This window comes from Cysteiniphilum halobium (genome assembly GCF_003574425.1).
Taxonomy (GTDB): Bacteria; Pseudomonadota; Gammaproteobacteria; order Francisellales; family Francisellaceae; genus Caedibacter; species Caedibacter halobius.
Genome location: NZ_QLIU01000035.1, coordinates 1 through 41,788, shown reverse-complemented (window position 1 = coordinate 41,788; position 41,788 = coordinate 1). Strand labels below are relative to the sequence as shown.

Genomic DNA, 41,788 nt, shown 5'->3' with positions numbered 1-41,788 from the left:
GGTAAAATTATGGCATCAATTAAGCTTGTATTTGAGCTAAAGTTAACAAAAATTCAAATGGAAAAATTAGTTAGTGTCCTGTAGTGTGGGGTTTTTGATACAAGCCAGAACGCTGCGCTCATCTACTTTCTCTGACAACACGGGCAGTTTTGTAACTTCTTCCAATGTCATTTGTGATAAGCTTCCAATCTTACCTATGGTATCAATATCAATATCATCAATGATATGACTGATATCATAAATCATTCCTTTATGAAAGATTGCTGGTTTAGTTTGACCTTGAACACGATATCTTAAAAATTTCATAGATTCCCACCTTAGCATTATTTTATTACACACCAGATCTAGACTCATCACACGCAAAATGCAAAGCAAAAAGTTCTGTAAAATGGTTTGTGATGGGTATACATCTCACGTTATAAGTCTATGCTAAATGAGCCTAAATATATAATGATAAAAAATTATTAGGGTAATAATCCGCGTTTATAGCTCACAAGAGGGGAAACCACAATCTAACTAATATTTATATAAAAAACTAATTAATTTGAATTTTTATACTAAAAAACAATCAATTAGGCCCGCGAACAGGCAAAACATAGCCAAGCGCCGAATCGATGGGACCTATCCAACCACCAGCCATACTAAGGACCCACACGTCCTTGGCGTTGGGTGAGAAAATCGTAGCGCTAAAATAAAAGTCGCTTTGAATACCACTAAAACCATTTGCATTTAACCAATGTGCAGGAGAAGTTGTATCTGCATAATTTACTAGAGAGCGTAATTCGTTAACTGTTGGCAAGCGCCAGTCATTATATCCACATAAGCTTAATTTTTTAGCGTAACTTACTGCATCACTCCAGGCGATAGAACCAGAAGCACTACCGTCTTTAGCCCACATTAATCCCGTCAATTTATCATACTCAGCATCATTGCATGTAGAATTATCTGTCTTCTTAGCAGATATAAATCTTGGTGTTGGCCACTGACCTGGTCCTGTATCCGTAGGGTTTGTGTTTTGAATAATTACACCTGTACTCGCAAATCCATCATTCCAGGCACAAAAACTAGATAGCAGGCTAAACAATAACAGTGTTTTATTTATTTTTCTCATTTTTCCTCCTAAAAAGTTAGTCTAAAGGTTTGGTGTTTTAATATGAATGAAAGAAACTCTTTCTTTAATGTGTCTGGCAAGCCGTTATTTTGTATAATGACAAAGTCAATAGCACGACATAAAAGTTAATATGTACATTTATATGCGCTAATATGCCCACGATTAATTCTTTTAATTAAGTAGACTCACGAACAGGCAACATGTAACATACAACATCAGTCTGCGCAGCAAGTATATCACCAAGAGACAAGCCAACATACCACCAGCTACTGCGTGTAAGAGCACCAACATTACTGGTCCAATAACAATCACTTTTAATATCACTAAAACCATTTGCATTTAACCAATGTGCAGGAGAGGTTGTATCTGCATAATTTATCAGAGAGAGCAACTCGTTAACTGTTGGCAAGCGCCAGTCATTATATCCACATAAGGTTAAATTATTAGCATAAGTCAAGGCATCATTCACCTTTTTTTTACCAGCAGCACTACCATCTTTAGCCCACATTAACCCCGTCAATTTATCATACTCAGCATCATTACATGCAGCAGACTTGTCTTTCTTTTTGGCTGGCTCAAATCTTGTCGCTGGCCAGGACCAACTATCCTCAGCGGCACCTGGTCCTGTATTAATTGGTGTAGTAGCTAGTAATGCTAACGAAGCACTGGATATAGTGACATCACTGCCTTGATTATAATGTAACGTCAAACTTACCCTCTTATTCCCATTGCTTTCTGGGGTAAACGTCCCTGTCCAAGTACAGTTATGCTGTGCTGCAATTGACGTGACACCGTTACAGGTACTATCTGCAGTATCTATTGTAAAATCTGCAGGTAAGGAATTCGTAAAGCTTACTCCTGTCGCAGATAATGCTCGATCAATATTAGTAAAGGTGTATACAAATGAGTAACTTTGCCCCTTGATAGCCTTCTCTGGAATATCTTGGGTTTTAGCACCTGTGACAGCAACAGCAGGGACTTGTGAGGTACTCGTTAAAGTCACATCACTACCTTGAGCATAATGTAACGTAATCATCATCGACTTACTACCACCGGATAATGGCATAAACTCACCTGTCCAGGTACAGCTACCATTTGCTGGAATTGACTTGACATTATTACAGGTACTCTGAGTAGTATCTATCGTAAAGTCTGCTGATGAAGATAAGGAATTCGTAAAGCTTATTCCTGTCGCAGGTGATGTTGTACTAGTATTACGAAAAGTGTAGGTAAATGGATAGCTTACTCTTTTAACTGTATTTGCTGGAATATCTCGGGTTTTGATGCCAGTGACAACAACATCAGTTACTTGTGAAGAGCTCGTTAAAGCTACATCACCGCCCTCAGCATAATGTAACGTGATCGTCATTGATCTACGACCATCGGATGATATTGGCTTAAAGTTCCCTTTCCAAGTACAGCTACTATTTGCTGGAAAGAAGTGCGACCACTCGACATAATCACAACTACTGTCAGGATCTAAATAAAAGTAATCCACACTAACTGAATCGGAATCAGTAAAGCTTACTTTTGTCGCAGGTCGTCTTGCATTGGTATTAGTAAAGGTATATTCAAATGGATAAGTTGATCCCTTAAGAGTATTTGCTGGAACATCTTCTGTTTTGATAGCTTTCACTACAACATCTGAAAAACTTATGTCAGCAAGTGAGTCCCTATGCAAATCCAATTTTAATTGCCCCGTCACACCATTCTTTTTGCCCGCGATCTTAAGGCTGCAAGTATCTCCAGGCTTCAGAGAGTTAGAACACGTACTATCTGTAGTCGAGACGCTGGTAATTTCTTTGTTTTCTGCATCAGTAAAATGTACATTCTTATCAAAGTATGCCGTTACGTTACTGGTATTAGTAATTGATACAGTGTTAATCACATTAACAGGCAAAACCTCTTGCGAGTTAAGGTTGATCTTCAATCGATGTTTTTTAAGACTAGCACTTTCAGACTTACTAACACCATTTGATAATTTAACCACAAATTTAAGTTTCTCAACATCTGCTGCTTGTTTTGTTAATGATGTCATTAATTCGCAAGACGTCCCAAGAGCAATATTTTGGCAATTATTCGTAACTACGATATTTGCATTAGGTACAATATCAATTGAATAGGTTACCGCTTTACTACTAGAAACAGAAGTCAAAGAGCTCTCAGCATTTGCTGCAGCAACAAGAATACTAAATTCCTCACTTGCAGACTCAGAAACATTGAGCCCATCAGAATATGTCACCTTATAAACTGTTGAAGATCCCCCCCCACTACTAGATTGACCTGAACCCCCACCACAGCCCAGAAGCAAAAAAGCTTGGAGAGTTACTATTAATAATTTTAATTTTTTCATAAATTTCACCCCAGTAAATGGTTCTATATGCAATCTGCGTTTCATCCCAAATAGTGACTACCATTTAACATTTTATCTTTCCATATACCTATCCGGAAAACGAAAAAAACAAAACCTTGATTGAGAAAAAGTCAACACCCAAAACAAGGCACAGCACAGTTTGCATAGCCAAAAATAGATGACTTCTTATAGCTGAATACCTCTTGACATACAGGCAAAGACTACAATTCTTGTTTATAGCTACTAGATAAACAGAAGTTGCTAATTATCTTGTTCTAGCGATTTGATCTCAAGTGCTTGTCGCTGTTTTTTCAAGAATAGCTTTTGCTTATTCTGCGCAAGAAAAATATACATTATAGGAACAATAAACAGGGTAAAAATAGTTCCTATTAACATACCAAAACAAATAATCATACCCATAGATTGTCTACCAACAGCACCAGCACCAGAGGCAAACACCAATGGTAAAACACCCACAACCATAGCAGCTGTTGTCATGAGAATCGGGCGAACCCTTAACTCTGCAGACGATAATATTGCGACAATTTTGTTTTTACCTTTTAATTGTTCTTTATTAGCAAACTCAACCAATAATATCCCATGCTTACTAATCAAGCCTATCAAGGTAATCAGACCAACTTGTGAATAAATATTGAGTGAGGCAAATCCCGCATGATAGCTCTTGCCAATATAAAGTGGTAACAACGCCCCAAATATTGACATAGGCACAGTAATAAGAATAACAAAAGGATCCCTAAAGCTCTCAAACTGCGCAGCTAACACAAGATATATAATAATAATTGCAAAGAGAAAAGCATAAAGCATTTGGTTTGAGTTTTGGACAACTGAGCGCGATGAACCAACATAAGTATGCATATAACCTTTTGGTAATATCGTTTTAGATAAGTTTTGCAAATAGTTAATTGCATCCCCTTGCGTAATACCTTCCGCAGGTACGGCAAAAATAGTTGCTGAATTTAACCCTTGAAATCTATTTCTCATATAAATGGATGGCTGAACTTCAAAAGTAGCTATTGATGATAGTGGAACCATTGCCCCTGACTTCGTTTTCAATTGTAATTGCTTTAACTGATCAATGCTAAGTTTCATACTATCTAGCATCTCAGGGATCACTTGATAACCATAACCAAAAAGATCAAAGTAATTAACATATCCACCAGAGTATGAATAACTTAAATCATTGGCAAGATCACTCATCGATATCCCAAGCTCTGCAGCTTTATTACGGTCAATATTAACGGATACTTGATCATTATCAAATAGAAGGTCACTCTTAGCAAAGAGGAACTTTTTACTTGCCATCATGGCAGCAACCACTTTACCAGCAACTGTATTTAACGAATCATAATCTTTTGATGTTTGAATCACATATTCAATAGGTGGTCCAAAGTCACTACCTGGTAATGGTGGTAAAGTAAAGGTAACAAACTGAAACCCAGGGAATTGATTCAACGCTTTTTGCAATTTAGGCTGTAATTCCATCTGTGTTTGCTTACGCTCATCCCAAGGCTTTAAAAACACACCAGAAAATAATAATAACTTGACAGGGAAACCATGACCAATCCATCTACCATGTACACTCTCTGGATAGGAAGACAGTAATTTATTAACTGATTTATCCTCTGATTCAAGATAATGAATATTACTTGCAGAAGGCGCTATCCCTTTGATACCAATAATACCCTGATCCTCTGTTGGCGCCAAATCAGATGGGATATGCACAAACATATACAAAACACATCCAAACACAGCAACAACAATTAAAAGCATCGCAATACGAATATTAACTACTCTTTTTAATACGGCAAGATAGCCATTTTTTACTTTAGAAAATACTTTATCAACGTATATTACCATTGGTTTATGTATACTTGCTTGCGTAATAATTTTAGAACACAACATCGGAGAGAAAGTATAAGCAACAATGACTGAAATAATCACAATATCGATCAGAGTATAAGCAAACTCAATAAATAATTGCCCTGTTAAGCCACCTACTAATCCAATGGGAATAAATACAACGACAATGGTGCTTGCCATAAGAATCAGTGGTGATGCTATCTCTCTGGCACCTTTAATTGATGCCTTAAAGGGAGGTAACCCCTCTTCGATATGCCTATGAATATTTTCAAGCACAACAATGCCATCATCAGCAACTAATCCAATTGCTAAAATAATGGCCAGAAAGCTTAACAAATTAAAGGAGAATCCCATCAATGCCATTAGCGAGAATGATCCAATAATTGCCAAAGGAATCGATACAATAGGAATAATGGTTGACCTAATTGACCCTGTAAATAAAAAGATCACTAAAATAACAATAATCACTGCTTCAATGAGTGATTTTAACACCTCACGAATGGATGCATGTACGTAACTTGCACCTGTATATACTAGGTTGATATTCATATTTTTAGGCAGTGAGCTCCTAATAATAGGAAGCTGTTGCTTTATTTTACGCTCAACATCCAAAATATTTGCACTTGGTGTTAATAACAGACTTGAAAAAATAGCTACTTGGCCATTGTAAAGCGTATTGGTTGTATAATCTTGTCTGCCTAATTCCGCCTTTCCAATGTCTTTAATTCTAACAATACGACCATTAACATTTTTAATTGCTAAATCATTATATTGATCAACTGTGCTTAAATTAGTGGTTGGAATAACGGTTACATCATAATAAGGACCTTTTATCTCACCACCTGCAGCAATGGTACTATTAGCTTTAAGCGCATTTGCAACATCAGATGGAGTAACATTAAAGGCAGCCATTTTTTTATAATTCAGCCAGATCCTCATGGCATAACTACTTGATCCGACTAATCTTACCTGGGCAACACCACCTAATGCTTCAAGCTCTGGCGTTAGCTCATTTTGTGCATATGCTGTCATCATTGGAACGGTTGCTGTTTTGTCTTTTGCGGTAATAACAAATACAAAAGAAGGGAAAGTATCCCCTGTAGTCATATTAATTGATGGAGATTCTGTTCCTTTTGGCAGCTGACTTAATACGGCATTAACTTTCTGCACAACCTGACTTAATACAATATTTGGGTTTGCATCAATGCTTGTTTTAACCTCAATATCACTTGACCCAAGTGTGCTGCGTGACGACATATAGTCAATACCATCTGCTCCTGCAACAGAATGCTCTAAAGGAGATGTTATAAACCCTTGAATGATCTTGGGATTTGCGCCTGGATAGGATGTTGTAATTGTAATAAGGGCATCATTTATTTGTGGATACTCACTGACTTGCATCATAAAAGCGCTACCAATACCAGCAACTAAGATCAATGCACTAATGACAAAAGCTAAAACAGGGTTTTTAATAAAGATATCTATAAAACGCACAATAATTCCCTCGCTTAAGAAGCTTTATTTACTATTTTTACATACTGACCATCCGTCACTCTGTTAAGTCCGTTGTTAATAATCTTCTCATTAGGTTTTAAGCCACTAACAACGGTTTTACCTTTACCAAAATAAAGAGGGGTAATATCTTCTTCTTTAGCGATATAGACATTTTGTGTAGCTGTTTTATTAAGCACGTAAACTGATTCTCCATACATTGAATAGTTAATAGCAGTATTTGGAATAGCAATAGCATTTGAAATAGCAGGCAGCTCCAGTTTGATATTCGCAATCATATTCGGTAAGAGCGTAGCTTTCTCATTTTCATTGGGGAATGTCGCTCTGACTTCTACCGAACCACTATCCACTGATAATTTTGAATCATACGCTGTAACTGCACCTGAAAACGCTAACTCAGGATAAGCATCAACCGTAAAGGAAATTTTTTGCCCTATTTTAACTTCTGATATGTTTTTTTGTGGAATAGGAAAGTCAACATACATCGGGGAAAGTTTAGTTAAGGAGACAGCCACATCACCTGATTTAAAGTACTCTCCCACATTGATTTTACGAATACCAATTAACCCTGAGAAAGGTGCAGTAACCTGATGATATGCAAGTGATGCTTTTAGACTGTCATAGTTGCCTTTAGCACTTTCATAGTTGGCTTGCATCGTTTGTAGCTGTGCCGTTGATACTGCATTTTGTTTGTATAGTTCTTTATATCGTTGATAATTTGTTTTTGCGAGCATCAACTCTCCTTTAGCAGACTCAAATTTACCTTGTAAATCTTTATCTTCTATCGTAAACAATTCTTGGCCACTAGCAACAGTCTTCCCTGAGTGAAAGGATATGCTCTTGATAACACCTGAGACATTGGATGTAATATCAACCTGTTGTGCAGCTTCAGTCTTACCGACGGCATCAATTACCGGTGTCCATTGCGCATTTTTAGTTGTGAAAAAATCAACTACCATAGCGTTTTTTTCTGGGTTTTCAGCTGGTGGTTTTGACCCCATTAATGAACTAAAGATCACAACAAGAATGATAACCAAGAAAATAGCAGCTATAACAATAGCGGCAATAATATTATTCCTTTTTGACATGCTAACTACCTTATTTTTAGCTTCGGCACATAGGCTTTATTTTTGTGCATAGACTGTTTTTTTAACAAGTGTCGAGTATATATAATTTTGAGGCCTGTATGGGGAGAGTATTTGGAAACCATCGTTCCAATAAAGTTTAATATCCATCTTTATGCATGGCTATAGCTAATCCACAAATGCTTTCGTACAATTTCCGTTATTTTCTTGGCACTTTTGTATGATGATATTTTATCAATAGATATACACATCGTTCATCGTTTTGTAGTGTTTAATGTTGAGGAAAACTTTGATACTTTTAGATGATGGTATTGCAGATAATTGCGTGGTGAGATATCGAGCTCACATTATTTATACCGCTCGTAAATCAGAAAAAAATCCCATAAATGATACTATGAAAACAGGAAAGGTATAAAACGCATCACTTATGGGAAACTTAGGTATATTTAACCTCTCTAGAAGAAAGTTGTAATATCTAGTGTTAATTCATTCGTATGTTTATGATCATAAGTACTCATATACGCATACTCAAGACTCACTAAATTATTTTTAGATAACACAGGACGCGTAATATATGCAAGATACTCGCTTTGCACACCAAATAAAGATGGTGATTTTGCTACATCACCAGCTATTGAGTAAGGAATATTTTGCGTATTATATGCCTGTTGATAGCCAAATGAGAACTGTGTTGACTCACCAAGGATATCTGGTGAAGCCGTTGCTTGTAGATACCACGCACCAAGTAATGAGTTATTACTATAATCTTCTTTATTTGTTGTAGTAGTTGCACCAGCATTTAAGGTATAAACATCATAGCCAAAGTATCCTTCAACGTTGACAACACCATTTCTATTATCATTTACCACTTGCCCTGGCGTACCATCTGGATTATAAACTGGTTTATTGATATTACTTGATGCAGGAAGTGCACTTAACCAATTGTACATATATCCAACCGTACCACCATAAACAAACTTATTATAATGTCCATCATAGAAACCACTTAACATAAAGTCGCCAGTTTGCTTATTCGCCTGAAAATAGGCAGCATTTAAATTCAGACCATCTTTATAGTAGCCTAGATTTGCAGAAACCACATTATGATTTGGTCTGAAATATCCTTGAGTCAATCCAGCAGCCCATGGCGCACCATTTGCAAAAGAACCAAAGGTCAATCGGTTTTTACCCACAGTTAAATACACCGGATAATCTTTTAAATTACCAAACGTAACAAAGGCTTCATTTATAATTGGAGCGGAATAACTCTCACCTGTAATAGTCATATTTGTTTGCACATAATGACTCAAGTTTCCAGTTAAATAAATATCTCCCTCTGTTAAATATAAACCACGACCTGATTGATAACCGTTTGTATGGCCATTTGGTGGATAATCGCCTATAACAGTAAGCTTACTTCCCCACCACTGTACAGCATCCCATTCCATCTTACCCCCTATCGCTAGTGTGTAATCTGGCATTTCTGCACGATCTTTTAGATAGGTAATTGGCGTTTTAGAAGACGAACCAGCACCAAATGGTGTTGTTAGATTATCATCCCAGAAAAAGTATTTGCCAGCATCAAAGCCTGTAACAGATTTAGACGATTTATCCTGAGATTCAGCCTTTTTTTGAGCAGATTTCTGCGTTTGCGCAATTTGCTCAATCTGTGCTTGCAATGATTTGATTTGTGACTGCAGATTAGAAATCTCGCCTTGATTTGATTCGGCAGCATAACTTGCAGATGCCAATACAAATGACGACAAGATAATTCCAGATAGTGTTTTTTGGACTTTTTTCATTACTCCCCCTCTCGTTAACTATTACTACTACATTACAAGCAAATTTCATTTATATTTATTTGTTAGTTTATTCGTAGCATCTATCTTGCTCGCCAGACATAAAAAGCCAAACAGCACAATAAAGCACTCCCCCTAACAATACTCGCAAAAAGACTCCAGCTCTTGCTTACTCACAATATTGCAATAGTTTTTCCCTATTTTAAAGAAACTAATTTTCAACGAGAGTTTCCACTTTTTACTTTTTAAAAAGCGGAACCAGGGTAATCATTGATCATAGAAAGATCCTGACGCAAATAACTATCAGGAATTTCCATTTTAGGATCTGGTTATAAAAGACATAAAATTTTCATAAGTATTTTCCTTGATTCATTGACCTATCCACCATAGCTCTTTTGCCATGTCAACTACATTTTACTTATTTATATTGCTTGTATGAGAAGAAAAAAACACCACGGGGGTTAACTAAAGTTGGTAATGAAAGACTTATTGTTTACATTTTGTATTATCTTTTGTATTTTTTTCGCCATGGTGGTGTGTGCTTTGTTGAAATTGATGGTGATTTGCATAGTAATCGTTATCCCTTGCGTAAAGACCACTAAAGCTCAGAACTAGCAGTGCGCTAATCATCGTTAACATTTTCATCGTATGACTCCTTAAATAAATATTTGACTTCGATCACTACACATGCTTATGAAAATAGATAATGATCATTGACATTGGCTATAATCAAACTTTTAATGCTTGTTTTCAATACTATAAACCTAAATTTATCATTAAAAATTCTACACACCCAATAAAACACGTCTTCCCATTGAAACGAATATTTTTCAATTAATGTTCGATATTTTTCAACAACCACAGCCGTGATAAAATAATATAATGTTTAGAATTAATAAACATACAATATCAGAATTTATATGTCGCTTGCAAATTATATAAATCATTTTGCGCTGTTTAATGGCGAAGAAGTTTTTGATGCTTTTGAGTGATGAGTTGCAGCAGAAGTATCAACTTCGAAAAGCAACTACCTTGTCTCTAGATGTGAGTTAACCCCATGAGAAATAATAAAAAAACAATGAAAAACAAATCTTTCAACCTAACTCTTAGCTTGCTTCAAGTTATAGCAATTACTTTATTAGTTATAAGTGCGCAAAATATTTCAGCAAAAGGGCTATTACCATCACCGATTTACTATCCAGAACATTTTTATAACATATCAACTACCCATACTTCTTATGCATATGCACCACAGTCTTATGACAATGCGAATAATGTAAATTTTTACTTACTGAATAAGCACGATTCCCTATACATAAAATTGGGCGTACATGATATACGTAATACAATTTATGTAATTCAAGGTGCGGCAGTGAACACAAATATAACCTCTGCTGAACCAATCAATCCATTACAAAAAAACATAGCATTTGGTCCTAACTATAATCCACTGAAAACGACCAATGTAACACTTAGCATTGACCTACTTCTATAGCAACACATCCATAATGTCATATTAGGCGTTATTCAAAGATGACATCTCATCGACATGTTCAGGGATTGGCGCGTGTATATGTTGCACCTCAATAGGAAATGTAATACTACCTAATCCTCCATCTGTAACAACTATTGTTAAAGTCAATCACAGAAATACTGTAAAATGCTTTGTGATGGGTATATGATAATTCATAAATAGCAACCTCAATATGAAGTTAAAGCGCACATGCAAAAATCGCCCCGCAACATTCTGTGGTTTTTTCTGTCAATCGTTAGCATTGTTATATTTATAGTTATTTATATTGTTTTTGATCGTGATTTTGCACGTGACGCCTATCTATATGCCCACTTCTCAAAAGTTAGCAGTAATGAAAGTGGTGAAGTGACGCAAACCTTTATCCATGACGGCGATCGTATTAAAGCAGGTGATAAACTATTTACCATTAACTGCCAGCCCTATCTGTTAAAGCTATCAACGATTAAAGCCAACATCCTGCAAAAACAAACACAAATTATTGATTTAACGGCTGAAAAATCACTCGCAATCACATTAAGTAATACCCAAAAAGAAAAACTTAGTGTTCAACAGCAGCGTCTTAAAAGTTATCAACGACTTAAAGCGGGTAACGACATCTCTCAGGATAATTTCAACACTCAATATCAAGCCTTCTTATCGCAAAAGCTTGATACAATTAAAGCACAGCAAGCAATTGCTAATTTGACAACCACTATTAATTTATTAAAATCTGACATTCAAAACCTGGAAACGACAAAAAATACAATTGAGTATCATATTAATCAATGTACCATCATTGCAAAGACAACGGGCATTGTAACAAATTTCCATTTACAAACTGGCGACTATATCAACCAAGGACTACCTCTTTTCTCTATTGTCAACCCCAATGAATGGTTTGTTATTGCAAATGTAAAAGAGTCTAATCTCTCAAATGTTAAAGTGGGAGATAAGGTAAAAATAACAACCAGTGTGACAGGTGAAAGTATACTATCAGGTACTGTAATGTTTAAAGAAGTCGGCATTAACCGTCCTGAATATAATCAATTTAGCGCATTTACTAAAACAAATGCTAATATTGACTGGATCAAATTTGATCAACGCTTTCCAGTCATTATAAAACTTGATGCTAGTAAATATAATAACCATTTCAAACTAGGTGCTGATGCACATGTCTGGTTTTAAAACAACTATTCAATCCTTTTTCATCCCCACGCACTCAAAGTTTAATTTTGCTGTCTCCATGATCAGCGCTCTTACCGCAATTATTGCAGTATTGATCGCTTTATATTTACATATAAATCCGCCTTTTTGGGCGATGACTACTGTATTTGCATTAACGGCATCCAATCGATCGATTATTCTATATAAATCACCCAGAAGGCTAGTTGCTACAATTACTGGCTGCATAACTGCGCTAGGCATTGCAATGATATTTTCAAGCCTCCCATTACTGGGTTTGGTTATGGTTTTTTTTATCAGCTTTAGTGGGTTTTATTTATCGCGGCGATTACCAGAGAACTATCTTCTGCTTTTCTTTACCATTCACGTTTTTATGTTCGGCTCAGTTTTTCTTTTTGACCCCAACAGTGCCTTTTCACTTATGGTTGGGCGAATTTTAGATAACATACTAGGTATAACACTTGTTGTTTTTATCTTTTGCTGCTTATTTCATTTTCTTATGCCACCTCAAAGCATTCATTCACCAAAAGTAAAAGACCATATCAGTGCTATACATTACAGTGCAATCATGCTGATCTCTTCAATCTTAGCACTTTGTGCTTGGTATTTTTTTGATATTCCTGGCGGTGCGCTCAATATGATTGTAACAATTGTTATTATTAGCGAGATTCAACACGAAAGTATTATGAATAAAGGGCAAAATCGCTTATGGGGATGTCTCTGTGGGATTGTTGCTGGCGCTATTGTTTTGCTCATTTCAACATTCAGCATCACTGCAATGTTTATTCTATTTTTTGCCATTGCAACGGCTTTTATGTATTACAGCTTACAGCATCCCAAGTTTGGTTATGCTGGACTCCAGGCTGCTGTTGTTTTAGCTATTATCAGCTTTCCCCACCTCAATACCGAAATATCAATGCAAGAAGGCTTATATAGAGCGCTTGGGATATTCATTGGTCTTATTATCATTATATTGATTCATCCCATATATATGAGATTATTCAAGATAAGAACATAACTACAAACACGCCTTCACAAAGCCTTCAAATAATCGATGTCCATCACGCGGAGTTGATGTAAACTCTGGGTGAAACTGACAAGCGATAAACCATGGATGCGTTGGAATCTCAACTATCTCAACAAGCTTTTGATCTTGCGATTTACCACTGATAACAAGTCCTGCATTTTCCAACGCTTCGACATAATTATTATTAACCTCATAACGATGGCGATGCCGCTCTTTAATACTATCTGCGGCATACACCTTATATGCTAAACTATCTTTTTTCAGATGACATAATTGTGCGCCTAAGCGCATCGTGCCACCCATATCAGATTGTGATGAGCGTTTTTCTTTATCCCCTGTTGCTGTTTGCCACTCAGTGATCAAGCCAATCACAATATCTTTGGCTTTTGGATCAAATTCAGTACTATTGGCATCCTTTAACCCCAATACATTGCGTGCATATTCAATCACCGCAACCTGCATGCCTAAACAAATACCTAAGAATGGGATTTTATGCTCACGCGCATATTGTACTGCTTTGATCTTACCCTCAACACCACGTGACCCAAAACCACCAGGCACTAAAATACCATCAACTTTACCGATGACTTTTTTAACATCATCTTTTTCAATATCTTCCGAGTCAATAAATTTAATATTGACCTTGGCATGATTGTGAATTCCTGCATGAAACAATGCTTCATTTAATGATTTATAGGCTTCTGTTAAACTGACATATTTACCGACCATGGCAATGGTGATTTCTTTTTGTGGATTGTTAATCTCATAGACTACCTTATCCCATTCAGATAAGTCTGCCGAGCGCACATGCAGTCCAAGTTGACTCACAACACAAATATCTAAACCTTGGTCGTGATATTTGCGTGGAATCTCATAAATACTTGACACGTCTTCCGCACTAAAAACGGCTGATTCGGCAACATTAGTAAACAAGGCAATTTTACGCTTCTCATCATCGCTAAAGCTCGCCTCACAGCGACAGACCAAGATATCAGGTTGGATACCAATAGAACGCAACTCTTTGACCGAGTGTTGTGTTGGCTTAGTTTTTAGCTCGCCTGCGGCTTTTATATATGGCAATAACGTCAAATGCAAAAACAAACTACGCAATTTACCCAACTCTTGTGCTAATTGGCGAATTGCCTCAAGAAAAGGCAATGACTCAATATCACCAACTGTACCACCGACTTCAATGATAGCAACATCGACCTGATCATCAACGCCTTGTAGGATTTTAAGCTTAATCTCATCAGTAATATGTGGAATAACCTGAATCGTGCCACCAAGATAATCACCACGACGCTCTTTCTTTATCACATCTTGATAAACGCGCCCTGTCGTGAAGTTATTACGCTTAGTCATTTTAGTACGAATAAAGCGCTCGTAATGCCCCAAATCTAAATCAGTTTCGGCACCATCTTCAGTGACAAACACCTCACCGTGTTGCAATGGACTCATCGTGCCAGGATCGATATTAATATAAGGATCAAGCTTCATTAAGGTGACATTTAAACCACGACATTCTAATAAAGTTGCCAAAGAGGCAGCTGTAATCCCTTTACCCAAAGATGACACTACACCACCGGTAACAAAGACAAACTTAGTATGTTGATTTTCAATACGAGTTGACATAAAAGATAATACATTAAACGCTGTTAATGTTGGCAAAGCATAGCAAAAAGCCCTTTGTGAAGCTAGTTAAATTTATGATGATGCATAAGAAAAAAATGGCTATGACCATATTCCTGCCCACTTTGATTGTGTAAGCGTTGGCTGAGCGTAAGTCGAAGCCTTTATGAAGTATGATTTTCCCAAGCTTACCCACTTCGACTAATGCTCAGTGCATCGCTTCTACTTACGCTCAGGGTACGGTGAGCACTTGTGGGTGAGCATTTAGTCTTAGCCAAAAAATAAAGCTCTAGAGTTGCACTACTTTCTCAATCACAGAAATCGCCTTGGCAACATTGGCAACTGCCGTACCACCCATTGCGGTTTTGCTATTCACTGCTGCTTCAATACTTAATACTTGATAGACATCGTTATCAATCATCACTGAAAAACGCTGAAATTCAGAAAGTGTTAAATCAGTTAATGACTTATTTTCACTCAAGGCATATGCGGTAATTTCTCCGACAATATGATGTGCTTTTCTAAAAGCAATACCCTTTTTAGTGAGGTAATCGGCAAGTTCCGTCGCCACACAAAAGCTCCCTTGATAGCTTTTATCTTTATTTACCACTAAGCTTTCAACCGTTATCGTTGTTACTTTCAATAAGTCACTCACAGTATCAACTGCAGCAAAGAGTGCTTCTTTATCCTCTTGCAGATCTTTGTTATACCCCGATGGTAAGGCTTTAACCGTTGTTAATAATGCAACTAAATAACCATTTAAACGCCCAGCTTTGCCCCGAACTAATTCCATTGCATCTGGGTTTTTCTTCTGTGGCATGAGCGATGATCCTGTAGTCACCAAATCACTCATTTCAACCAAATCAAACTCGGTTGTTGAGTAGGTAATCATATCTTCTGCAAAGCGACTTAAATGCGTCCCAATAAGACTAATTGCTGCCAACAGTTCAATAATATAATCGCGATCACTTACCGCATCCAGGCTATTTTGGGCAATCTCACCAAAGCCTAAAGCATCTGCCATTTTCTGGCGATCCAAATGCCAAGCATTGCCAGCAATCGCCCCCATACCTAGTGGTGAAGCATTGACACGCTTTTTAATATCTAAAAGCCTCGCATCATCACGTTTCAGCATTTCATAAAAAGATAAGAAATAGTGCCCCCACGTTATCGGTTGTGCTTGTTGTAAATGAGTATAGCCCATGACAAATACGTCAACATTTGCTTTGGCTTGGGTGACAAAAGCCACTTGTAAGTCTTGAATCAAATCACATAAATGCGCAATATGATCAAGTACCCATAATCTTGTGGCACAAGAGACCTGCTCATTGCGCGACCTTCCAGTATTGGCTTTATACGCAAGATCACCTACTCTTTCCACCAAAGACTGCTCAACAAAGGTATGAATATCCTCCACACCATTCTCAATTGCCTGTTGCATAAGGTGCGGGTTGTCATCCACATCTTGCTTAATCTGTGTTAACGCCTGATGCAAATCATTTAGCTCTTTTTTAGATAAAACATTTATATCACATAGTGCATCGGTAAATGCTTTTGTCGCTTTGATATCATACGGTAACAGTCGATAATCAAAACTAAGTGATGCATTAAAACGCACAAACAAAGGATTGTTATCTTCTGTAAAGCGCCCACCCCAAAGTTTTTGTTTTTTCTGATTTCCTTGTAGATCTTGCTTTTTATGCTTTTCTTGAGTTTCTTTACTGATTACTTCTGCCATGGCTTATCCTTTAATTCATTAAAAAACGTGATAAAAAATAGAACACCTTCGTTGATTTGATCAACATAAATAAACTCATCGGCACTGTGTGAACGTTTAGAATCACCAGGTGAAAACTTAACACTGGGACAATTTACAATTGCCTGATCTGAAGTTGTTGGTGAGCCATAACTATTAATACCTTTTGCTAATAATGCTTGCATTAACGGATGCTTAAGCGGCGTTTTACTGGACTTGATGCGCAGCGATCTAGGTGTTACATCGGAGAACATATGTTTGCGCATAATATGCAGCACATCTTCATTGCTATAAGCATCCGTCGTTCTGACATCAACAACAAAATGACACTTCTCAGGAACAACATTGTGTTTCACTCCGGCATCAATCATCGTTACACTCATTTTCACCTCACCCAATGTCTCTGAAGTTTGTGGAAATTGATAGCTATTGATCCAGTTGATATCTTTAACGGCTTTTAATATTGCATTATCCCCCTCATTGCGTGCGGCATGTCCTGTTGTACCATATGCCACACAATCACACACCATCAAGCCCTTTTCACTAATAGCAAGCTCCATACTCGTTGGCTCACCAACGATCGCAAAGTCAATAGTATCAAAAAATGTCAGCGCCAACTCGGCGCCATTCTTCCCTGAGGTCTCTTCTTCGGCAGCCGCGCATAATAACAAATTAAAAGGTAAATTCTCCTTTTCATAAAAGTAACTAAAAGTGGTTATCATACTAACCAATGCGCCACCGGCATCATTGGATCCCAAGCCATATAATTTGCCGTCAATCATTTCAGCACAATAAGGATCACGCGTATAGCTTTTGCTCGGTGGCACGGTATCGTGATGTGAGATCAGTAAAATGGATGGTTTATTATCATCAAAATATTTATTCTTAGCACATACATTATTACCAACCAATGTGCTGGAAATCCCACGCTCAAATAACCATTGTTGAATAAATGCCGCACTTTGTGCTTCATCTGTTGAAATCGATGGAATTGCAATTAAACACTGAAGTAACGCCAAAGCTTCCGTTTGTTTATATGCTATATCTTCTGACAACATACCTGGATGTAAACTGATATCATTTATCATCTAGTGAACCTCCTCTGCTAAGGTAATTGTCGTGACTTTACATTTCTCTTTTTGCAAAGTACGCGCAATATGATCAGCATTACTAATCACGACTTGATAAACATCAGAGGCTAATGCATCAAAGCAATTCTTAAGCTTAACCAACATACCTTGTTGAACCTTACCTTCTACCTTTAAGCGTTTATAAACACTCAAGTCTAGTGTTTCAATCAATGAATGTGGGTTAGCAATATCCTCATAAACCCCTGCCAAATCCATACAATAATATAAATTGACCTGATATTGATGTGCTAATGCTTTCGCAATTTCATATGCCACCGTATCAGCATTGGTGTTTAAAAGCTGCCCCCTGCCATCATGTGTAATCGGAGCAACAACTGGCAACAAACCATTATCCATAAGATTTACTAACACATCACTATGAATTGATTTAATATCGCCAACAAAACCAAAATCATGCATCTGAGTTCCGCGCTTGTTACTTAACAGCAAATTAGCATCAACACCACTTAAACCCCATGCGTTAACACCATTGGCTTGCAGTTTAGCAACTATCTGTTTATTGATTAGTCCTGCTAATACCATTGTCACTACCTCTAACGATGCGCGATCCGTCACTCGTCGTCCATTAATAAAGGTAGATTCAATACCAAGAGACTCTGCTAACTTGCTAACCTGATCGCCACCGCCATGCACGATAACGCATGGATCATTTTGCTGTGAAATAGCGTATAATAATGCATTAAGCTTGCTTTCATCATCGATTACGCGCCCGCCTAATTTGATGATATTAAGAGTTTTATTCAACTTCATCAGCATAGACTTTCTCACTTAATAATGGTGCTTTTAACTTTTGTTGTTTCAACGTGTTCACAAGTTTAGATAGTATATATTGCGCGGCGTATAACCGATTCTCAGCCTGTGCAATGACAATGGAGCGCTTAGAATCCAATACATCATCGGCAATCACTAAGTTGCGTCTGACAGGTAAGCAGTGCATAACCTTGGCATTAGGGGCATTTTTAAGCTTTTTTTGAGTAATCATCCATTTGGCATCAGTATTGATCACCTTGCCATATGCTTTGGTACTTGACCAATTTTTGACATAGATAAAATCGGCATCTTTAAATGCTTCATCCTGATCGTAGATCACCTTGGCATCACCGATAAATTGCCGATCTAACTCATAGCCTTCAGGGTGTGTTACCACAAACGTATAATCCATGAGTTGCATACTTTCAGCAAACGAGTTTGCCACTGCATGCGGCAAAGGATTAACATGTGGTGCCCAGCTTAAAACAACTTTTGGTCTTTTAAGGTAAACAGATGTTTTATGCTCTTCAATCGTCAGAATATCAGCCAGACTCTGCAAAGGATGACGCAAGGCTGATTCTAAATTCACTATTGGACAGTTAGTATACTTTTTAAATGCATTAAAGATTTGTTCTTGATAATCCGCTTCTTTATCGATGAGCTTGGCAAATGAGCGAATTGCAACAATATCACAATAACGCGCAATCACTTGCGCTGCTTCTTTAATATGCTCAGGTTTATCGGTATTCATCACCACACCTTCGTTGAACTCCAATGCCCAGCCATTGTTTACATCAATTGGTAATACATTCAAACCAATATTTTGAGCCGCTTTAATTGTTGAGATTTTGGTACGTAAACTTGGGTTTAAAAAAATAATCCCTAAGGTTTTGTGCGCTCCTAGCTCACCATTAGCATAAGGGTTTTGCTTAATCTCAATACATGATTGAATCGCCTCTTGGATATTATCAATATCTTTAATACTCAAATACTGCTGCATGCTTATTTTACTCCTAGTACTTGTGTTTCTCTTATCTTATGAATTCTCTGCTGGCTGAGCGTTAGTCGAAGCCATTATATAAATTCATAAAATCACCTTAAAAAACACTGGCTTTAAGCGACAAACCTAACTCACAAGGTAAGCCAAACATAAGATTCATATTCTGCACAGCTTGCCCTGAAGCCCCTTTAATCAAATTGTCAATGACACTGACAACATGCAGATATTCACCATGTTTTTTCACGGATAATAGACAAGCGTTGGTATTAACGACCATTTTTAAATCTGGTTCATGATCCAAAACTTTGACAAAAGCATTTTGATCGTAGAATGCTTGTAATAGCTCTTGCGCATCGGCTTCAGTGAGATCTGACTTAAAATAAATCGAGGCAAAAATACCACGACTAAAATTGCCACGCATTGGTACAAATAGTAGTTGATTGCTTGGTGATAATCTAAGTGCTTGTTTAATTTCAGCCAAATGCTGATGCGAAAATGCTTTATACACAGACATATTGTTGGCACGCCAACTAAAATGCGAAGTTGCACTAGGCATCACACCGGCACCTGTTGATCCGGTAATGGCATTGATATGAACATCTCCCTCAAGGCACTTACGAAAAGGCATTAATGCCAGAATAATCGCCGTAGCAAAACAACCTGGATTAGCAATATGAGATGCTGAGGCAATCGCGCTTTGCTTAATATCTGCCAAACCATAAATAAAATCGGGATTTTCTTTCGTATCTCGATGATCCTGGCTTAAGTCAATAACCTTGGTCTCTGCTTTGAATTGATGCTGTTTAAGTGCCTCCTTAGCTTGCCCATGACCCACACATAAGAACACGACATCGACATTATAATTTATCTCTTTATCAAATACGCGTTTATTATCGATCAGATAGAAATCATGGTGTGTTTTAGCAATTAACTGGCCTGCCTTTGAGGTACTATGTATAAATTGAATATCAACCTGTGGATGATAAATAAGTAAACGCAAAAGCTCACCAGCGGTATAACCGGCACCACCTAAAATACCAACCTTTATTTTGTTATTATGCATTATCATAAAATTTTATTCCGTCACCACTGTTGTTTTGATTGTGTTGTCTTTATTTTGTAGTTGATAATAAGCGGCAAGTTGTGTGCTCATCACTTTAGTAAATCCTTTGACATCATCACCACTGAAACTTGTATTCTCTTCACCATATTTGGCATTTTGCGCCTGCATTAAGTCATGCTTGGATTGCACACCCAATACTACAAAATGCAGTGGATAAAGCTTAACAAATACATCACCTGTCACCTTTTCCTGCGTGGATAAAAGTAGTGCCTCAATATCGCGTACCGCTGGATCCAGGAACTGGCCTTCATGCACCATCTCAGCATAGGTATCACTTAAACTTGATTTAATCTTAAGCTGCATTTTGGTTAACACATGTTTTTCCAATAAATAATGCGCCTTTATGAGTATCAAAGGTGCAGGCGCTTCAAAACCGACACGCCCTTTGATATTGATAATGGTATCACCTACATGAATATCACGGCCAATACCATATTGACTGGCAAGATCATTAAGCTTTTGGATTACCTGAATACAGTTTGACAATTCATCATTTAATGCGATCGGCTCACCTTTGAGAAATGTAATTTTTAGTATTTCTTCTAGATCTTCTGTTTTGGTCACCTTAGTTGGCCAAGCCTCATCTTTTAAGTATAAGTGTGAACTTAAGGTCTCAACACCGCCGACAGAGGTACCCCATAAGCCTTTATTAATCGAATAATTTTTGCTACTTTCACTACAACTCACACCAGCTTCAATTAAATATGCTTGAGTTGCAGCGCGTGATAATTTCAAATCACGAATCGGTGTGATAATTTGGGCTTCCGGACACAGTATATGAAACATCAGATCAAAACGCACTTGATCATTACCAGCGCCCGTGCAGCCATGCGCAATTTTTGTAATACCCATCGTCTTTGCCACCTTAGCAATCGTCATTGCCTGAAAAGCACGCTCAGCACTGACAGATAAAGGATAGCAGTTATTCTTAAGCGCATTAGCAAAAATCAAGAACTTAACACATTCCTGATAAAAGTCTTTCGTTACATCAATACTTTGATGTGTTTTCGCCCCCAATTGGTAAGCCCTGCGTTCAATCTGTGCCAACTCAACTAAACTAAAGCCACCGGTATTAACGGTTACTGTATGTACTTCTAAACCATGCTCTTGCTGTAAATACTTAACACAAAAGCTCGTATCCAAACCTCCACTAAACGCGACGATTACCTTCATTTGTTGTTTCCTTTTGTGACTTTGCTTATCTTGTTGATTTTGTAATATATTTTGTTGTTCTTGTTGTTCTTTTCGCTCTATTTGTTTTCTCACCGGATCATAAAGCATCCCCGTGCATAGACAGTTTTGATACTCTTTGGCTTGTAAAATCGGGAAATTTACGCAACTCATGCACCCCTGCCAAAAAGTCTTATCAGTTGTTAAGCCAGTAAATGCAGCCGGTTCATAACCCAACTCATAATTAATGCGCATCACTTGTGGGTTGGTCGTCAGTCCAAAAATCTTGGCGTTTGGATAATACGCTCGCGCTAACAGGAATGCTTTTGACTTTAAGGCTTTGGATAAGCCTAAATTGCGATACTCTGGGAAAACGATTAAGCCTGAATTAGAAACATAAGACTTATCTTGCCATGACTCGATATAACAAAAGCCTACAATTTTGTTAAGTAAGCGGTCAATAGCAATAACAGCGTGCTGAGAACGTATTTTTTCTTGCAAATAACTGACACTGCGCTTGGCAATACCCGTTTTTCTTTGCTTAGCACTTTCTTCAATCTGCCTGGCAATGGCACCGGCAAAATGGCAATGTGAGCTATCAGCAATAATAATGTCGATATGGCTTAACTTCATGGGATGTTTCAATTAATCAAAACAAAGCTCAACGATAGCAAAGACTTAATGATAGATAAAATTCATTTTTTATATATTTTGATGAATTAAATTCATCAAAATATGTTTTTCCATTAGTGAATTAGGCTATGACCATATTACTGCCCACTTTGATGTTGTAAGCGTTGGCTGAGCGTAAGTCGAAGCCTCTATGAAGTGTGATTTTCCCAAGCTCACCCACTTCGACTGATGCTCAGTGCATCGATTCGACTTACGCTCAGGGTACGGTGAGCACTTATGGGTTAATATTTAGTCTTAGCCGTGAATTAATCAAAAGCCTCCATCGCTTTAGCTATTTTTGCCGCAATCAGTTGATGCGTTTCTGCGGTTGGATGCACCGTATCTTCAAATAGATATGTTTGGTCTACTTGTGGTGTACAAAATAATGCTGACTTGGTAAGTGCTGCAAATGGACTAGCCTTTAATGAGTCGTTCTGTGGACATGCAGCCTGCTGTACATCACCAAAATAATATGTCTTACCTAGTGCTGACATCTCCTTGTCTTTCACCATATCATTCATTAAATTAAACACATCAATCGTTACAATTTTAATATTTTTATCTTGTCTTTGTAACATACCTAGCATATTACTCAATGCTGTATTGTAAGCAATAGATGCTTTCTCTAAAGGTTCTCGCTGTTTAATCTTTCCTGCCAACGGAGTTAATCCAATATTTGGCAACAGCAATACAACAAACTTTGTAGCACCATGATCTGCAAGATATTTGACATCATAACTAATATCGCCCGCAGCTTGTATCATGGTTTGTGTAACTTCGTTTTTTGATGGCTTTGGTTGTTTTTGGATTTCAAGGAATAAATTATTAGCGCCACCCCATAGAATATACACTTTATCAGGATCTGCGTTATTACCATTCTGGCTTAAGTAGCTATCTATTTGATTATATTTTTCAATTTCAGCTGACTGAGGGACATCTGGGTCTTGCGGACAACTATAAAGAGGCTTGCCATGTACAGTCCCATCTACAGTTGGGATTGGTCCAATTGGCGCTGGAACATATATTGGATAAGTTTTGCCACGAATGTGAATAATTAAACCTATTCCTTCACACGTTGTCGTTGCGCCTCCTTGAGCATAGTTATTGCCATTTAGACTTGCAGATTCTGTTGGAAGAATACCATGCATCGGATCCATATAATTTATATTATTTGGCTTACTTAACGCTGGGGATTGACCAACTAAATTACCCAAAACAGTCGCCCAAACATGGCCACCTGGCGTAGTGTAAGTGGCTTCTTTATTATCACTGGTATTTGGAATGGTTGGCCATGCCGGAGTATGCCAGGCTTTATGAAAAAAATTAACTCTGATAGCTAATTGATCCTGCACCCCAGCATCCGATAAACTATCGCCAAATACAACAAAATCCTGCCCCTTGGTACCTTTTACCTTGATCGTTTGTGTTACGCTTCCGACACTGATGGTTAAGACATCCTGTTGGTTGTATTGCGCGTCAGTCGTTGGCGCATAGCTTAAACTAAACTGACAACTTTGACCATTACTAATGGCTTGTGCGCATGTCCCAAGATTAACAGTAAATCCTGCACTTGGATTGGATTGTTTTACTGTCACTGGATAAGTATTTGACTGACCGACTGCACCAATGTTTTGATCTCCAACACTGACGGTGAAATCTTTTTGATTACTTTGATTAATATCAGCATGAATCACGTTATCAGTCGGCGAGCTAATAATGACACCAGAGCTATCACCGCCCCCGCCGCCACAAGCAGATAACAATACTGCTGCTGTTAGTACACTGATTTTCCATGCTTTGTTATACTGCGAAAATTTCATGTTCATCATCTTTCTTCCCTTTTCTTCCCTGTAATTAGAATTTATATCTAAGTGCCAAACCAATAATATCAGCAAAGCCTCGATAATCTGCTGATACCTTATTTTGTTCAATATTTGGAACATTTGTATTTGAACCACTATATTCAGTGACATTGATACTTTGATTTAGCATGAAAATATGTTCATAAACTGCATCAATGGAGAAATGATTATTAACGTGATACGTACCACCTAATGTCACCCAGATACGGTTACTATCTGGCATTCGTGCATCTCTTGTTTCTGACACTGTTGGTGTTTGGTCATAGGCTACACCTGTTCTGACCGACCAATGCGGGGTAATCTTATAATCAGTACCTAATGAGAATAACCAGCTATTTTTCCAACCTAGGTGTATACTTGACGATGTTGCATAAGCCCCTGGCATGTCAATAGTCAGCTTATCTAGTGTGCTCCACATCGTATATTGTACAGTACCTCTGACCTGCCATTTTTGTGTGATATCCTGAGTAAGACCAAAGTTAATCACCCCAGGGGTTCTAAAAGAGGTTGATGCATCGGAAATATGACTGTTATAGGGAAAGCCTGGTATAGGTGGGGTAATCCCGCCTGGTACTAAATATTGGTTCCCACGCCCATCGATATTCATTTTAACAGATGTGCGATAACTCAAGCCCAAATAAGTCGCTTTCGTTGGGTGAAACATCACACCAAAGATTCCACCAACCCCCCAACCATTACCACGAATATCGGTCGCTTGATCTGTAGGTGCAGCTAACTCACCATCATAGTTTGAAAACTCTGCACTGGCATATTGGATCTGTAAGCCTGCAGCAATCGAGATCTCCGGAATAATATTAAATGCAATTTCAGGTGTTAAATTAACCACCTCAATAGAGGTTGTCTGTGCAGCATAACGCACGACAGAATTATCATCATAATTTGTAGTCATTCCCCATGGCACTGTTAAGGAAACACCCGCAGCTAATCGATCATTAATACGCCATGCTCCATATAGGTTAGGGACGAGCGCACCCTTAACCACACTATTTTGTGATGATGCGCCAGATACCGGATCATCTGCAAAGGGGATTGTACTGTAATGCACACCATGACTTGCTTGCGCACCGGTCATTGTCACACTGGGTAAGATATAACTACCGCTAATGTAAACACTACTATCTTTAACAAAACCTAAGTTGGCTGGATTATTAAAGATACTACTGACATCGTCTGGACTTGCTGCACTTCCTGCCATTGCCATCCCTTGTAAATAAGCACTATTTTCATTGACCTGAAAGCCTGCCGCCTCAAGACGGCATGCCACAGCAAAAGTGACTGCCAAAAATGATAATTTATATATTTTTCTCATGTTTTCCCTCTTTCAACAAAACACACTCCTTTATACATGTATTTAATCTACATGTAAGACGAAGAAATTTTACTGAATCTGGTCATGTAATCAAGCCAATACAAGCATAATCATTATGCTCATTCTAAAAATAAATAACATCCTTTCTTATTGCGTAATTTATCTACATGTTAGATTAAACTTAATGCATCGAATGCTGCAAGTGCATATTTCCATTAAATAATTATAGTAACGCACATTCATTCTTAATACTGAAGTTACTTATGAGAATTTGCTTACTGTTTCAGCCATTTGATTCTGTTTAACACCGGATAACAAACTTACCAATATAGGCCCTGCAATATTTTGCCACACGGCATATAATGTCCCTGCAATAGCTGCTAATTTACCAAAAAACAAAATGGCAATAACGATACCTAAACCAACATCAAGAATACTAAATTCAAATAACAATGCCAACGCACTTTGGTGATCCAAGTTTAATAATTTTCCTAAAAGATAGCCCACAGCCGATGCTAAGATATGTAACAATACAACGGCAACACATAGTTTTAAAGAAACGTGAAATAACGCCTCTTTATTGAGTGCTACAACAATCATGACAACGATAACAATCGTTATAATAGCAAGCAATGAAACTCTGTTTAAAGTATGTGGCTTTAATGCTACATAGCGTTGAAACAAAATACCTGCCAGTATTGGTAATACAACAATCATGAAAGTAGTTGTCAAAATACCAACCCAAGGAATCGTTACTGTTTTATGCAAAAATAAATACAATATCGATGGCATAACAATGGGCGCTAATAGTGTTGTTACCAAAGTAAGGCTAACAGTTAATGCGAGATTTGCTTTGGATAATAATGACATTACATTAGACGCCGTCCCGCCAGGGCAGGCACCCACAATTACAAGACCAATTAATGCATAGCTATCTAACTGAAGTATTCTGCCGATCATGTAAGCAATCAGCGCGATAACAAACGACTTCAACACGATCATCACCACAAAACGTCCCTTTATTTTGATAATTTGCTGCATGTTTTTTAGTGTCACATTAATACCAACCAAAAACATGATAATCCCTAGAAATAAAGGAATAAGTGCTTTCAATGGCGTGAAGATATCCGGTAAACATAATGCTACTAGCGCACCACATATCACAATAATAGAAAATGACTTAATAACAGCGTAATTGTTTAGTTTCATGGGTTATAATCCAGATAAGGACAAAATAATAGTTTTTCAGTAAAAGAAGCAAATTACAAGTCACCGTTTGAACTTTCATTTTCCAGCTGCGCATTTAACTCAAGCCAAGTTAATTCTTTTTCTTCAAGCTCCATTTGCGTTTGTTGATGTGCTTTAAGCACTTCATTTAATTGCGTTTTATCTTGATAAATGGCTTCATCCTGAAGCTTGATATCAAATGCTTCCTTTTGTGCTTGTAACGTTGACATTTCCTTTTCAGTTTTTTTAATTTTATCCATAAGTGGCTTTAACTTTGCCTGCAACTGCGCACGCTGCTGTCGTGATTCTTTTTTATTTTTTGGTGTCTCTTGTGCTTTTGATATATCTGTTATTTTTGAAGCTTTATTATCTATAGCTTCAGAAGTCACTTTTTGCTTATCTTTTTTCTTTTGCTCAAGCACATATTGATAATAGTCTGTTAAGTCACCATCAAAAGCACTGACCTGACCCTGATCTACTAGCCAATATTCATCCACGGTACTTTCCAGTAAGTAACGATCATGCGATATCAATACCAAAGCACCATCAAAAGATTGCATCGCATAAGCCAAGGCTTCACGCACTTCAATATCTAAATGGTTTGTTGGTTCATCTAATAGCAGAAAATTAGGCTTTTGATAAACGATTAATGCCAATGCTAAACGCGCCTTTTCACCCCCTGAGAAACCACCGACTGCAGATAATGCCATTTCATTGCTAAAGTTAAATCGCCCGAGAAATTTACGCGCCTGTTCATCAGTCACTTTCGCATCTAAACGCTTCATATGTGTTAAAGCAGAAGCATTAAAATCAAGCGCATCTAATGAATGCTGCGCAAAGTAGCCAATCTTTAGATCAGGGTGTTTTTTAAATTCGCCTTGTAATAAGGGTAAGTCCCCGACTAGTCCTTTGACAAAGGTTGATTTACCAGCGCCATTTTTACCCAAAAGACCGATACGCATCTCGGGTAAAATCATGGTATTAAGGCCACTTAGAATCACCTTATCACCATAACCTAATACACCATCTTCCAGTGTTAATAAGCTGCCTGTTGGCATTTTGACATTCTCAGCAAAACTAAAACTGAAACTTTGCTTGTCATGTACGGCTTCGATACGCTGCATTTTTTCAAGCATTTTAACGCGTGATTGCGCCTGCTTTGCCTTAGACGCTTTGGCTTTAAAGCGATTGACAAAGCTCTCTAAATGCGCGATTTTTTGCTGTTGTTTGACATGTGCTTTTTGTTGTAAAAGTCGCTTTTCATGATATTGCTTTTCAAAAGATGAGTAGTTACCGGTATAACTATCAATGCCTTTATTTTCAATATATAAAACACGCCCAACCACATTATCTAGAAAAATTCGATCATGTGAGATAAGCACAACAGCGCCTTGGTAATTTTGCAAATAACGCTCAAGCCACATCACTGCATCTAAATCCAAGTGGTTTGTTGGCTCATCTAGTAGCAAGATTTCTGCTTGTTGTAATAAAGCTTGCGCCAAATTTAAGCGAATACGCCACCCTCCAGAGAGGGATTTCACTGGCGCATGCAACTGCTGTGGCTCAAAGCCTAAGCCATCTAACAGTTGAGCTGCTTGTGATTCTAGTTGGTAACCACCTAATACTTCAAAATCAGCATGCAATCGTGCATGCTCTTCATAGGCTTCATCAGCTAATGCCTTTGCCATTGCCAGCTTTAATTGATGTAATTCAGCATTGCCCTGCATAACATAATCAATAACAGAAGCCTCTAAGTCATCCACTTCTTGTTTGACGGTAACAATTCGCGTGCCTTTAGCAATTTCAAGTGCACCTTGATCGGCTTGCAAACCTTGCGCTAATAGCATAAATAACGAGGTCTTTCCAGCACCATTGGCACCGACAAGACCAATTTTTTGCTTATCATAAATCGCGAAGCTCACATTATCAAACAATATCTTTAAGCCGCGCTGTAATGAGATATTTTGTAATGTAATCAAGCACGAGTCTCCATAAATTCTCGCCATGATTTGACATGAATAGGCGCATCATGCAATTCAGCTAATGAGCGCAACGTCAATTCAGCGATCTGCAAATTGGTAATCAGTGGAATATGATGATCAACCGCAAGGCGCCGAATCTTAAAGCCATCAGAAACATTATCATCACTGACATGTTGCTGACGACGCGGAATATTGATAATCAAATCAACACAATGATCGGCAATTACTGTTTCAACATTTGGCGCTTCTGACTCACTGATCTTGTGGGTTAATTTGGTTTCAATACCAAGATCATTCAAATACTGGTGCGTGCCTGTTGTCGTATATATCTCCCAGCCTTGTTCATATAAACGCTTGATTTCAGGCATGAGTTTAACCTTCTTATCACCACCAATTGATAACAGTATCTTCTTGCGTTTGACAAACATCTCAGTCGCCTGCCATGACTTATAAAATGCATCTAATAGATCATAACCAATACATCCAACTTCACCTGTGGATGACATCTCAACGTGTGCCACAGGGTTCGCACCCTTTAAACGGTTATACGAAAATTGTGAAGTTTTAACCCCAACATAATCTAGATCGAGTGTGTTATAACGTTTCTTTTGATATTTACCCATAATCACTTCAGTCGCAATTTCAATAAAGTTGTGCCCTGTGACTTTTGAGACAAACGGAAAAGACCTTGAAGCACGCAAATTACATTCAATTACTTTAAGATTATTATCTTTAGCGATAAATTGAATATTGAAAGGCCCTGAAATATTTAAGGCTTTGACAATCTTCTTGGTGATACGTTTAGCACGACGAATCGTCTCAAGATATAGGTTTTGCGGTGGTAATACAATCGTGGCATCACCTGAATGAACGCCAGCATTCTCAACATGCTCAGAAATCGCATAAATGACGATTTCACCATTCTCGGCTACACCATCCATCTCAAGTTCTTTAGCATTGTTGATAAAATCAGAAATCACCACAGGATGCTCAGGTGATACAGAGGTCGCTTCTGCCAAGTATTGCTCAAGCGCATCTTCTGAATAAATCACATTCATCGCCGCCCCTGATAACACATACGATGGGCGCACCAAAATCGGATAACTAACTTTATCTGCAAACTCTTTGGCTTTTTCAAGTGTTGTCACTGATTGCCATTGTGGTTGATCAACGCTTAAATCATTTAACATCGTTGAGAAAATTGCACGATTCTCTGCTTTGTTGATATTCTGTGGTGAGGTACCTAAGATGGGATAACCCGCTCTTGCCAATGGTACGACCAAGTTATTGGCAATCTGCCCACCAACGGAAACGACAATGCCTTTTAAGTTTTCAAAATCAGCAATATCCTGCACGCGTTCAAACGTTAGTTGTTCAAAATACAAACGATCAGATTCATCATAATCTGTTGATACCGTTTCAGGGTTTGAGTTAATAATAATTGGCGACTCACCAAGTTTCTTTAGCGTATGCGCTGTGGTCACACCACACCAATCAAACTCAACTGATGAGCCGATACTATAAGGACCTGAACCAATAATTAAGCTTGCCTTAATCTCCGATGGCTTTACGTCATGCTCAATCCCATGATACGTCATATATAGATAATTCGTCTCCGCTTCAAACTCACCTGCCAACGTATCAATTTGTTTGACATAGGGCACAATACCTTGCGAAATACGCCAAGCGCGCAAAGCTTGCACATCCATCTCACGAAAACGTGCAATTGACTTGTCAGAGAAGCCAAGCTTTTTCGCTTCTTTTAATAACTCTTTAGTTAATGGATTATTTAAATTCTTTAAGCGATTTTCCATTTCAGCAATAGTATGCATATGGTTTAAGAACCACTTATCGATCTTTGATAACTGATAGGCTTTCTCAATATCACCACCTTGCACAAAAAAGCGATGTAGTGCGAAGATACGTCGGTCAGTCGCACGCTCAATCTCAAGCTCAAGATCAGGGATATCAAAAGGATAATCTGATAAATCTGCTGCACCAATATTGAGCATGCCTACAGCTTTTTGTAATCCTTCAGGAAATGATCGCCCAATGGCCATCACCTCACCGACTGACTTCATTTCAGTACCGATAAAGCGCTCTGCTTTTTTGAGTTTATGCGTATCCCAACGTGGAATCTTAACAACAATATAATCAAGGGCTGGCTCAAAATAAGCGCACGTTTTCTTGGTTACCGCATTTTGTAATTCATGCAGGTTATAACCTAAAATCAATTTTGCCGCGATAAAGGCTAGTGGATATCCTGTGGCTTTTGATGCCAAAGCTGATGAACGTGACAGACGTGGATTAATCTCAATCACACGATAATCTGAAGTCTCAAGATTAAATGCATATTGAATATTACACTCACCGATAATCTCAAAGTGATTAGCAACATCAATCGCGATCTTGCGTAAGCGATGATATTCTTCATTATTCAGCGATTGCGATGGTGAGACGACAATACTTTCACCGGTGTGAATCCCCATCGGATCAAAGTTTTCCATATTACACACGGTTAGTACATTACCTGCCATATCGCGCACAATCTCGTATTCAAACTCATTCCATCCCAAGAGACACTCTTCAATCAATACTTGTGAAGTGGCATTTAAAACTTCGGTCACGCGATGTTTAAGCTCGCTTTCCGTTCTAACAATCCCTGAACCTAATCCTCCTAGTGAGAAACCTGATCGCATCATCAATGGAAAACCAATTTCTTGAGCAGAGGTAATGGCGTCTTTTAATGTCGTTGCCACAAAACTCTTGGCAGTTTTAACATTGATTTCATCTAATTTATCTTTGAAAAGCCCGCGATCTTCAGCTTCTTTGATCGTTTGTACTGAACTGCCGAGCACTTTGACATTATGTAGTGCTAAAATTCCTTTTTCTTCTAATTTAAGTCCTAAGTTTAATGCCGTTTGCCCACCGAAGCTTAGCATAATTGCATCGGGTTTTTCTTTCTCAATAATTTTAGTCACATGTGCTAAGTCTAAAGGCTCAAAATAAACTTCATCCGCCATCCCAGGGTCTGTTTGAATCGTTGCAATATTGGGGTTAACCAAAATTACTTTGATGCCTTCTTCTTTTAATGCCTTGATAGCTTGCGATCCGGAATAATCAAATTCACCTGCTTGTGAGATGCGGATTCCACCAGAACCCAATAGTAAAACTTTTTGAATATGCTTGAATTGCTCGCGATGATTAATCATTGAAATTTCACGTTGTTCGAGGTTACCTCATTCTAAAGAATTTTTTATGAAAGGCAATTGACGATTTTTATTTTGTACTTTTCTTCACCGCTGTTTCACAGCTATGTGACTTACTTTTGGTATTGCCCCAAAAGTAAGCAAAAGTGCTAGCCTTACAAATTTCTTAACATTTTTAAAACAGGTGCTATGCAAACTCGTTACACTCAAACAATGCTACGCACTTATCTGCTTTAAAAACTAAAATTTGTTATGGCAATCTTTCCATGTCATTTATCACATACATTATCAATGTGACATAGCAAATGTAAAATAAACACCTATGATGAGCGCTTGATGCCCATTAAAGTTTTGCGCCCAATACCATGGATTAGATTTTTGCATGTTTGAGTGCAACGAGTTTGCAAAAATCCCATAGGATTGGCGTTAACAAAACTTGTAGGGCGAGCTTTTTGGTGACTTTTTTGCGGGAAAAAAGTCACTGCCATCAGCCACGTCAGTGGCGGGCATATCAAAGATCTGCTGAGCATTTGCTGGTTATATGAGTATATTAAATATATAAGCATGAAGGCATCAAGGACAACTGTCATCTAAGACTTTTCTTCACCGCTGTTTCACAGCTATGTGACTTACTTTTGGCATTGCCCCAAAAGTAAGCAAAAGTGCTAGCCTTACAAATTTCTTATGCTCTTACTAACTTAAAAACAGAATCAAGATGTTTACGATATCTTAATACATCGCTTTCAATCCTTGGATTTTTCATCACATCATTGCACATGAAAGTTGGAAGACTTGTCATCCCTAAAAACTGATGGGCTTTATGCACAGGTAAATAGACTCCATCAATGCCTACTCCTTCAAAAAGCTGGTCTTTATCTAGGAAAGCCTCTTCTGGAGCATTCCACGTGATAGAAAGCATATATTTTTTACTATGAAGCAGTCCACCAGAGCCATACTTTTTAGAAATATCGCCTCGACTGCGCCCATCGCTTAAATACAATTTTCCATGTCCTATAGTAAATACTTCATCAATGTATTTTTTAACTATCCAAGGAACACCCATCCACCATGCAGCCATCTGATAAATAATTACATCAGACCATAATATCTTATCAATTTCATTGTTAATATCATAACCACTATCTATCATTGTTTTTTTAACTTTTAAACCTAAGTCATTTAAGTGTTTTTCACAAACTTCACTTAAATAATTGTTTAATTCCCCTTTAGAATGACCAAAGTTTTTACTGCCATTTATAAGTAATATATTTTTCAAGTCTATCAATCCTCTATATATTTTTAAATAAATTGTCTCCTCAATACCTAAAAGCATTGATCAGAAACTGTTGAACGCTCTTTCAGATTAGGAATTGAATCAAATTAAAAGTTACCAAAATAAAATTGGCAACATATTCGATCTACTAACCCTATTGAGTCAACTTTTGCTAGTTCCTTTTGCTTATTATTCTTCTATTGTGTTGGCGAACATGCTCAACATTAGAGAATTCTAACTTACACTGTACCAGCCAACTAAAGCTATAAGCACCTTAGGTAAGTATTGCCATCAGAAAACAGGTAGCAAAATCTCTGCTCTATGAGGTCTTTGAATACGTTATTGTGCTTATTAAACATTAATTGAGCCTATTATTTTCTATATGTTTTCATTAAAATATCTAAAGACACCTCTTTTCTTAATGTTAAATCATTACCCCAATTTTTCTTAAGCTTATCTTCAATTAGCTGTATGGGAGAATATTTATTTGATTTGAGATAATTTTGAACAAATGACATGCTAGAAAAGTAGCCAATAAGGTCAAAATAATTCCACTTTAAAGTTAATTTAAATTTTTTATGGCTGATTAGGTTAAAGCTAAGCTCAACCCCCTTGAAATCTTCTTCAAAATACCTTCTTGCAATCTCATTAAAATAGGGTCTGGTGACATCCTGATAAAAAGTATTGATAATTGCATTAATCTCCTTTGTTATATATGGAAACCCTAACAACCACCAAAGAGCCATTATTCCTTTTTCATTACAGACCCTAGAGCATTCTTGCTCGAACTTTTCTAAGTTGAACCAATGAGCAGCACATGCCACTGTTACTAAATCGATAGAATTATCTTCAATTAAAGAATTTTCACAGGAAGCATTATAATAAACTATTTTAGGGTCTAGTTTTGCATATTTAAGTTGTTCAACTGAAATATCCGTTGCGATTACTCTGTTAAAGTATTTTTTTAAGTCATAAGCAACTTGCCCATTCCCTGTAGCGCAGTCCCATGCTAACCCTCTACTAAAACAAATATTACTCAAGTAATCATATAATTCTTCTGGATAAGTTACCCGATATTTACTATATTTTTTAGCAATTTCTGAGAATATAGCTCCTGCACTATGTGAATTTATTTTAATACTCATAAATTAACTTCTTAGCTCAGTAATGTTATAGAATCATTTAACCATACTAAGAAACAATACTATACAGAGGTACTTGCAAAATTAACTAAATCCATGAATTTTTAGCATTTAATTGAGACTTAGCGCACAGTCTGCTGTTTTATTCTGTCAGAATATATTTGCAAAAAACAACAGGTGACAGCAGGATGAGCGCTAAGTTGAAGCAAACATTAACATATTCAGGGCATTAGTTACTCCGTTAAGAAAAACAAAAAAGCCGCAAAATATGCGGCTTTAAATATCATAGTAATAAGCTGATAATTATGCAATTATTCAGCAATAATAACCACTTTGATGTCAGCATCAACATCTGAATGTAAGTGTACTGATAACGCATACTCACCCAATGAACGGATGATACCTTCTGGCATGCGAACGTGACGTTTTTCAACCTCAACGCCCACGGCAGCAATAGCATCAGCTACTTCTTTTGTACCAACAGAACCAAATAACTTACCACCATCACCAGCAGCTGCTTTGATTGTAAATACTTGACCTGAAATCTTCTCAGATTTTACTTTAGCTGTTGTTAAACGCTCAGCTTCTAATTTTTGTAATTCTGCTTTTTGCTTTTCAAAAACAGCGATGTTTGCTTCAGTTGCTTGAACTGCCTTGCCATATGGCACTAAGTAGTTGCGCGCATAACCTGGCTTCACATTTACAACAGTTCCTAGCGTACCTAGGTTTTCTACTTTTTCTTTTAAAATAACTTGCATTGTCAAAGACCTCTTAACTTAAAGATTAGTTAAAGTGACGATCACAGTAAGGGATTAACGCTAAAAATCTTGCTCTTTTAATTGCATTAGCAAGTTGACGTTGATACTTAGTTGATGTACCTGTGATTCGACTTGGAACGATTTTACCGGTTTCAGTGATATAACCTTTCAATGTATTTAAATCTTTGTAATCGATCTCTTTAACGCCTTCAACGGTAAAACGACATACTTTACGACGACGATTTGGACGCATCTTTACTCTCCTTACTCAGTGGCTTCGCTTGTTTCTTTAACTTCTTTTTTCTCATCTTTTGCCATCATAATTGACGGCTCAGTGATCGCTTCACTTTGATTAAGTACCAAACGACGTAAGATCGCATCATTATATCTGAATGATTCGTTTAATTCGTTCAATGCTTCGGTATCACATTCAATATTCATTAAAATGTAATGCGCCTTGTGAAGCTTAGCAATTGGGTAAGCAAGTTGACGACGTCCCCAGTCTTCTAAACGGTGGATTTTACCCCCTCTAGACTCAACGATTTCACGGTATTTTTGTAGCATGTTTGGTAGCTGATCGCTTTGATCAGGGTGAACCATAAACACGATTTCATAATGTTTCATATTGTACTCCTTTCGGTTTATCGTAGTGTACTCTCGATAAGCTATTACGTATCTTTCACAAAGGTAACAGCAAAGAGCCGCGCTATTGTCACAGATACAAGCTTAAAACTCAAGCACTATTCTGTAACACAAACAAAAAAGGCTCCGAATAGGAAGCCTTTTGAATCTCTGGTGGGTGCTGAGGGGTTCGAACCCCCGACCCTCGCCTTGTAAGGGCGATGCTCTCCCAGCTGAGCTAAGCACCCGAGAACGAGATGAGATTATAGGGTTAAAAAAATCAAAGTCAACGCCTAAAATCAATATTTTTTACTTTTCTTAATCTTTTTAATATTCCTGTTCAGCACGGATTTCTACTTTGTTTATTTTACCATCAGCAATCTCACGCAAAGCAACAACTGTTGTCTTATCATTATCCCAATCCACACGCGGGTCTTGACCACTTAGGCTTAGGAATCGCGCTCTTTTTGACGCTAAAACAATTAACTCAAAGCGACTGTCGATTTTCTCTAAACAATCTTCTACTGTTACACGTGCCATACATATTCTCCAAAGTTCAAAAGCCGCTCAATTCTATAGAAATTTTCTAATTTTGCCAAGTCTTACAACTTTTAAACTTATATTTCGAATTGAATTAAGCTATCTACTTTGCAAACTGCTTAGCAACAAAGTCCCAATTAATGATACTCCAGAACTCTTCGACATATTTTGGACGCGCATTACGATAATCAATATAGTAAGCATGCTCCCACACATCGCAAGTTAAAAGTGGCGTGTGGCCTTGTGTTAATGGGCACGCTGCATTGCTTGTACTTACCAGCTCAAGCTCACCTTCTTTGGTTTTGACAAGCCATGCCCAGCCAGAACCAAAAGTAGTTACAGCTGTTTTACTAAATGCTTCTTTAAATGCATCAAAGTTGCCAAATTTTTTCTCAATCGCTTGTAGTAAATTCCCTTGTGGCTTTGCCTTAGCATTAGGTGTTAGGCAATTCCAATAAAAAGTATGATTCCAGATTTGTGCTGCGTTGTTAAATACACCACCTTTTGAGGTTAGAATCACCTCTTCCAATGACTTACCAGCAAAAGACTTAAACTCATCTGTTTTCAGTAAGTTATTTAAATTAGTTACATACGCCTGATGATGCTTGCCATAGTGATACTCGATAGTCTCCTCAGATATCACTGGTGCTAGTGCATTTTTAGGGTATGGTAATGATGGTAATTCAAACATTTCTTGCTCCTTGTTGGTTGACCGAAATTTAGAAACTGATATATGATGTACGCGCAATATAATACTAATCCTGCATCTTTTCAAGTTAAGACAATAATAAGGAAACAATAATGCATACAAATCATAATTTTGATGAAGCAAAAGTAATCGAAACGATAAAATCACAAATTACTGACAATAGCATTCTGCTGTATATGAAAGGTACACCAAAAATGCCGCAATGCGGTTTCTCAGCCCATGCTGTTGCTGCCATTCAAGCATGTGGCAAACCTTTTGCATTTGTTAATATTTTAGAAAATCCAGAAATTCGTGCAACTTTGCCAAAATATGCTAATTGGCCAACATTCCCGCAGCTTTATGTTAATGGTGAGCTTGTCGGTGGCTGTGATATTATTCTTGAGCTACATGAAAACGGTGAGTTACAGGAAATTATTGATCAAGCGAAGTAACCACTACTACCCCACTTCTGACACCTTTATGGTGCTATCTGCTAAATGACTTGGCTTAAACCTTAATATCTCTTTATCAAGATAGGTGTAATCTGCTTATCGAAGTAGAAGGACGAAATAATATAGTATCCTGAAGTATTTTATCTAAAGTATACAAGTTCTCTTACGTCATACCCTTTCTGCTGCCTGCTTTGATTTAATTCAATTCGGCTGTGAATAAATTCATGATTATATATTGACCCTGACGTGACGTCATAGCGTTCAATAAACATACGCTTAATATATTTTGTGATGATTTCATCCGATAGAATTGTCTACAACAAGAGATATATAGATATGATATATTCACCTAAGAAAATTAGTGAGCTTGCAAATATTACGCCTAGAACACTGCACCACTATGATAAAATCAACTTGCTTAAGCCATCATATAGAAACGAAAATGGCTATCGATTCTACTCAGATATAGACCTAAAGAAATTATATAAGATAAATTTATACAAGTTTATACGTATTTCACTCAATGATATAAAAAAATTATTAGCTAATAAAAGAACACCCGTTGCAGCTAAGATTTTACTTAATCAACAATTTCATCTAGAGCAAGATCAATACTTTATAAATCTTGCAATGAATATGCTACATTACTTAGAAGAACAAAAAAGACTAGATCTTAAAATAAATTGGCTGATGCTGGATAAAATTGTTGAGTACCAACATAGCAATAAAAATAAACAACAAACTTTCAATCAATATCAATGGATAGACGCTTTTCTAACGACCTTTGAACAAGAACAATTCATAGAGTATATGAAACTACTAGCAAGAAAAGGCGTAAGGGAAAAGGTAATGAAAAAATGGAGTGACCTTTTTGCTGAAATTTTGTTATTTCAGTACTACGGTAATTTACATAAAAATAAACAATATCTCATAGATTATTGGGCACAAGCTCTAATTGCGTCAAAAATTTATTTATTTCCTCAGTTATTTCGAAAGTTCTGGGACTTAATGCGCACGATAGGAGTGCCCACTCAAATATTACCTTTTTATAATGGGCAAATTATTAATATTGCTAGAAAATTCATATGCACAACCGAAGCCTATGCACAAATTTATAGCCATGTAGAGAAAGAGCAAACAGAACATGAAGTTAAAGAGGATCTACTTTGTCCAACTGATACCTAAAAGCATATACTCATTGTAAATTACAGATCCCCCAAGGAACCCCGGTGCTCTAATGCAGCAAAGCTATTAGTTATAGACTATTAGTAGTGCAGTCCTTAATATATTTCCAATAATACCACCCATAATATGGGTTCTTAGGGTTGGCACCACGATGATTTCTTAATGACCTATATTCTTTATTGCGGTAAACAACAAGATCCCCAGCCCAATAGATTGTCCTTTGATTCCACTGACTGACGCCTTCACAGTTGCTTGGCGGCGGTGGCGGCGGATTACTTCCTTTGGCGGCATATAGTAAAAGATTAGGAGAGCCATTAGGATTAATAACTTCATCTTTGGTTGCATTTTGTAATAGCCAAGCTTCAACTTCTTTCGGGGAAGCTTTTGGATATTCTTGCAAATACAATGCAACAACACCTGCAACATGCGGTGATGCCATTGAAGTGCCACTCAAAACAAGTGATCCGCTATTATCGGTATTTGAGTCTGAGCGAATATCAACGCCGGGGGCAAATATATCAACACATTGCCCATAATTGGAAAAGCTTGCACGATTATCCCATTGATTCGTTGCACCAACAGTGATAGCAACGTCTGATCTTGCAGGCGAGTACGCACATGCATCATAATCATCATTACCTGCAGCAACAACGAAAGTGATACCACTTTTTACGCCACTAGCAACTGCTTGATCTAGTGCTGGAGAAATACCACCACCTAAGCTCATATTTGCAACAGATGGACCTTGATGTGTTTTAATCACCCAGTCAATTCCTTCAATAATATCAGCTGTTGTTCCACTGCCATCACATCCTAGAACTCTTACTGCATGAACAGTAGCACCTTTAGCGACGCCATACACAGTACCCATAACAGTTCCCGCAACATGAGTGCCATGCCCCTGACAGTCCTGAGGTGTATTATCTTTATCAACTGCATCATAGCCAACACCTACACGATTTTTGAAATCTTGATGTTCAGCATTAATACCAGTATCTATAACATAAACAGAAACACCTTGTCCTGATGTTTCATATGTGTATTTATTGTTCAAAGGTAAGTTCCTTTGATCAATACGGTCAAGCCCCCAATCAGGATTATGCTGCGTTTCATTAATTGAAAAGCGTTGATTGGATTCAATATATTCTACTGCAGGATTTTGCTGGATATTTTGAAGTTGTGATTTAGTTGCAGTTATTGCCATACCAGACAACGCGTACTGGTATGTGTCTAATACCTTAGCACCATGCTGCGTTATCTGTGCTTCAACGCTGTTAATATATTGTGCATTATTGCTAAACCCAACGCTAGGTTGTGACTTTAAGACAACAATATATTGATCAGCAACACGGTTAGGACTATCCATAGCCACCAGACGAGCTTCCGCATGCAATGAGGCAAAGCTAATAAAACTTGCTGATATTATTAACATAAGCTTTGATTTTTTCATACAGTTAAATCTCCTTTTACATTATGTTCCTTAATGATTTTTTTGTTATTAAGCAAAATACTTATAACAAAATTAGCATAGTAGTTTTCTATCTATGACGAAATATTTGTACCAAAAATATACTAAGATAAATATTTTGACTTTGACGTTACGTAATAGTTTATTTGGAAAATTTTAGTTACTAATATCTTGAGATTAATAATTGTCTTGCCAGCGTAATTGCGTATTCATTATAAAATGGCATCCATGCTTTAGGAATGCCAATTGTGCGCATTAAAGCCCAGGTTTTTAATGACAAAGATGGATAGTCTTTCATCCCAAAATTTGCAAGAGCCCTCCATTGAGCAATAAACTCTTGACGATTAAAATCAGCGTCTTCAGGCGTATCAAGAAGACGCAACTGGTTAAATAAAACCGTCCATTTTTGACTGTATTCTATTTGCCCTTTTTCTCCGAGCTTCTTTTGATGGTCTTTAAATGCTTCTTGCTCAATCTTAGTCAAAAAAAGGTTAAGCCAATCATTCAATGGAAAATTCTTGGATTGTAGGCAATAGTATCTGATCTGATCAAGCACCTCCCAGTCAACAGGTTGTGATAAAATTTCTTGTTCCTCTATATACATAAGCATGTGACTAGAGAGGATTAACTGTTGTTTATCTTTTTCAATATTACGTTTTTGCAGCTGGAGTATTTCACTATTTTTTTGACCAAAAGAGGATAGTGCTTTATTCATATCTTTTAACGGCGTTCTGAAAAGTTTTAATAATCCAATTTTGCGCAATTTCTCAAAGTCAGATTCGCTATAAGCACGATAACCCTTTTCATTTCGAAATGTTGGCTTTAATAAACCGACATTGTCATAGTGATGTAATGTCCTAACAGTTGTATTGGCTAGTTTACTTAATGTACTAGGCGAATAACTTTTCATTTATATCCCATAACTAAATGTGTTTCTTGTATAAAATTATAGTACAAAAACATTGAAATATTTTCCTTGACTTTAACGCTCTTGCAAAAAGAGTTATATACCTACAAGTTCAAGATCATAGTCGTTGATAAGCTTGTGATACTTAAGCAGATTCTCCATAACTACCATCAAACATGTACAGTAACAGGAATCAATTATTTATAGTAGTTCCAAAATAAATCCAATTTAAGTAAACTATTGACTATATTAGTGTTTGGATTATGGAATGGATGTCATATAGTTTAGATCTTCGTAAGCGGGTAGTTGAGTTTGTCCAAGCCGGTGGTTCAAAAGCAGATGCTTCTCAAATGTTTTCAGTCAGTCTCTGGTGTGTAAACGAATGGTGCAAACGTGATAGTTTAAAGCCTATTTCCCCACCTGGTCGACC

General features: G+C 37.4%; 34 protein-coding genes and 1 tRNA gene. 6 read left to right on the top strand and 29 right to left on the bottom strand.

Going from position 1 to position 41,788, the window contains the following annotated elements; genetic code table 11:
- Positions 1-66: 66 nt before the first annotated feature.
- The 7 genes from DNK85_RS07710 to DNK85_RS11545 all read right to left on the bottom strand — a co-directional run bounded on the left by DNK85_RS07710 (position 67) and on the right by DNK85_RS11545 (position 10,386).
- A complete protein-coding gene (locus DNK85_RS07710) occupies positions 67-306 on the bottom strand; it encodes a hypothetical protein (RefSeq protein ID WP_119329003.1) in 240 nt (79 codons plus the stop codon).
- 262 nt (positions 307-568) lie between these two features.
- Positions 569-1,111, bottom strand: coding sequence for an Lcl C-terminal domain-containing protein (locus DNK85_RS07705; RefSeq protein ID WP_119329002.1), 543 nt, complete (start codon positions 1,109-1,111; stop codon positions 569-571).
- Between the two features lie 175 nt (positions 1,112-1,286).
- Complete coding sequence (locus DNK85_RS07700; protein ID WP_162896601.1) at positions 1,287-3,464, bottom strand: Lcl C-terminal domain-containing protein; 2,178 nt, start codon at positions 3,462-3,464, stop codon at positions 1,287-1,289.
- Positions 3,465-3,725: 261 nt separating this feature from the next.
- The gene (locus tag DNK85_RS07695; protein WP_162896600.1) at positions 3,726-6,839 is read right to left on the bottom strand and encodes an efflux RND transporter permease subunit; all 3,114 of its coding nucleotides are present in this window, start codon (positions 6,837-6,839) and stop codon (positions 3,726-3,728) included.
- Between the two features lie 14 nt (positions 6,840-6,853).
- Positions 6,854-7,945 carry an efflux RND transporter periplasmic adaptor subunit gene (locus tag DNK85_RS07690; protein WP_119328999.1) on the bottom strand — a complete coding sequence of 364 codons (1,092 nt, stop codon included), beginning with the start codon at positions 7,943-7,945 and terminating at the stop codon, positions 6,854-6,856.
- A 452-nt stretch (positions 7,946-8,397) separates the two neighbouring features.
- Positions 8,398-9,744: a DUF3573 domain-containing protein gene (locus tag DNK85_RS07685; protein WP_119328998.1), complete on the bottom strand. Its 1,347-nt coding sequence runs from the start codon at positions 9,742-9,744 to the stop codon at positions 8,398-8,400.
- Positions 9,745-10,227: 483 nt separating this feature from the next.
- Positions 10,228-10,386 carry a hypothetical protein gene (locus DNK85_RS11545; protein ID WP_162896599.1) on the bottom strand — a complete coding sequence of 53 codons (159 nt, stop codon included), beginning with the start codon at positions 10,384-10,386 and terminating at the stop codon, positions 10,228-10,230.
- A gap of 412 nt (positions 10,387-10,798) precedes the next feature.
- Here DNK85_RS11545 and DNK85_RS07680 point away from each other — a divergent pair, with 412 nt between their 5' ends.
- From DNK85_RS07680 to DNK85_RS07670, 3 genes are all read left to right on the top strand, one after another.
- Positions 10,799-11,236 carry a hypothetical protein gene (locus DNK85_RS07680; RefSeq protein ID WP_119328997.1) on the top strand — a complete coding sequence of 146 codons (438 nt, stop codon included), beginning with the start codon at positions 10,799-10,801 and terminating at the stop codon, positions 11,234-11,236.
- Positions 11,237-11,464: 228 nt separating this feature from the next.
- Complete coding sequence (locus DNK85_RS07675) at positions 11,465-12,439, top strand: HlyD family secretion protein (protein ID WP_119328996.1); 975 nt, start codon at positions 11,465-11,467, stop codon at positions 12,437-12,439.
- On the top strand, positions 12,426-13,454 hold the full coding sequence (locus DNK85_RS07670; RefSeq protein WP_162896598.1) for an FUSC family protein: 1,029 nt from the start codon (positions 12,426-12,428) through the stop codon (positions 13,452-13,454). Before DNK85_RS07675 ends, DNK85_RS07670 begins: the two co-directional genes overlap by 14 nt.
- Here DNK85_RS07670 and DNK85_RS07665 read toward each other — a convergent pair whose 3' ends face one another.
- From DNK85_RS07665 to DNK85_RS07570, 20 genes are all read right to left on the bottom strand, one after another.
- On the bottom strand, positions 13,455-15,095 hold the full coding sequence (locus DNK85_RS07665; protein ID WP_119328994.1) for a CTP synthase: 1,641 nt from the start codon (positions 15,093-15,095) through the stop codon (positions 13,455-13,457).
- Between the two features lie 286 nt (positions 15,096-15,381).
- Positions 15,382-16,830, bottom strand: coding sequence for an argininosuccinate lyase (argH, locus tag DNK85_RS07660; RefSeq protein WP_119328993.1), 1,449 nt, complete (start codon positions 16,828-16,830; stop codon positions 15,382-15,384).
- Complete coding sequence (locus DNK85_RS07655) at positions 16,818-17,936, bottom strand: M20/M25/M40 family metallo-hydrolase (protein ID WP_235842410.1); 1,119 nt, start codon at positions 17,934-17,936, stop codon at positions 16,818-16,820. Before DNK85_RS07655 ends, argH begins: the two co-directional genes overlap by 13 nt.
- Positions 17,937-18,749, bottom strand: a complete 813-nt coding sequence (argB, locus tag DNK85_RS07650; RefSeq protein WP_162896597.1) for an acetylglutamate kinase — start codon at positions 18,747-18,749, stop codon at positions 17,937-17,939.
- Positions 18,736-19,749: a Rossmann-fold NAD(P)-binding domain-containing protein gene (locus DNK85_RS07645; protein WP_119328991.1), complete on the bottom strand. Its 1,014-nt coding sequence runs from the start codon at positions 19,747-19,749 to the stop codon at positions 18,736-18,738. Before DNK85_RS07645 ends, argB begins: the two co-directional genes overlap by 14 nt.
- Positions 19,750-19,846: 97 nt before the next feature.
- Positions 19,847-20,818 carry an N-acetyl-gamma-glutamyl-phosphate reductase gene (gene argC / locus DNK85_RS07640; protein ID WP_235842409.1) on the bottom strand — a complete coding sequence of 324 codons (972 nt, stop codon included), beginning with the start codon at positions 20,816-20,818 and terminating at the stop codon, positions 19,847-19,849.
- Between the two features lie 6 nt (positions 20,819-20,824).
- The gene (gene argG, locus DNK85_RS07635; protein ID WP_119328990.1) at positions 20,825-22,675 is read right to left on the bottom strand and encodes an argininosuccinate synthase; all 1,851 of its coding nucleotides are present in this window, start codon (positions 22,673-22,675) and stop codon (positions 20,825-20,827) included.
- Positions 22,676-22,980: 305 nt separating this feature from the next.
- Positions 22,981-24,543, bottom strand: coding sequence for an SGNH/GDSL hydrolase family protein (locus DNK85_RS07630; protein WP_162896596.1), 1,563 nt, complete (start codon positions 24,541-24,543; stop codon positions 22,981-22,983).
- Positions 24,544-24,568: 25 nt separating this feature from the next.
- Positions 24,569-25,906 (bottom strand): OmpP1/FadL family transporter, encoded by a 1,338-nt coding sequence (locus tag DNK85_RS07625; RefSeq protein WP_119328988.1) that lies wholly within the window; start codon positions 25,904-25,906, stop codon positions 24,569-24,571.
- Between the two features lie 261 nt (positions 25,907-26,167).
- Positions 26,168-27,115, bottom strand: coding sequence for a bile acid:sodium symporter family protein (locus DNK85_RS07620; RefSeq protein WP_119328987.1), 948 nt, complete (start codon positions 27,113-27,115; stop codon positions 26,168-26,170).
- Between the two features lie 53 nt (positions 27,116-27,168).
- On the bottom strand, positions 27,169-29,112 hold the full coding sequence (locus DNK85_RS07615; protein WP_119328986.1) for an ABC-F family ATP-binding cassette domain-containing protein: 1,944 nt from the start codon (positions 29,110-29,112) through the stop codon (positions 27,169-27,171).
- Positions 29,109-32,327 (bottom strand): carbamoyl-phosphate synthase (glutamine-hydrolyzing) large subunit, encoded by a 3,219-nt coding sequence (carB, locus tag DNK85_RS07610; protein ID WP_119328985.1) that lies wholly within the window; start codon positions 32,325-32,327, stop codon positions 29,109-29,111. The genes DNK85_RS07615 and carB overlap by 4 nt, the downstream gene beginning before the upstream one ends.
- 679 nt (positions 32,328-33,006) lie before the next feature.
- Positions 33,007-33,600, bottom strand: a complete 594-nt coding sequence (locus DNK85_RS07605) for an NAD(P)H-dependent oxidoreductase (protein ID WP_119329004.1) — start codon at positions 33,598-33,600, stop codon at positions 33,007-33,009.
- Positions 33,601-33,968: 368 nt separating this feature from the next.
- On the bottom strand, positions 33,969-34,742 hold the full coding sequence (locus DNK85_RS07600) for a class I SAM-dependent methyltransferase (RefSeq protein WP_119328984.1): 774 nt from the start codon (positions 34,740-34,742) through the stop codon (positions 33,969-33,971).
- A gap of 308 nt (positions 34,743-35,050) precedes the next feature.
- Entirely contained in the window at positions 35,051-35,497 is a 447-nt protein-coding gene (gene rplI, locus DNK85_RS07595) for a 50S ribosomal protein L9 (protein ID WP_119328983.1), read from the bottom strand.
- A 25-nt stretch (positions 35,498-35,522) separates the two neighbouring features.
- On the bottom strand, positions 35,523-35,750 hold the full coding sequence (rpsR, locus tag DNK85_RS07590) for a 30S ribosomal protein S18 (protein WP_119328982.1): 228 nt from the start codon (positions 35,748-35,750) through the stop codon (positions 35,523-35,525).
- An 11-nt stretch (positions 35,751-35,761) separates the two neighbouring features.
- Positions 35,762-36,121, bottom strand: coding sequence for a 30S ribosomal protein S6 (rpsF, locus tag DNK85_RS07585; RefSeq protein WP_119328981.1), 360 nt, complete (start codon positions 36,119-36,121; stop codon positions 35,762-35,764).
- A gap of 169 nt (positions 36,122-36,290) precedes the next feature.
- Positions 36,291-36,366, bottom strand: a tRNA-Val gene (locus tag DNK85_RS07580).
- 79 nt (positions 36,367-36,445) lie between these two features.
- Positions 36,446-36,658: a DNA-directed RNA polymerase subunit omega gene (rpoZ, locus tag DNK85_RS07575; RefSeq protein ID WP_119328980.1), complete on the bottom strand. Its 213-nt coding sequence runs from the start codon at positions 36,656-36,658 to the stop codon at positions 36,446-36,448.
- 103 nt (positions 36,659-36,761) lie between these two features.
- Positions 36,762-37,349: a superoxide dismutase gene (locus tag DNK85_RS07570; RefSeq protein WP_119328979.1), complete on the bottom strand. Its 588-nt coding sequence runs from the start codon at positions 37,347-37,349 to the stop codon at positions 36,762-36,764.
- 110 nt (positions 37,350-37,459) lie between these two features.
- On the opposite strand from DNK85_RS07570, the gene grxD reads away from it, so the two are divergent.
- Positions 37,460-37,798 carry a Grx4 family monothiol glutaredoxin gene (grxD, locus tag DNK85_RS07565; protein WP_119328978.1) on the top strand — a complete coding sequence of 113 codons (339 nt, stop codon included), beginning with the start codon at positions 37,460-37,462 and terminating at the stop codon, positions 37,796-37,798.
- Between the two features lie 336 nt (positions 37,799-38,134).
- Positions 38,135-38,983 carry a MerR family transcriptional regulator gene (locus tag DNK85_RS07560; protein WP_162896595.1) on the top strand — a complete coding sequence of 283 codons (849 nt, stop codon included), beginning with the start codon at positions 38,135-38,137 and terminating at the stop codon, positions 38,981-38,983.
- A 70-nt stretch (positions 38,984-39,053) separates the two neighbouring features.
- Here DNK85_RS07560 and DNK85_RS07555 read toward each other — a convergent pair whose 3' ends face one another.
- On the bottom strand, positions 39,054-40,433 hold the full coding sequence (locus tag DNK85_RS07555; protein ID WP_119328976.1) for a S8 family peptidase: 1,380 nt from the start codon (positions 40,431-40,433) through the stop codon (positions 39,054-39,056).
- Positions 40,434-40,614: 181 nt separating this feature from the next.
- On the bottom strand, positions 40,615-41,361 hold the full coding sequence (locus DNK85_RS07550) for a MerR family transcriptional regulator (protein WP_119328975.1): 747 nt from the start codon (positions 41,359-41,361) through the stop codon (positions 40,615-40,617).
- Positions 41,362-41,621: 260 nt separating this feature from the next.
- On the opposite strand from DNK85_RS07550, the gene DNK85_RS12400 reads away from it, so the two are divergent.
- Positions 41,622-41,788 (top strand): IS630 transposase-related protein (locus DNK85_RS12400; protein ID WP_407919668.1); only part of this gene is annotated, 167 nt, incomplete at its 3' end.

What these genes read in the sequence shown, in the direction of transcription:
- DNK85_RS07710 (WP_119329003.1), bottom strand. Translation starts at nt 306, where the DNA reads ATGAAATTTTTAAGATATCGTGTTCAAGGTCAAACTAAACCAGCAATC.
- DNK85_RS07705 (WP_119329002.1), bottom strand. Translation starts at nt 1,111, where the DNA reads ATGAGAAAAATAAATAAAACACTGTTATTGTTTAGCCTGCTATCTAGT.
- DNK85_RS07700 (WP_162896601.1), bottom strand. Translation starts at nt 3,464, where the DNA reads ATGAAAAAATTAAAATTATTAATAGTAACTCTCCAAGCTTTTTTGCTT.
- DNK85_RS07690 (WP_119328999.1), bottom strand. Translation starts at nt 7,945, where the DNA reads ATGTCAAAAAGGAATAATATTATTGCCGCTATTGTTATAGCTGCTATT.
- DNK85_RS07685 (WP_119328998.1), bottom strand. Translation starts at nt 9,744, where the DNA reads ATGAAAAAAGTCCAAAAAACACTATCTGGAATTATCTTGTCGTCATTT.
- DNK85_RS11545 (WP_162896599.1), bottom strand. Translation starts at nt 10,386, where the DNA reads ATGAAAATGTTAACGATGATTAGCGCACTGCTAGTTCTGAGCTTTAGT.
- DNK85_RS07680 (WP_119328997.1), top strand. Translation starts at nt 10,799, where the DNA reads ATGAGAAATAATAAAAAAACAATGAAAAACAAATCTTTCAACCTAACT.
- DNK85_RS07675 (WP_119328996.1), top strand. Translation starts at nt 11,465, where the DNA reads ATGCAAAAATCGCCCCGCAACATTCTGTGGTTTTTTCTGTCAATCGTT.
- DNK85_RS07670 (WP_162896598.1), top strand. Translation starts at nt 12,426, where the DNA reads ATGTCTGGTTTTAAAACAACTATTCAATCCTTTTTCATCCCCACGCAC.
- DNK85_RS07665 (WP_119328994.1), bottom strand. Translation starts at nt 15,095, where the DNA reads ATGTCAACTCGTATTGAAAATCAACATACTAAGTTTGTCTTTGTTACC.
- argH (WP_119328993.1), bottom strand. Translation starts at nt 16,830, where the DNA reads ATGGCAGAAGTAATCAGTAAAGAAACTCAAGAAAAGCATAAAAAGCAA.
- DNK85_RS07655 (WP_235842410.1), bottom strand. Translation starts at nt 17,936, where the DNA reads ATGATAAATGATATCAGTTTACATCCAGGTATGTTGTCAGAAGATATA.
- argB (WP_162896597.1), bottom strand. Translation starts at nt 18,749, where the DNA reads ATGAAGTTGAATAAAACTCTTAATATCATCAAATTAGGCGGGCGCGTA.
- DNK85_RS07645 (WP_119328991.1), bottom strand. Translation starts at nt 19,749, where the DNA reads ATGCAGCAGTATTTGAGTATTAAAGATATTGATAATATCCAAGAGGCG.
- argC (WP_235842409.1), bottom strand. Translation starts at nt 20,818, where the DNA reads ATGATAATGCATAATAACAAAATAAAGGTTGGTATTTTAGGTGGTGCC.
- argG (WP_119328990.1), bottom strand. Translation starts at nt 22,675, where the DNA reads ATGAAGTTAAGCCATATCGACATTATTATTGCTGATAGCTCACATTGC.
- DNK85_RS07630 (WP_162896596.1), bottom strand. Translation starts at nt 24,543, where the DNA reads ATGATGAACATGAAATTTTCGCAGTATAACAAAGCATGGAAAATCAGT.
- DNK85_RS07625 (WP_119328988.1), bottom strand. Translation starts at nt 25,906, where the DNA reads ATGAGAAAAATATATAAATTATCATTTTTGGCAGTCACTTTTGCTGTG.
- DNK85_RS07620 (WP_119328987.1), bottom strand. Translation starts at nt 27,115, where the DNA reads ATGAAACTAAACAATTACGCTGTTATTAAGTCATTTTCTATTATTGTG.
- carB (WP_119328985.1), bottom strand. Translation starts at nt 32,327, where the DNA reads ATGATTAATCATCGCGAGCAATTCAAGCATATTCAAAAAGTTTTACTA.
- DNK85_RS07600 (WP_119328984.1), bottom strand. Translation starts at nt 34,742, where the DNA reads ATGAGTATTAAAATAAATTCACATAGTGCAGGAGCTATATTCTCAGAA.
- rplI (WP_119328983.1), bottom strand. Translation starts at nt 35,497, where the DNA reads ATGCAAGTTATTTTAAAAGAAAAAGTAGAAAACCTAGGTACGCTAGGA.
- rpsR (WP_119328982.1), bottom strand. Translation starts at nt 35,750, where the DNA reads ATGCGTCCAAATCGTCGTCGTAAAGTATGTCGTTTTACCGTTGAAGGC.
- rpsF (WP_119328981.1), bottom strand. Translation starts at nt 36,121, where the DNA reads ATGAAACATTATGAAATCGTGTTTATGGTTCACCCTGATCAAAGCGAT.
- rpoZ (WP_119328980.1), bottom strand. Translation starts at nt 36,658, where the DNA reads ATGGCACGTGTAACAGTAGAAGATTGTTTAGAGAAAATCGACAGTCGC.
- DNK85_RS07570 (WP_119328979.1), bottom strand. Translation starts at nt 37,349, where the DNA reads ATGTTTGAATTACCATCATTACCATACCCTAAAAATGCACTAGCACCA.
- grxD (WP_119328978.1), top strand. Translation starts at nt 37,460, where the DNA reads ATGCATACAAATCATAATTTTGATGAAGCAAAAGTAATCGAAACGATA.
- DNK85_RS07560 (WP_162896595.1), top strand. Translation starts at nt 38,135, where the DNA reads ATGATATATTCACCTAAGAAAATTAGTGAGCTTGCAAATATTACGCCT.
- DNK85_RS07555 (WP_119328976.1), bottom strand. Translation starts at nt 40,433, where the DNA reads ATGAAAAAATCAAAGCTTATGTTAATAATATCAGCAAGTTTTATTAGC.
- DNK85_RS07550 (WP_119328975.1), bottom strand. Translation starts at nt 41,361, where the DNA reads ATGAAAAGTTATTCGCCTAGTACATTAAGTAAACTAGCCAATACAACT.